The following is a 55588-nucleotide window of genomic DNA, read 5'->3' as shown; positions in this document are numbered from 1 at the left end:
TTTTCCCCGTCGTCGTAAGATCAAAAACGATCGCCCGGCGGCGGGGAATCCGGCCTACGCCATCACTTTTCGGGTGATCGCCATCAGTGTGGCGACATCCGCCGGACGGGTCAGCCCGGTGGCTTTATCAATGATCGAGCTGTAGATGTGCGGGATGATTTTCGTCACGCCGGCATCCAGCGCAATGCGCAGGATCGTCTCGTAGTTGTTCAGATCGATGCCGCCGGTTGGCTCCAGCCAGAAGTCGTTCGCGGCGCAGGCTTCGGCCAGCGCGCGAAACTCATTAATATCCACCATCTTATCCATCGGGAAGAACTTGACCGAGCTGCCGCCCATATCTTTCAGCATGGCAATCGCCGTAGCGACCGGCACAATGCCGTCTTCCGCTTTACAGCTCAGCGGACCGGTAGAGATTTTTACCATGCCGGGACGCCCGGTTGGCGATGCCAGACCGTTGACCACCGTTTCCGTCTGGCCCAGCAGCGCGCGGCTGGTACCCACGCCGGTGAACACCTGATTAACGTGCTGCGGCTGAACCTGTGCCGAAATCGCGCTAACCATCGCGGACTGGTTCGGATCGCCCGCGCCCAGCCCGACGGAAAGCGCGTTGTCGATCAGCGCCGCATACTCGCGCATATCTTTCACCGCGCTGTCCACGCTGTCGTAGTTTTTAGACAGTACGCCGACCAGCACATGACCTTCAGCAGCCACCCAGATATCACGGGCGTTCTGTTTAGAACCGGCCAGAACGTTAAGACATACGCGATCGCGATAGAATTTTGGTGTCAGTTTCATGCCTGTTTTCCCCTGGCTAATAAATCCTGAATTGCGGTAGAAATCTGGTGCAGCTGCTCGGCGGAGACGCTGCGTACGTCAACTTCAACAATGCCTTCGTTGGCCTTGTAGCCGCGGAAATAGATCGCCTGCTCGCCGGTCTTCAGCGCCTGAACCATCTCGCCGGTACTCATGCCGATGCGCGACTCATCGAAGTGGATTTCCGCACGGGCGATATCACGCCCGGCGGCATCCCACACCACACGCGCCTGAATGCCGTTCAGTCCGTTGAGGTTGGTGATAAACGGCGTCATTTTTTCCACCATCTGCGCGCCGCTGGTTTTTTCCTGCACCAGATAGTTTTCAATCGCCTGGGTGAGGCCAAGAATACCCTCTTTACCCACCTTCATCGCCCGGCCAATGCCCTGCGACTGGCGCTTAACCCACTCAACCTGCTGCTTTTTACCGATCACCAGCCCGCTGGTTGGGCCTTCGATCGCTTTAGCACCGCTGTAGATCACCAGATCCGCGCCCAGCGCGGTGTAGGCCAGCAGATCCTCTTCCGCTGCGGCATCGACAATCAATGGAACGCCGTGCTTACACGCCACCGCCACCGCCTGCTCCACGCTGAGGTGGCTTTTCTGCACGCTGTGGTGGGATTTGATATAGAGGATCGCGGCCGTGTCTGGCGTGACCGCCGCCGACAGCTGCTCCGGTGAGCATTCATTGGCGTAGCCCGCTTCAACCAGGCGACCACCGCCCAGCGTCACCATGGTGCCGACCGGCGCACCAAAGTTCACGTTGTGGCCTTTTGGCAGCACAATATCGTGCGGCACGGTCAGCGGCGCGGCGTGCAGGTTTTCCAGCAGCCAGTCGTTGTCCTTAACGATCACCCCGGCAACGGATTGCGCAATTCCGGCGGAGGCGCAGGAAACCACCACCGCAGCTTCGCAGTTCAGCAGCCCGGCAATGTACGTGCCGGTTTTGTTAACCAGGTCTTTCATCTCAAAGTAGTGGTTCAGACCGTATTTCACCGTCTCCACCACATCTGCCGCCGGGGTGGATACACCCAGAATGGTCATGCGGCCCGAGGCGTTAATCACCTGTTTCAGGCCATATTTCTCATAAACTGAAGTCATTACGTTTTTTCCCTTCATCGGTGAGGAATCCCTGCCCGCCCACCATCGCGGCAAGCGGTACCAGCTGCGTTTCACCAGCCAGCGTGTGGCCGTCAGAATCGGTAAACACACACGGTTGCTGCTGCTGGTCAAAAATGGTCAGATCGGCATCGCAGCCCACCTCCAGACGACCTTTGCCCTTCAGCTTCAGTCCGTCTGCGGCATGAGCGGTCACGCAGTCAATCACCTGCGGCAGCGTCATGCCCACGTGCAGGAACTTCGACATCACGTGCGCCAGGCTGTGCACGGGGCCGTTAATGCGGTTACGGCAGTAAATATCGGAACTGATGGTCTGCGGCAGAATACCCTGAGCAATCGCTACCCGCGCTACCTCAAAGCTGAAGCTGGCGGAACCGTGCCCCACATCCAGCCGAACACCGCGCTGGATCGCCCGGCTGACCGAGGCTCGCAGCTGGCCTTCCGGCGTCAGAATGCGGTTCGGCTTGCCGTTATAGCAGTGGGTGATGATGTCGCCGGAGGTCAGCAGATCGGCGATTTCATCCAGATTCGGTGGGTTATTACCGATGTGAACCATCAGCGGCAGATCGCCGTTCTCTTTCTGCAGCGCTTTGGCCCGCTCCAGCGGTTTAATACCGTTTTGCTCAACGACGCTGCTGCTGATGCGCGCTTTCAGGCCGACGATAAAGTCCGGACGGCGCTGTAACGCTGCTTTCAGCGCCGGACCATCGATCCTCGCCATATCGCCCAGCTCGTTCTGGGTCAGAATGCCGCTGCGGGCGATGTTCAGCAACGCGTAGACCCGGGTGGTGCAGTCACGCGTCAGCCGCCAAAAATCGTCAACGTCGTCGGCACCGGTGCTGCCCGCATCGATCACCGTGGTCACGCCGGTATCAACGCCGATGCGATCGGCTTCATCGTGATAAATCGGTGATTTGGGATAGCAATGAACGTGTGAATCAATCCAGCCCGCGCTCAGCCAGTAGCGTCCGGCCAGATCCCACTCCCGTGCTGCCGGACCGGCGACGGCGCCCACGGCTGCAATTTTCCCCGCCTGTATCGCCACATCATTTAACGAGTCATCGCTGAGGCGGGCATTGCGGATAATCAGGTCATACATGGTGAACCTCCGGATCGTGGCGGCCATGCCGCCACGTTGAGTGATTACAGGGCGACCGGGAAGATAGCGCCGAGCACCATCGCACCGAGAATAGCCCCGCCGGTAATCGGCTTACCCCAAAGGTAAAACAGCAGTGAACCCACCAGCGACCCCAGACCAATCGGAATTGATGCGGTCATCGCGGAGAGGATAATCAACGGCCCGAGGAAGCGGCCTGAGGTATTACCCGCGCCCATCATCACATCCGCACCATAGGTGGAGTCGCTGTTATTAATGGTGAATTTACGTGCCAGAATAATGATGTAGCCCACCGCCAGCCCGAGCACCATTCCGGTGACCAGCGACGCGGCAAAGTTCGCCACAGGGAAAATGAAGCCCGCACCCAGCAGCAGCGCTGGAACGCCCAAGCCGATACCGGTCTGGATGGCGCCGCCGATATCAAGAATCCCCACCAGCGAGCCTTCAATGATGCGGGCAAACAGGAAGCTGGCACCAAAGGCCGCTACCGCACCATAGACGCCGGTTTCCATTCCCGAACGCAGCATCGATACAAAGGCCACTTCGTTAAAGGCACCCAGGCCATAGACGTAATACATGTGTGTACCGGCGAACACCCCGGCAGAAAGCAGGCCGACAAAGATCGGGAATGACCAGTCGTCGTACCAAAAACCGCGTTTTGACTCTTCCATTTCCATCGTCCTCTTATTTGCCGCTCAGGGAGTTGTGGATCATCTCCAGCCAGCCCGGTACGCCGAGCTGGAAGGATTCCAGCATCTTCATATCGAAACCACGGAAGAAACCGCTCAGCACGAACAGCAGCACAATGGCGACCATCATCACTTTGGTGACGCGGTTCCAGCCCGCTTCTTCCACGCCCTTACCGATCAGGATGCCCAGTACCAGGCCCGGTACGGCGTTGCCCATGATCAGCTGCGCCAGGCCGCCGAAAATGGTTGCCCAGAAACCGGATTTCTTACCGGCATCGATTGCAGCCAGCCAGAAGATCACCGGCATGACAGTGTTCACCAGCAGGTTAGCGGCCGGGACCAGTACCTTAACCGCCGTGACCTGAAGCGCTGCCGGTACGGCTGAGGCGGTAGAGTTAAGGAAAGCGACGACGATCATGCCGATGATGCCGCAGGCAATCGCCATCTTTTTCGGGTTATGCAGGGTTTCCGCCACGTTGCGGTTCTTCACCATCAGCGCAGCAGCCCCCCAGTTCGGGATAATGCGGTGGTCAACGTCCTGAGTAAACGAGCCGGCGGCAACCGATGACGCCCAGGCGTTAAAGAAGAAGCCCAGTCCGAACGAGAAGTGAGAGGCCGGATCGCCTTCACAGGAGTTCAGTTCACCCAGTGTACGAAATGCGCCCATTCCCTGAGACGTCGGGGCGTGAAACATGCGGGCGGCACCGGCACCCACGCCGACCCCAACCAGCCCGCCGATAATCAGCGATTTAAATAAAATGATTAAAAACATCAGCTTTTCCTTTAGTTTTATTGCCCAACGTTTTTAGCTTTTCGAGGAGAAATCCACCTGCTCGGCATCAATCACCGAAACATTGACGGTAATCGCCAAATCCACGCTGTACAGCCGTCTTTCGCGCGCGAGGAAGAAGAACAGAAACTTCTCGGTTTTAACGCTCTGCGTGGCCCGCAGCACCTGAACATCAACCGGTTCAATGCGCAGCAGGATTTTGCTGGTGGATTTCAGTACCGTGTTTTGTACCCGGCTGAGGGCATCAGCAAAGGCTTTGCCCTTGCTGTCGCCTTTGCCGCTGACGGTCACCGTCGTGGTGAATTGCTCTTTCATCAGCCGTGCTTCTTCTGCCAGGCCAGAACCAGACGCTCGCCCAGCTCTTCTTTATCCATAAAGCCAAAGCCCAGCACGTTCGCCCCCTCGTTGATGGCGGTAACACCCTCATCTACGGAGCGCATGCCGTATTTCGCTTTATAGCCATACTTGGTCTGTGCGGTGATCGCACCGGCACCGCCGCTGCCGCAGAACGAGATGCCGAAGGTGGCATTTTCCGCTTTCATCACGTCGCCCAGCTTCATATCTGCCGCTACGCCCGGTACCACAATGGCTTTGCCGCCGGCTTTCTCGACGCCCGCAGCAACTTTCTGGCCTTTACCTAAACGATCGCCGATCACTACAATAATTTGAGACATGCTGTGTTCCTTTAATTCAATGAGTTATTACGCGTGCCGTCAGTAGAGCAGTTTGTTTTGCCATCCCCAAATGGCATGCAAACCAGGCACTATGAGTTTTCTTTCGCTACTTCAAAGTGGACGGAGAGAAGCCAGGCTTCCTCTTTGGGCAGATTGCCGAACAGATCCACCACCTGCTGCGCCAGCGTCATCGACTCTGCTGAAATATCTTCAAACAGTTCTGCTTCCACTTCCGGCAGCGGTTCGCCAGTCAGCGAGCGCAGCGCCATCGCCTTAACGTGTGAGGTCAGCATCTGCTGCTGAACCGCATTAGGCACAATGGTGCGTTCTGCAAACAGTCCGGCAATCTGCACCATCACCTGCTCTGCTAAAGCCTGAATTTCGTCGCTGCGTTCTGTGGCCGACAACGTTCCATTACTCACATCGATCCCCCTGTGTTACGTTTCGGCTAATACCAGAAACCTTTTTGCTGATGCGAATAAAGTACCGCCGGAGCGCTCGGCTGTGGAGAACGACTTTTTCCACTTCGAAACGGAAATAATGCCAACAAGAGCGATCCGGCTCGCAAAAACGTTATTTTGTGCATTTTTAATTTAACTACGAAATTTACGGTGCATTATCAGGAATACACTGCGCAATCCATGCGTTACAGGAATAACAGCGACACTTTCGTGAGAGGACTTTAATAGAAGAAGAAGAAGAAAAACTTATGGCAGAAAAAGGGCCCACTGCGGGCCCTGTCGTTATTAGCGATAATGACTAGCTGTAGCAGTTAGCGGAATTTCTTATGACCTTCGTCACGGGTTGCGGCAAATTGCTTCGCCTGTGCTTTTGCTCCGGCTAAATCACCGGCATTCGCCAGCTTCAGACTATCGTCAATCTGACCAATCAGCTTATCCAGCTCGGCATGATAGTCCTTCATCTGCGCACTGTCGGCAGGCTGCCCCTCAAGTTTGTCCGGCGTATGCGTTTTCGCATCGCTGGCGGCGGTGCGCATATCGCTTAAGGCGCGTACCATCTCCGCCTTATCATCGGTTTTCTGTACCGTCCGTAAGGCTCCTTTTAAAACGTCCATGTCACCTTCAAGATCCTGCGCCAGCAGCGGGGAGGCGGCGCACAACAGGGCAGAGCTCAACATTGCAATCAATAATTTACGCATATCAGATCCTATTTTTTATAAACGGGTATCATGCAAAATAAAAAAGGCGACTTTGCAGTCGCCTTCTATACTACGCGTAAATTGTTAAACTATTGTCCAGCAATGTTCATTTCTGGTAACAAAACGGAACCGCACTGAATATTGCTGCGGGTTTCAATATCGCTACCGACGCTGACCATATTGCGCCACATATCTTTCAAGTTACCGGCGATGGTAATTTCACTGACCGGATACTGAATCACGCCGTTTTCAACCCAGAAGCCCGAGGCACCGCGTGAGTAGTCACCGGTAATCCCGCTAACCGCCTGCCCCATTAACTCTGTTACCAGCAGGCCGGTTCCCAGCTGCTTCAGCATCTGCTCAAAATTGTGGCTCTGGCCGGCAATGCGCCAGTTGTGAATCCCCCCCGCGTGGCCGGTGCTTTTCAGCCCCAGCTTGCGCGCGGAGTAGCTGGTCAGCAGCCAGGTTTGCAGCACGCCGTCTTTGATAATGTCGCGCTGCTGAGTGCGGATGCCTTCGCTGTCGAACGGCGTGGAGGCCAGCCCTTTCAGCAAATGCGGCTGTTCCTGAATCGTCAGCCAGTCCGGCAGGATCTGCTGGCCGAGTGAATCCAGCAGGAAGGTCGATTTACGGTAGACGCTGCCGCCGCTGATTGCCCCCACCAGGTGACCAAACAGGCCGGTTGCCACTTCGGCGGCGAACAGCACCGGCGCTTTCATGGTGGAAAGCTTGCGTGGAGACAGGCGCGACAGCGTACGGCGGGCACACTCTTCACCCACCGACTCCGGTGAACTCAGATCGGTAATCGCCCGTCCGATGGTGTAGGCGTAATCGCGCTCCATATCGCCGTTCTCTTCGGCAATCACGCAGCTGGAAAGGGTGTGACGGCTGGAACAGTAGCCCTGCAGCATACCGTGGCTGTTGCCAAACACTTTGATGCCCACGTGGCTGTTGAAGCTGCCGCCTTCGGTATTGGTAATGCGTTTATCCACACTCAGCGAGGCCTGTTCCGCACGGGCAGCCAGTTCAATGGCACGATCGGCATCGATCTCGGCGGGATGGAACAGATCCAGATCCGGCGCCTCAAACGCCAGCAGATCGCGGTCGGCAACGCCGGCACAGGGATCTGCTGAGGTGTAACGGGCGATATCGATCGCCGCCTGCACGGTACGTTTGATCGCTTCCAGGCTGAGATCGGTCGATGAGGCGCTGCCTTTGCAGTTCTGATGATAAACGGTAATGCCCAGCGCACCGTCGCTGTTGAACTCGACATTTTCGACTTCACCATAGCGCGTGCTGACACTGATGCCGGTAGTTTTACTTACCGCGACTTCCGCCCCGTCAGAGCCGGCTTTGGCCAGTTCGAGTGCTGTCGCAACCGCCTGCTCCAGGATTTTTCGCTGTTCTGCAACTTGGGAGAGTAATTTCATCGACCTGCCGTATAATTAACAGTGCGGTTTCCCTGTGGCCTAACTCGTTCATATCCGGAGCTTTAAACCACCTGCAAAACCGCGCATGGGTGATAAGGGTTAATTTGAGTCTAACAGACTCAGAGAACAATTTCGCAGTAGCCGGCGTTTCCTGATAGCATTAGCCTCTTTTTTTGGAGCCTAACCATGACCAAGCAGCCCGAAGACTGGCTCGATGATGTACCCGATAACAAAGAAGAAGACGAAGAGATTATCTGGGTCAGTAAAAGTGAAATTAAACGCGACGCCGAAGAGCTGAAACGCCTGGGTGCCGAGCTGGTAGAGCTGGGGAAAAACTCCCTGGACCGCATCCCGCTGGATGAGGATCTGCGTGCCGCGATTGAGCTGGCACAGAAGATCCAAAAAGAGGGCCGTCGCCGTCAGCTGCAGCTGATCGGTAAGATGCTGCGCTCGCGCGATGAAGAACCGATCCGCACTGCGCTGGATAAGCTGAAGAACCGTCATAATCAGCAGGTTGCGCTGTTCCACAAGCTGGAAGTGCTGCGCGATCGTCTGGTTGAGAAAGGCGACGATGCCGTTCCGGAGGTGCTGAATCTGTACCCGGATGCTGACCGCCAGCAGCTGCGCACGATGATTCGTAACGCGCAGAAAGAGAAAGCGGATAACAAGCCGCCTAAAGCCTATCGTCAAATCTTTCAGTATTTGCGCGAGCTGGCCGAAGCCTAATCGTATGGACAGGGCTGCAACTCGTGCACCCTGTCCTGACATCTCCGGGCACTCGTTTTCCGCCCCGATCAATCCCACTCAGACAACGATCGCCGCCGGGAAACAGCCGTATGACTCAGGCAATACGGCTGACACCGTGAACAGGTTCGTTACTTTTCCGCTTTCGCCAGACGATCCAGCAGCTTCTGGTGAATGCCGCCAAACCCACCGTTGCTCATGACCAGAATGTAGTCGCCCGGCTGAGCTTTTTTGGCAATCATCTCGACCAGCGTATCGACGTCCGCGCTCCACTGCGCAGGCTGCACGCAGGCTTCCGCCACTTCTGCCACCTGCCACGGAATGTGGTGCGGCTGGAAGAGGAACACTTCGTCAGCGCGGCCCAGCGCCGGGGCCAGATCGTCCTTGCTGATGCCCATTTTCATGGTGTTAGAGCGCGGCTCCAGCACGGCGAGAATACGCGCGGTGCCGCCGACTTTGCTGCGCAGCGCCGCCAGCGTGGCGAGGATCGCCGTAGGGTGATGGGCAAAATCGTCATAGACTTTAATGCCGTTGCTTTCACCGCGCAGTTCCAGGCGGCGACGGGCGTTAATAAAGTCGTTAAGCGCACGGCCGGCATCTTCCGGTTTCACGCCGACGTGTCGCGCGGCGGCAATCGCCATCATGCCGTTATGCATGTTGTGCTCGCCCACCAGCGACCAGTTCACCTCAGCAACGCGTTCACCGTCCAGATAGACTTCCCAGTGGGAAGCATCCGGCGTCAGTTTTTTCACCTGCCAGTGGCCGCTATCGCCTACGATCTCCTGCTCGCTCCAGCAGCCCATCGCCATCACCTGCTTCAGGTTCGCGTCGTTTTCCGGCAGGATGATTTTCCCCTGCCCCGGTACAATGCGCACCAGATGATGGAACTGCTTTTGAATCGCCCGCAGATCGTCAAAGATATCCGCGTGATCGAATTCGAGGTTGTTGAGGATCAGCGTGCGCGGGCAGTAGTGAACAAATTTGGAACGCTTGTCAAAAAACGCACAGTCGTACTCGTCCGCTTCAATAACAAAGAATGGGCTTTTTCCTAAATTTGCAGAAACCTCAAAATTGCCTGGCACCCCACCGATGACAAAGCCCGGTTCATAGCCGCAGGCCTGTAAAATCCACGCAGCCATGCCGGCGGTGGTGGTTTTTCCGTGGGTTCCTGCTACCGCAATGACCCAACGGTCACGCAGCACAAAATCATGCAGCCACTGAGGCCCGGAAAGGTACGGAATATTACGTTCCAACACGGCTTCGACACAGGGATTTCCCCGGCTCATCGCGTTGCCAATGATCACTAAATCCGGGGCTGGATCGAGCTGTGATGCATCATAACCCTGAATTAAATCAATACCCTGCTTCTCCAGCAGCGTGCTCATTGGCGGATAGACGTTAGCATCGGAGCCGGTGACGTCGTGTCCCAGCGAACGGGCCAGCATCGCCAGGCCGCCCATAAAGGTGCCACAAATACCGAGAATGTGAATACGCATAGAAGGTCTGTTCCTTATTAGTTCGTCGCACAGTGTAACGCCCCCATCGTGCGGAAGAAACGGATTTACCCTATGTTCTTTACCATTCAATCGGCTAAACTGCGTACGCATACGTTGCAGTTTGTAAAACAGGCTGCTACTCAACCGCAGATTCAGGGATTGTGTTATGAAAACGTTAGGCGAATTCATCGTCGAGAAGCAACACGACTTTCCGCACGCAACGGGTGAACTGACCTCATTGATCTCCGCGATCAAACTGGGCGCAAAAATCATCCACCGCGATATCAACAAAGCAGGCCTGGTTGATATTCTTGGCGCAAGCGGCGCTGAAAATGTGCAGGGCGAGCAACAAATGAAGCTCGATCTGTACGCGAACGAAAAACTGAAAGCCGCGCTGAAGGCCAGGGGTATCGTTGCCGGTATCGCATCTGAAGAAGAAGACGAAATCGTTATCTTTGAGGGTGCAGAAAACGGTAAGTACGTGGTCCTGATGGACCCTCTCGACGGTTCTTCAAATATCGATGTAAACGTTTCCGTTGGAACTATCTTCTCGATTTACCGCCGTATCACCCCGCCTGGCACGCCGGTAACCGAGGAAGACTTCCTGCAGCCGGGTAGCCAGCAGGTCGCAGCAGGCTATGTGGTTTACGGCTCGTCCACCATGCTGGTGTACACCACCGGCTATGGCGTTCACGCCTTTACCTACGATCCGTCACTGGGCGTGTTCTGCCTCAGCGCCGAGAAAATGACCTTCCCGGAGAAGGGTTACACCTACTCCATTAACGAAGGTAACTACATTCGTTTCCCGCAGGGCGTGAAGAAGTACCTCAAGTTCTGTCAGGAAGAGGATCTGGACACCCATCGTCCTTACACCTCGCGCTATATCGGTTCTCTGGTGGCGGACTTCCACCGCAACCTGCTGAAAGGCGGAATTTATCTGTACCCAAGCACGGCCAGCCACCCGAAAGGTAAGCTGCGCCTGCTGTATGAGTGCAACCCGATGGCCTTCCTCGCTGAACAGGCGGGCGGCAAGGCCAGCGACGGTAAAAACCGCATTCTGGATCTGATTCCAGAAACGCTGCACCAGCGTTCACCGTTCTTCGTCGGCAACGACCATATGGTGGATGATACCGAACGTTTCCTGCGTGAATTCCCGGATAACTAACGGTTAATCAGGGCGGTCATGCGACCGTCCTGTTCTTTTGTTCATCCGCTATGCCGGGTGACGTTCAGCACCGATACCTGCGCCCCCATCGCAAAGTTAGTAATTTCCCGCAAATTGTGCTGCTGATAGCCGAGGATCTTTCCGTCGCTCCGCAACTGCGCCATGTCGATCAGCACGACGCCAAGCGTCGGCACGATTTTTTCCTGCCAGATAAACAGATACAGCCGCTCGGTGATTTTTACCGTATGGCAGCGATCAACGTCCGCCAGTCCTTTTTCAACCCCCTCGAGGCAGTGCCAGGCGTAGTTATTCGCGTTGAGGTAGACATGCTCATAGCATTCATGCGGGTTGTAGCGGTACTGATTACGCATGCCGATCAGATCCGGGCTGATGCCGTGAAGCGGCGAATCGGGGTTGCATGGGCCATCAAGCCGCCCGCAGCGTATTTCAACCCGAACCCCGGTCAGCGGCAGCCCCTGTTCAATGCGGCTGAAGGCGGCCAGGCGAATTTGCTGCTCGCTGGGCAGCTGGGCAGCTGGCCAGAAACAAGAGAAAAGCAGCCACGATGATGATCGCAAATCAGCGTCAGCGTACTGCTGCGGCGCTGGGTATCGACAAAATCGATAAACTCAATACCATCACGAATAGCCGTGATCCGGCACGGAACCGCCAGCTGGTGATTCCACTCCAGCATGGCGTCACCGGTAAAGCGGCAGCTTAACTTGCCGCCAACGGGGAAGTGCAGTAGCAGGGCCGATTTATGAGGCGCAACCACCGGTAATACATAACTCTCCCTGGCAAACCCGCCCGCAAGTTCGCCAACCGGGATATAAACTGCTTCAGTGCTCATCATAACCTCCATGGTTTTTTATAGGGTCACGGTACCCTGAACCGACAAGCACCGGGCCCAAAAAGCAGTGTTCATCGTTTCTTACGCACGCTTCATCGTCCTTAAGGACGAAGATAAATCCGCCTGTCTTCACCTAAAGTAGAAAACTGACCAGTGATGCAGCGGAGAGAAACACCATGCGCAATACCGGCTTTTTTCATGATGAACGTTGTTTCTGGCACAGCACCGGGATGCATGCCGCTATCTTACCGATCGGAGGTTGGGTGCAACCGCCCAGCGGCAGCGGCCACGCGGAATCGGCAGAAACCAAGCGGCGGATGAAGAACCTGATGGACGTATCCGGTTTATCCGCGCAGCTTCAGCTGCAGAGCGCCAGTCCCGCCAGTGAAGAAGATCTGCTGCGGGTTCACCCGGCTCACTATTTGCAGCGCTTTAAGCAGATCAGCGATAACGGTGGCGGCATGTTTGGCGAGGATGCGCCAATGGGGCCCGGCAGTTACGAAATCGCACGCCTTTCTGCCGGACTGGCAAGCGCAGCGGTAGCCGCCGTGTTGCAGGGCGAACTGGACAACGCCTACGCACTTTCGCGCCCGCCCGGACACCACTGTCTGCCGGACCAGGCAATGGGATTTTGCTTTCTGGCCAATATCCCGATTGCGATCGAACGGGCGAAAGCCCGCTTCGGCGTGGAACAGGTGGCAGTGATAGACTGGGACGTACACCACGGTAACGGCACCCAATATATTTACCGCCAGCGCAGTGATGTCCTGACCATTTCACTGCATCAGGATCGCTGCTTCCCTCCCGGTTATTCCGGCGAGAACGATCGCGGCGAGGGTGAAGGCTATGGCTACAATGTGAATATTCCCCTGGAGACCGGTGGTGGCCACGATGCCTATCTCTATGCGCTGGATCGCATCGTCATACCGCAGCTGGAAAAATTCCGCCCGCAGCTCATTGTTATCGCCTGCGGCTATGATGCCAACGCGCTGGACCCGCTGGCGCGGATGCAGCTACACAGCGACAGCTTCCGTGAAATGACCGCGCGAATGATGGACGCCGCAGACCGCCTTTGTGACGGCAGGCTGGTGATGGTGCATGAAGGGGGCTATGCCGAAGCCTATGTGCCGTTTTGTGGGCTGGCAGTCATGGAAACCCTGAGCGGTTTCCGCACTGAAGTCACCGATCCGTTACTGGAATTCATTAAACTACAGCAGCCGCGTGAAGCCTGTATTGCGTTCCAGCGCGAGGCGCTCAATCGTTTACAGCAGAAGATAAACCGCTAGCCGGGTCAGAACAATCTGCTATCGCTCCGACGTATTCTTAAACGCTGAAAAAGCGCAGGACTTTAAAGTTGACCTGGCTATAATAGCCGGCACTCAACCTAATATGATTTAAGGAACTCAGAATGAGCCTGAACCATGTACCAGCGGGCAAAGACCTGCCAGAAGATATCTACGTTGTTATTGAGATCCCGGCTAACGCCTCTCCGATCAAATACGAAGTAGACAAAGAGTCTGGCGCTCTGTTCGTAGACCGCTTTATGGCGACAGCAATGTTCTATCCGTGCAACTACGGTTACATCAACAACACCCTGTCTCTGGATGGGGACCCGGTTGACGTACTGGTACCGACTCCATACCCACTGCAGCCTGGTTCAGTAATTCGCTGCCGTCCGGTTGGCGTGCTGAAGATGACCGACGAATCTGGTGAAGATGCCAAGGTTGTTGCGGTACCACACAGCAAACTGACCAAAGAATACGATCACATTAAAGATGTGAACGACCTGCCTGAGCTGCTGCGCGGCCAGATCACCCACTTCTTCGAGCAGTATAAAGCGCTGGAAAAAGGCAAATGGGTTAAGGTTGACGGTTGGGAAGGCGTTGAAGCAGCTAAAGCTGAAATCGTCTCTTCTTTCGAGCGTGCTGCTAAGAAGTAATCTTTGCGCGCTTTGAAGTAAAAAAACACCGCTCAGTTAGCGGTGTTTTTTTTCAGGAAAGAGCGGTTATTCACCGCCCTCTCTTTGCAGCCAGTCACCGCTAACGATGCGCTTTCTGCCTGAGACGGAACGCTGATACACGTACAGCCACGCACTACCGTAAGGGGTTTGTAACAGCTCGCGCTTATACTCCCCGCCGGTTTCTCTCAGAGCATCCAGCTCTCCCAGGGTTGAGGCATCGATCCGATAAACTTCACAATAAACCTGTCCTTCCCCCGGGACAACGCCCGGGTAATGACCAAGGCTGTAGAGCTCGTAGCCGTCGATCAGATGATCGCCCAACCACTGCCCGTTCGTCATCCAGTGACTATTACCTTGCTTGCGTCGCAGACTGCCGTAGACAATTATTCGCATTGCTAGAACTCAAACTGATAAAGCACATCCAGAGCCTGATCTATGCCAGACACTGCTTCCAAATAGAGTTTGGGCATCAGGCGATAACGCAGAGTTAACGTCGCCAGTGAATCAAATATGCCAACACCGTATTTTACCTGTAGACCCGGCAGCACATAGCCGCTGACCTGCACCTGCTGGCTGTCACCAACCCCTGCAGTATCCAGCGCCAGGTTACTGACACCGAAGGTCTCGCCGATTTTACCCACAACTTGACCACTTTGTGCAACCCCCAATCCAACCAGAGCGGAAGTTAATGCGTCGCTGTCGCTGCCGGAGGTTTGCAGACCCTGCCCGCGAAGCAGATAGGACAGCGCTTCCTGCTGCGACATCGCCGGGTCGGAGAAGACCTCCGCCTTCGGCTCATCGGCCAGGCCGGTGACACGAACGCCTGCGGTCACGTCATCTTCGGTGGCTTCCGGGTTACGAATCGCTTCGATGTTGAGATACGGCTGATCCGGCGGACCGGCAAACTGCAGCTCGCCCTTACGCACAATCAGATCCTGCCCGTAGGCGTGGAAGCGCCCGGACGGAATGTTAATCTGGCCGTTCAGCCCCAGACCGCGCTTATCCTGCACCAGCTTCAGATCGCCGTTCAGCTTCGCCTTCAGACCAAAGGCGCTGAGACGCACATCGTCACCAACGTGGATAATCAGGTTGCTGTTGATCGGGATTGAGGTGGATTTCGGCGCAATCGGCTGCAGGTTTTTATCCAGCAGCACCTCATCAGAAGAGACGCCCACCGCACTTTCCGGTACTTCCTGCACCGTTATACGCGCCCAGGGAATATCCACCCGGCCATCCAAATTGAACATTTCCGGCGTGGCCTGAAACACCAGGTCCGGTGAAACATCCATCCGTACCATCGGCGGCACGGTGACCCGCACCCGATCGCCTTTGGCCGCGACGCGTGCCCGCCAGGCATTCAGCTGGCTCCAGTCGGCGTTACCGTTGAGCGCAATCTGGCCCTGTGACGTCTGAATCACCCCTTCCAGCGTTGAGCTCATGCCGTTAAACAGCATGGAAAGGTTAGCGGTGGTCAGGTCCACCGGCATAAAGCTGCCTTCCACATCGACGTTACGCAGGCCAAGCTGCCCGAACACCTGCGGCTTTTGCAGGTTGCCGCCCAGACGCAGGTTGCTGTTCAGCACACCGGAGACTTTTTCACCCTGCATCAGCGCCGGATTGAGCATCGCCAGCGACAGGTTGGTAATATTGACGTTGCCGGAAAGCATGCGGCGCCCCTGCGGATCGGCGATCTGCACGTTGCCGTCCAGCTGCCCGTTGTTGGCAATGCGAATCAGCCAGTCGAGCTGCGCGCGGCCATTTTTCAGCGCCGCGTTCAGGTTCAGCGCGTCGAAGGCGATGGGCAGCGTGTTCCCCTGCACGTCCTGCGCCACTTTCACACCGTTACCTTTCAGCGAGATGCGTCCGGTTGGCAGCGCGCCATCGGCGGTCCAGCTGACGTCCGCATCACCGCTGAACGAACCATTTAGCTGTGTCTCTTCCGGCATAAACGGTTTGATCATCGCCAGGTCAAAGCGGTTCAGCACCACCCGCGCACGCCCGGACGGGCCGGCTTCCACCGTCTGCGGAACGCACAGTTCGGCGTTAGGGTTCTGCCAGCAGTGCGGCCCGATGCTAATAGTCTGTTTGCTGTTGAGGTAGTCCAGGGCAATAGCACGGGTTAAGCGCCATTCACCCACCGGTGTGTCAAAGCGGGTGTTGTTCAGCGTCCCCTGCCAGCGCTGCGTGGCGCGATCGAAGCTGCCGTTCAGCGCCAGCTGGCCGGAAACCGGTTCGCCCTGCATATTCAGCTTCAGCTGGTGCTGCTTCTCGCTGCCGCTGGCATCCAGCGTGAGCTGCGAGATCGACAACGCATCCTGCTTAACCTGATCGACACGCAGATTCAGCTTGCCCTGGATCTGCTCACCGGAGCTGACGTCACCTTTCAGCAGCACGCGGCCAATACGCAGTTCCTGCCAGCGTAGCCCGCTGGCGGTCAGATCGGCCAGCAGCTGCGGGGTTTTCAGATCGCCGCGCGCGCGTATGGTACCTTTTGCCACACCACCCAGGCCCGGCAGGGCGTTATCCAGATGCTGGGCGTCGATATCCGCATCCAGGTTCAGCTTGTCGCCCAGCGAGCCTTTCAGGTTGATGTTGTTACGCCCCAGAATCAGCTTGATGCCGGGAATATCCCACTGGTTGTAGCTGTTGCCGTACAGCGTGCCGTCGGCGCTGATGGCGTTGTTACGCACGTTGCCGCGCAGCTTCAGCTCCGGCACGCGCATCTGCCAGCTGCCACCGTACAGGCTGCCGCGGGTGGTAATTTTACCGTCCAGCTTCGCCGGCCAGTCAGGGTACTGCTTCGCGGTGTTGATGCCGGTCAGAGTCAGCTCGCTGTTCCAGCTAATCGCCTTGCTCCAGTCCACCAGCGCTTTTAGATCGGCGGTGCCCTGCAGTGCGGCCAGCCTCAGTTTTTCGATAGCGAACTGCTCAACGTTGCCTTTGCCATCCAACGTAACTGTAGCGGGCGGCACGCCCTGCCCCTGTAGCGCCGCCTTCAGCGACATCACATAGTCGGTCGCCTTGCCTTTGAAGCTGAAATTGAAGTTGTCTGCTTCGTACTGCGTCGCCCCTTCCAGCGGCCAGCGCAGCTGAGGGCTTTGCAGCGTCATATTCAGCGGCAGGCCTGCTTCGGCAAGACGGGTGTCGGCATCCAGCTGTGCCCGCACCGGGCCGGAAAGATTCAGCGCCAGAGTCAGCGTTTCACGCAGACCGCCGCCGAGGGTCATTTTGATCTTTTCCTCCTTCAGCGGATCGATATTCATCTCGCCGTTAAGGGTGAAGTTCATCGGCCAGTTCCCGCTCAGCGTCGCCTCTCCCTGCGCGTTGAGCTGCCCCTCAACCGCGTCTACATCCAGCGTTTGCAGCGCCAGATGGTTGTTCTCGGTTTTGGCTTTCACCAGCAGGCGATTGATGGTGATATCGGTGTCACCGGTCAGGCGCAACTGCTCACCCAGGATCTGCTGCACATTGACGTCCAGCGGCAGGGTAAATTCTGGAAGATTCGGCAGCAGCGGCTGTTCGAACATCGCTTTTAGCGTTTCCCCCAGCGGTTTTTCTTCCGGCTGCGGATTTTGAATCTTCGGCTGAACCACTTCTTCATTGGCCACTTTCGCGGCTTTCGGCAGAGCGATCAGCAGCCCCTGAATGTGAGTTGGCATCAGCGTCATGCCGCGCCCTTCCCAGTGCATGCCGCTGGTAAAGTCCGCCAGTGAAACCGTCGTGTCGTCAATCTTCACATTGATGTTATGCAACGCCAGTCGGCTTAGCGTCAGCGGATACGGCGTGCTGATTTCGCCGGTCGTGGATTCCTCCTCAACCGGCGGATTCTCCGCTGAGGCCAGCTGTTTGCTGTCCACCACGACATTCACGTCTTTCAGCGAGAGATCGTTGACGCAGAATGCGCTCTGCCTCAAGCAGCCCAGCCGCAGCGCCAGATGAAATTCTCCGGCGTTAACCGCTACGCCAGGCATCTCGTATTTGACGCCCTTCAGCGTCAGATCGCGCCAGCCGCCGTTGACCTGCTGGATTTCCAGCCCCGGCACCCAGCGAGCGGCGGAGTTCAGCACCAGATGCAGTCCGCTGGTGGTGCCCAGCAGAAACGCAATGCCACCCAGCAGCAGCACAATAAAAATAAGTATGCCAATCAGGCCCTTTTTCCACCACTTCATAGTTCAGGCCCCAGTCCAATATAAAACTGAATATCGCGATCGTCCTGGTCACCGATTGGGCGGGCTATATCAACCTTGATTGGCCCTACCGGCGACTGCCAGCGCACGCCGAAGCCCGCGCCGGTCTTAAAGTTGCTCTGTTTGATATCGTTAACGGCTTCACCCGAATCGATAAACACCGCGCCCCACCATTTGCCCGTCACGTTGTACTGGTACTCCAGCGATCCGGTCGCCAGCCTGGAGGCACCTGTCAGCTTGCCATCGTCATCGCGCGGCGAAATGCCTTTGTACTTGTAACCACGAATGCTGCGGTCGCCACCGGCGAAGAAGCGCAGGTCGGGCGGTACTTTTTCAAAATTGTTGGTTTCAATCCAGCCGAGATTACCGCGCACCACAAAGCGATGTTTCTCTTCCAGTGTACGAATCCAGACGTTTTGCGCCTGCACCACCGCGAAGTCAACATCCGATCCCCAGGTGGTATCGGATACGTCCAGCGAGTAGCGCTGCGAGTCACCCCACGTCGGCATCAGGCCACCGCGCGAACGGGTGCGGTTAACGCTAACGCCCGGATAGAGCAGCATAGTGGTGTTGGTGACGCTACCCTGGGTAAAGTGATCGAGGCTCCAGCGCAGGTTAATCGCTCGCTGCCAGCCGCTGGAGCTGTCCCAGTAGCGCGAGGCGGCCAGGGTGGTGGAGTCGGCTTTGGTATCGTTAAGATCGGTGCGCTTCAGACCGCCCTGCAGCAGGTAATACTGCTCCAGCGGGCTTTTCAGTAAAGGCAACTTGTAGCTGAAATCCAGCTGCTGCTCGGGAGCAGAAACATTGGCGCTGGTAGAAAAACTGTGCCCTCGGGAGTTGACCCACGGTTTTTTCCAGGTCGCTTTAACGCGCGGCCCCACGTCAGTCGAGTAGCCCACGCCGGTTTCAATGGTGTTTTCCGTACGCGGCGTTACAACGCCGTGCAGCGGTAAGATTTTGTTTTCGCGGCTTTTATCAAAATCGGGTGCCACAACCACCGAGTTAAACCAGCCCGTCGCGGACAGACGGCGGTTCAGCTCGGCCAGATCGCGCGAGGTGTAGTAATCACCCTGCTTAAACGGCAGCAGGTTTTGCAGATACTCTTCGCGAATCTGCGAGCCTTCAAAGGTCACCGGGCCGAAGCGATAGCGTTGGCCGCTGTCGTAGTCGATATCCCAGAAGGCTTCGCGCCGCTCAACCGATACGCCGAGCTGGCTTTTGCGGTATTCACCATCAAAGTAGCCTTTGCGCAGCGCCAGGCCGGAAAGAGAGCTTTTAAATTTGTCGTACTGGCCATGATTCAGCACGCTGCCAGGCTTTGGCTTTCCATCACGTACCAGCTGCTGCACGTCGGTGTCGGTACGTGCGCCGCCGCGTAAAATAATAGTTTCACCAGCGATTTTTACCGGCTCGCCGGGTGTGACCTTGGCCAACAGTACCGGCCGCCCGCCCTTCGCCGGAGCGGGGCGCAGTTCGAAGTCGATCTGCGGCTCATAATATCCCAGCGCCTTCAGACCCTCTTTTACCGCCACGCTCACGCGCGAACGGAAGCGCCCGTCGGAGGTCACTTCATCGTTAGTAATCGTGGATAAACGCGCCCTGACGTTCTTCTGTAGTTCCCCGGATAATCCTGTCACCTGTAAACGCACATTCGCCGCCTCTGCGGCAGGTGCGGCGATCAGCAAACAAGACATGCAATAGACATGAATTCGTGGCACGCGTACTCCCGTTTTTTGCCAGCCCACCATCCACCGGGCTTAATCTGTAATTATTCAATAGGCTTAATGGAGTTTAACGTGCTCTCCGTATCAAACAAGTTTCAACGCTGTATTTACGGAATGATTCCAGTTTGGATTGCTTTTCACGGTATCTGCCATAAAACACCCGCTGTAAAGTAGCGATCCTCCCACCGCCGGAATTGTAAGCGCTCGTCGGCGCAGCTATAATCGCTGCACAGGCTTTTTCACAACCTGATAACCCTTCTGCCCCGGCGTACTTTGCCGATCTGGCGCAGACATTTTTGGCACGGATAGCCCTGTACGCTCAATACGCTGAATAATGCAGAATCCCGCGCGCTGCCCAGGCCAAAAATGACAAGTGATTAACCCGGCCCCTCTTCATTCGCGCAGTGATAAAACTGAATGCCATAAGAGATGAGCCATTGTATGGATAGTGTATGTTAGACAGCTTGCTTGTCATTTTACTGCTGATTGCGATCAGCTCATTCTTCTCCCTTTCAGAAATCTCTCTGGCAGCCGCCCGTAAAATCAAACTGAAAATCATGGCGGATGAAGGCAACATCAACGCCCAGCGCGTGCTGAAAATGCAGGAAACGCCGGGGATGTTCTTTACCGTCGTGCAGATTGGCCTGAACGCCGTGGCAATTCTTGGCGGTATCGTCGGCGATGCGGCCTTCTCCCCGGCTTTCCGCTCTCTGTTTGAACGGATGTTTGAGCCGGAACTGGCGGAGCGCCTCAGTTTTATCTGTTCCTTCACGCTGGTGACCAGCCTGTTTATTCTGTTTGCTGATCTGTTCCCAAAACGCCTGGGGATGATTGCACCGGAAAGCGTGGCGCTGAAAATCATCAACCCGATGCGTTTCTGCCTGTTCCTGTTCCGCCCGCTGGTGTGGTTCTTTAACGGCGGCGCCAACATTATCTTCCGCCTGTTTAAGATCCCGCTGGTGCGTAAGGACGACATCACTTCAGATGATATTTACGCGGTGGTGGAAGCCGGTGCGCTGGCCGGCGTGCTGCGCAAGCAGGAGCACGAGCTGATTGAGAACGTGTTTGAGCTGGAATCCCGTACCGTGCCGTCGTCGATGACCTCGCGTGAAAACGTCGTCTGGTTCGATCTGCACGAGGATGAGGCCAGCCTTAAAGGGAAAATCGCCCAGCATCCGCACTCCAAGTTCCTGGTGTGTAATGAAGATATCGACCATATCGTTGGCTATGTTGACTCCAAAGAGCTGCTGCTGCGCGTATTGGGCAATCAGAGTATGACGCTGAACAGCGGCGTGCAGATCCGTTCGGCGCTGATTGTGCCGGATACGCTGACGCTGTCTGAAGCGCTGGAAAGCTTTAAAGCCGCGGGTGAAGACTTCGCCGTCATCATGAACGAATATGCGCTGGTGGTGGGGATCATTACGCTGAATGACGTGATGACCACCCTGATGGGCGATCTGGTCGGTCAGGGCATGGAAGAGCAGATTGTAGCCCGCGACGAGAATTCATGGCTGGTTGAGGGCGGTACGCCGATTGATGACGTGATGCGCGTTCTGGACATCGATGAGTTCCCACAGTCCGGCAACTACGAGACAATCGGCGGCTTTATGATGTTTATGCTGCGTAAGATCCCGAAGCGCACCGACTTTGTGAAGTTCCACGGCTATAAGTTTGAGGTGGTGGATATCGACAGCTATCGTATCGATCAGCTGCTGGTCACGCGGGTGGATGCCCGCCCGGCGGCACCGGTGTTGCCGCGCGCGCCGGAAGCGGGTGCCGAAGAGTAACTTTTTGGTGATGGCTGAACGGTGCCAGCGCTGACTGACTGAGGTTACTCAGGGCTTCTGGCGAATGGTGCCAGCGCTGACTGGTCGGGGGCGGCTACGGGCCGGTCCTCTCGCCGCTTCGCGGTGACCTTCACTTCGTTCGTCAGCCTGCCGGACCGGCTCAGACGGTCCATCCCTGGCCCGACCGAGCCTTTCGCCAGCGTCCTGCTGGCGAATCCTGGCCTCCTTTCTACGTTCAGCGCTGCGGATTGCCCGTAGCCGCCCCCGACCAGTCCGCTCTTAACTATCAGAGATGCCTGTTAAAACCCCCCGTTTTCTCAAATTCCTCAATTTGTTTATACGAAGGATTGCACGCTGAATATTGTTCGAAGTGCTGTTCACTTTCTTTCTCTCAGCTGGCTTCGCTGAAATCGCTATGCCCGCTGGCCTGGTTTTAGCCCCAATGCCAGACAGAAGAAAAACGCGTCTGAGCGAGGAGTCTTATTTCTGGCAGCGAGTCAGCCTCTGCGGCGGCCGGGCAATCCACAGCGCTGAGGTGCAGGCGGCGGGACCGGAGAGACCCGCATGGACGCGGGACTCAGGCGTGGCGCGGGCAGGACGCCCGCTCCACGCCGATCCGCAAGGCCCGCAGCCGAAACCGAAGGTACCACGCAAAGCGTGGCGCGAGGACCGCCCGGTAGCCGCAGAGGCTGAACCTCGATCTCCGAAACCACCAGCAACTAGCAACTAGCCAGAATTGCATTTCCAGCCAACAGGCAACAAAAAAGCCGCTCTCAACAAGATAGCGGCTTCTTACTCTCTAACGAGCATCACACCCCAGTGAGCCTTCTCTTACATCAGTTAAACTCTGACTGGAGGCGCAAAACCTGGCGATTCACTTCTGACATCACACTAAAATGCTGCTTATCCTTCACGCGTGGAAGCAAGATCTTACCTTTATCGAACTCAAACGCACCAACATCCTTAATATACAGCCGACCACGAAACAGGGTCTTAACGTACTTAGCAACCTGAAGTGGGTTATAACGTTGGAATATTTTCATTGTTGATTGTACTCCTGAATATTTAACGTACGCTCCGTCCGTAACCAAATCAGAGACGAATCCGTGAAGCGCAAAGTGATTAGACTATAGAACACTGATTGCTTTCTATGTCCTTAATTCCCAATTTTTTTACTACGTTTACACATCATTACAGAGCACTATGTCATTTTAACGACAAGTCACAGTATAAACCTTCAATCCACAGGGTTTTGTGCAGTGTGTTGCAAAGATGTTATTTCGATGCGACAGCAGCATCATCCACACTTATTATTACATCTGCGTGAACAACTGGTCCGATCACATTCCGTTGGAGCCATTATGATCAAAGTTCGACATTTCCTTGCGCTGACCTGCCTGCTGCTTCCGTTTATCGCTGGCGCGCATAATTTGGCAGAGAATCAACGCGTCCCTCCGGTCGGCATCGCTGACAAAGGAGAACTGGTGTATCAACAAGATAAGTTTAGCTATAAAAACTGGAATAGCGCGCAGCTGGTGGGAAAAGTGCGGGTGATCCAGCATATTGCCGGTCGCTCGTCCGCTAAGGAGCAAAATGCCGCGCTGGTTGAGGCGATCAAAGCCGCGAAACTACCGCACGATCGCTATCAGACCACCACCATTGTGAATACTGACGATGCGATTCCCGGCACCGGAATGTTTGTGCGCAGCAGCATCGAGAGCAATAAGAAGCAGTACCCCTGGTCGCAGTTTATTATCGACAGCAACGGCAGCGTGCTAAAGGCATGGCAGTTGCAGAGCGGTGGATCGGCGATTGCCGTGTTGGATAAAGAGGGCAAGGTTCGCTTCGTTAAGGACGGCGCGCTGACACAGGATGAGGTTAAGCAGGTGATAGCGCTACTGCAGGAGCTTTTAAAATAATGTCAGTCCGGCTGGAGACAGACACGGTCTCCAGCCGCTGCGCTAACGATCAAAAGATCGAGACGCGGAACCCCGGATTGAGGAAGGATTCACGCGGCGTATAGTCCAGCGTTTTCCCCTGCCAGTCGTTAACGTGCGCGCCCGCCGCCAGAGCTACCGCATGGCCTGCACCGGTATCCCAGATATTTGTCGGCCCGAAGCGCGGATAAAGCTGCGCTTTGCCTTCCGCAACCAGGCAAAACTTCAGCGATGAACCAATTGCCGTGGTCTGATGCTCGCCCATCTGATCGAGGTATTCTTTCAGCTCCAGATCGGATGCCGCGTGTGAACGGCTGATCACCACCAGCGGAGGGTGGGCTTCACGGACCTGAATCTGCGCTTTATGGCCACCCTCTTCTTTCCACGCCTTACCGTTCGCTGCGGAGTACATCACGTCCAGTACCGGCGCATACACCACGCCCAGAACCGGCTTTCCGCCTTCAATCAGCGCGATATTGACAGTAAACTCACCGTTGCGCTTGATAAACTCTTTCGTCCCGTCCAGCGGGTCCACCAGCCAGTAGCTCTTCCAGCCCTGACGAGTCTGCCAGTCGGCCGGATCTTCTTCAGAGAGTACAGGGATCTGCGGGGAAAGCGCCTGTAGTCCGGCAACAATAATTTTATGCGCCGCAATGTCCGCCGCCGTTACCGGGGAATCATCGGATTTGCGTGCCACGTCCACCGGCGTGGGTGCGTTATACACCTGCATAATTGCGTCACCCGCTTCACGTGCCAGCTGGCAAATTTGTTCTAACACTTTCCACCTCCCGATCGGATTCATACTGGCCTGCTACACCGAGCAAACGCCAAAACATTCTACTGAGAATAGCAGTTCACCGCTTACCTGGTTAGCCATTAATTTTCAAAAGCATAGCGTAGAACGCCTTTGTGATGACACCGTTTTGATTATTTTCTGCCATAGCGCCATCGTTCCTCACCGTTTGGGTTTTTACGGAAAATCACGGCCAATTGTCAGCTTTCGATCACATTTTTTTGCATCATAACGATAAATTTTCATATTTTTCTGCGAAGGTTATCGAAATTCAGTCAGGCATCAGAAAGGGAGATAACATGTTTAAACCTGGCATCACGCTGCTCGCACTGCTGGTCAGCGGCACATTACAGGCCGCCACGGTCGATTTTCGCATTCTGGAAACCACCGACCTGCACAGTAATATGATGGACTTCGATTACTACAAGGATCAGCCCACCGATAAATATGGCCTTGTGCGCACAGCCTCACTGATCGCTGCTGCGCGCCAGCAGGTAACGAATAGCGTACTGGTTGATAACGGTGACGTGATTCAGGGCAGCCCGCTGGGGGATTATATGGCAGCTAAGGGGCTGAATAAGGGAGAGACTCATCCGGTTTATAAAGCGATGAACACCCTGAACTACAGCGTTGGCAACCTGGGCAATCATGAATTTAATTACGGCCTCGACTATCTGCAAAAGGCGATCGCCGGCGCGCGTTTCCCCTACGTTAATGCCAATATTATTGATGTCGCCAGCGGTAAACCGCTATTTACGCCTTTTCTGATTGAATCGGTGAAGGTGCGCGACCGCGAGGGGAAAGCTCATACGTTGAAGGTCGGCTATATCGGCTTTGTGCCGCCGCAGATTATGGTCTGGGACAAAAAGAACCTCAGCGGTAAGGTCACGGTGGATGACATCACCGCCACCGCGAAAAAATGGGTGCCGGAAATGCGCGCTCAGGGTGCCGATATCGTTGTGGCGATCCCGCATTCCGGCCTATCCAGCGAGCCGTATCACGCGCTGGCGGAAAACTCCGTTTACTACCTCAGCCAGGTTCCGGGCATTGATGCCATTATGTTTGGCCACGCGCACGCCGTATTCCCCAGCGCCGACTTCGCCGCCATTAAGGGCGCTGACATCGAGCAGGGGACGCTCAATGACATTCCGGCAGTGATGCCCGGGATGTGGGGCGATCACCTCGGCGTGGTCGATCTGGTGCTGAATAACGAGAGTGGCAGCTGGAAGGTGATCGGTGCCAAAGCAGAAGCACGGCCAATCTATGATAAGGCAGCGAAAAAGTCGCTGGCGGCGGAAGATCCGGCGCTGGTGAAAGTGCTGGCCGACGATCATAACGGTACGCGTGAGTTTGTCAGCCAGCCGATTGGCAAATCCGCCGACGTGATGGCCAGCTATCTGTCGCTGGTGCAGGACGATCCGACCGTACAAATCGTCAATAATGCCCAGCGAGACTATACCGAGCGCTTTATCCAGGGCGATCCCGATCTTGCTCGTCTACCAGTACTCTCGGCCGCTGCACCGTTCAAGGCCGGAGGCCGTAAAAACGATCCCGCCAGCTATGTAGAAGTGGATAAAGGCCAGCTGACGTTCCGTAACGCCGCCGACCTCTATCTTTATCCCAACACGCTGGTGGTGATGAAAGTCAGCGGTGCCCAGGTGAAAGAGTGGCTGGAGTGCTCCGCCGGGCAGTTTAATCAGATTGATATTCATAACAGCAGGCCGCAGTCGCTGATTAACTGGGACTTCCGCACCTACAATTTCGATGTGATTGACGGCGTGAACTACCAGATCGATATCACCCAACCTGCGCGTTATGACAGCGAATGCCAGATGATCAATCCGGAAAGCTCGCGGATTCGTGATTTAACCTTCAAGGGTAAACCCATCGATCCGAAAGCCAGTTTCCTCGTAGCCACTAACAACTATCGCGCGTACGGCGGTAAGTTCGCGGGAACGGGTGAAAAACAGATCGCGTTTGCCTCGCCGGATGAGAACCGCTCAGTCGTCGCTGCCTATATCAGCGCACAGACGAAGGCGCAGGGTGAGGTAAGACCGCAGGCAGATAATAACTGGCGGCTGGCGCCGATACTCAGCGATACGCCGCTGGATATTCGTTTTGAGACTGCGCCGGGGGAAAAAGCCGCTGAGTTTATTCGCACTCACGCGCAGTATCCGCTTAAGCAGGTGGCAACAGATGAGACAGGTTTTGCGATTTATCAGCTGAAACTGCAATAGCAGGAGAACGGGCGCACCCCGCAGGGCGCGCCTGAGGGATTACAGAATTTCCAGCAGTTCGACTTCGAATACCAGCGTGCTGTATGGCGGGATTGATGCGCCAGCACCGCGCTCGCCGTAAGCCAGGTTGTGAGGGATAACCAGCTCCCACTTAGAGCCAACCGGCATCAGAGTCAGTGCTTCGATCCAGCCTGGGATCACGCCGTTGACCGGGAATTCTGCCGGTTCGCCGCGCTGTACGGAGCTGTCAAATACGCTACCGTCGATCAGTTTACCGGTGTAGTGAACGCGTACGCGATCCTGACGGGATGGGATGGCACCTTCACCCTGAGTCAGCACGCTAAACTGCAGGCCGGTTTCGGTGCTGCTGACGCCGTCACGTTTCGCATTCTCTTCCAGGAATTTCTGACCTTCTACCGCCAGCGCTTTCTGACGCTCCTGGCGCACAACTTCAGCACGCTCATGAACTTCACGCAGCGCGCGGTGAACAACATCAACAGGAACAGCCGGGGCATTCCCTTCCAGCGCATCACGCAGACCCGCCAGTAGCGCCTCTGGTTGCAGACCCTGCAGACCAGATTCCTGCAGCTGCTGGCCAACCTGTAAACCGATACCGTAACTTGCTTGCGCTTCTACACTGTCAAAAGAAGGGGTTGTCATGGATTTTCCTTTCATCATTGATAAAACAGAAGCCGAAGCATAACAGCGCAGAGAACGTGCGTAAAATCCCATCTTCTACTGGTGACTTTTGATCGCGAAAGAGAAACAATAATGTCTTCAATTATTCAGAATGCTCAAATGGTTACCGCACAGCGTGTCTTTCCCATTCCCAGAATAAAAACAGACCACGTTTGTCCAGATTGCGGAATTTTTTCACCCTACGGGTAACCGGCTCAGCTACAGTGTATTCAGAGGTATAAATGGGCCAAATTGCCCGCCGGCGCAGGAAAAGCCAGCCACGTTTCTCTTTCGCATGGAAAAGCTGGATGGCCAGAGTCTTACTGATGGCGCGCAGCGTGCGCCGAAAGGAGGAAGCTATGCCAAACGCATCGAAAGTTTCACGCTCCCCCGCGTGGTTCAGCCATATCTGGCACCTGCCGGATAAGATGCGCTGGATGGACCCGCTCCCCGCTCCCCACCGTCGCGGTATTATCGCCGCCGTCGTAGTGATCGTACTCGCTTTCCTGTGGCCAGCCCCTTCCCCACAGCGAGCACCGGTTACGCCGCTGCAAAGCGGTTCTGAGGGGACTGAAGTGCCGTTACAGGCGAATATCGCCGACGACTTCCCGCAGGCCAGCAGCACGCAGGGTGATTCACGCGGGCAGTGGCGCAACTATACGATTGCATCCGGCCAGACGCTGGCGCAGCTGTTTCGCGATAATAATCTGCCGGTGAACGATGTTTTCGCCATGGCGCAGGTTGAGGGCAATGATAAGCCACTCAGCACGCTGAATACGGGCCAGAGAGTGAAGATTCGGCTAAATGCAGCAGGCATTGTGACGGGGTTAACGCTGGAGTCAGCGGGCAGGGAGATTCTGTTTACCCGCCAGGCAGATGGGTCATTTATTCGCGCTCAGTAACGCGTTGGCAAAGCTGGGGATGCACAGCGTCTTCAGCTTTCAGCAGAAACAAAAACGCCGGCACGAGGCCGGCGTTTTTAATTGCCAGAAGCGATTAAGCTTCAGCAACTACATTCACGATCAGTTTCGCGAATACTTCGCTGTGAACCTGGAAGTCCACTTCGTGCTCACCGGTGGTGCGCAGAACGCCGTTCGGCAGACGAACTTCGCTCTTAGCCACTTCAACGCCAGCTGCAGTTACAGCGTCAGCGATGTCGCGGGTACCGATAGAACCGAACAGTTTACCTTCGTCGCCTGCTTTAGACGCGATGGTAACGGTGCCCAGTGCGTTGATTTTCTCAGCGCGAGCGTTAGCAGCAGACAGAACGTCAGCCAGTTTGGCTTCCAGCTCTGCACGGCGTGCTTCGAAGAACTCAACGTTTTTCTTGGTAGCAGGAACAGCTTTGCCCTGTGGTACCAGGAAGTTACGAGCGTAGCCCGCTTTAACGTTTACCTGGTCGCCCAGGGTGCCCAGGTTTGCTACTTTATCAAGCAGAATAACTTGCATTACCTTATCCTCTTAAAGTCGTTAATAGACAGTTGCCGTTACTGATGACGATCGGTGTACGGCAGCAGGGACAGGTAACGCGCGCGCTTGATAGCACGAGCCAGCTGACGCTGGTATTTTGCACGAGTACCGGTGATACGGCTTGGTACGATCTTGCCGCTTTCAGTGATGTAGTTTTTCAGCGTTGCGATATCTTTATAATCGATCTCTTGAACGCCTTCCGCGGTGAAACGGCAGAACTTGCGACGACGGAAATAACGTGCCATTTGGCTAGTCTCCAGAATCTATCAATTCAATCTGCTCGGCATGCAGTACGAGTTTGTTCAGGCCGTTGCGCCCTTGATGGCTGCAAATAAAACCCTGAACCGTGACCTGCGTGCCGACCGTTATACTTTGAGTAATGGCCTGATGGGCTTTGCCGCTGATAATCACCGGCATACGGCACCAGGCTTGCCGGGTAAAACCGGCTTCCACCTGCTGTGATCGATGCTCAAGCACGAACTGGCAGTGTGGAATTCCTGACGGACTGACTTTTCGCATCGGCGTCTTGCACACGGTGCCAGACAGCGTCAGACGGTTAGCCGTCATAGAAATTACTCTTCAGAATCCCCAGCATCTGCATCATCAGAGGTTTCGTTAGCAAAATCTTCACGACGCTCACGGCGCTCGTCTTTCGCTTTAACCATCGGAGATGCTTCGGTTACCGCGTGCTTAACGCGCATAACCATGCTGCGGATAACGGCGTCGTTGAAGCGGAAGTTAGTTTCCAGCTCATCGATCGCTTCCTGCGGAGCTTCAACGTTCAGCAGAACGTAGTGAGCTTTGTGCAGTTTGTTGATCGGGTAAGCCAGCTGACGACGGCCCCAGTCTTCCAGGCGGTGGATCGTACCTTCTGCACCAGTGATGGTGGCAGAGTAGCGCTCGATCATGCCAGGAACCTGTTCGCTCTGGTCAGGGTGAACCATAAATACGATTTCGTAATGACGCATCGAATTTGCTCCTTACGGATTATTCAGCCTCCTGTCGGGGTCAGCCGCGGCCCATGGAAGCAAGGAACGTTATAAGCCGTAACCAACGATTAGCAGGCTACAACTTGAGAATGCGGCTGAAAAATTGACGCGTAATCATACTGGCGAGGGTTAGGAAACACAAGGTAAAGATCGATCGCGCAGAGAAATAAAACGCGGCCGCGGCACGGGCGATAAATTCTTGCTAAACGCCGCTGCGACAGCCGCCGCCGGGGCAGGATTCTGCTCATCTGCCACAGGGATTTCAGGGGAAATCATCTCCCTCTGACGGGGAATGACGTAAACTCATGCTACTGCCATCAAAGAGAGTTGAAGATGCGTCCGATCATTGCGTTATCCGTCATCCTGCTGCTGAGCGCCTGCAGCGCGCTGAAAACCACGCCCCAGCCGCCTCCGCCGCCAGCAAGCCACGCGCAGGAGATCGTCCGCGCCCAAACCACAACCCTGACCCGACTGGGTACCGCCAGCGTGACGGTGCGCGGTTCCCCGGACGATGCCGAGCGGGCGCTGGCGGAAAAAGCCAACGCCAGCGGGGCCCGCTACTACCTTATCCAACTGGTGAGCGAAACGGTCGCGCCCGGCATGTGGTACGCTTCGGCGATCTTCTATGGCCCTTCAGCTCATGCCGCTGGCGCGCAGTAGCAGGCACTGGCAAACCTCATCGGGGATTGCCGCGCCTCCACGTGAGTCCAGCTGCTGGCGGCACCACGCATCCGCCAGCGGCGGCTCAAGATGGCGCAATACCTGTTCAGCGGTCACCAGCGCAAATAGCCGCTCAACCAGGCTTCTGGCACGGGCTTCATCCGGCTGGCGCAGCATGAGCCTGAGCTGCCGCCACTGCTGGTCAACATGTCGGTTAACACCTTTCACCTCGGCAAACTGCGCGTCCAGCCGTTCAGCAATCGCGGGCTGCTTAAGTAAGACTCGCAGCACATCCAGGCACATCACGTTTCCTGAGCCCTCCCAGATGCTGTTAACCGGCATCTCACGATAGAGCCGGGGCAGTTCGCTGTCCTCGCAGTAGCCGATGCCGCCAAGTACCTCCATCGATTCGGCAACAAAAGGGATACCGCGTTTACAGATAACGTATTTGGCAGCGGGGGTTAGCAGGCGGCTGTAGCCACGTTCGGCGTCATCTTTGACATCAGACCAGGCACGAGCAAGACGCATCAGCAGCGCCGTTTGTCCTTCCAGTACCAGCGCCTGCGAGGCCAGTACCTGACGCATCAGCGGCTGATCCACCAGCATTTTACCCTGCACCTGCCGCTGATGGGCATGGTAGAGCGCCACCGAAAATGCACGACGCATCTGCCCGTGGCTGCCCAGCGCGCAGTCAAAGCGCGTGTATCCGCCCATTTTCAGGATTTGCCGCACCCCTTCGCCCTCGTCGCCAATGAGCCAGCCGATCGCATCCCTGAACTCCACTTCACTACTGGCATTGGAGCGGTTGCCGAGCTTGTCTTTCAGGCGCTCAATCTGTACAGCATTGCGCTCCCCGTTCGGCAGCAATCGCGGCAGGAAGAAGCAGGAGAGACCAGCGGAAGTCTGCGCCAGCACCAGATGGGCATCGCTTTGCGGCACCGAGAAAAACCATTTGTGCCCTGTCAGCCGGTAGCATTCACCGGGGCCACTATGGCTGACGGGGTCAGCGCGGGTGGTATTGCTCAGCACATCGGTTCCGCCCTGCTTTTCGGTCATTCCCATGCCAATCAGCAGGCCGCGCTTTTGTTCACCAGGCTGAAGATGGGCATCGTAGCGATCGGAGAGCAGGCCCGGCAGCCAGCCGTGAAAGTCAGCCGGCAAATAGCGCTGTAGCAGCGGAATAGCGCCAAATGTCATGGTGATCGGGCATAGCGTCCCGGCCTCGACCTGAGCATGCAGGATGAAACGGGCAGCGCGCGCCACGAAGGCATTCTCTGGTGCATCAGGCTGCCACGGCAGGTTGTGTACTCGATTCGCACACAGCCCCTGCATCAGCAGATGCCACGCAGGATGGAAACGCACATCATCCAGCCTTTCCCCCGTGGCATCGTAACGCAGCAGCTCCGGCGGATTACGGTTCGCCAGCCTTCCCAGTTCAAGCGATTCCGCGCTGCCCAGCTGCTGCCCGACTGAGGCCAGGCGTTCAGCATCCCAGCCAGCACCGTGGCGCAGCACGGCGGTGCGCAGCGGAATATCGGAAAGAAACAAATTGCTGTTGCTGAGGGGAGAGGGTTGATTGAAAACAGTATGGGTTTTCCAGTCCATCACGGCATCCTGTTTAAAACGGGCCAGATGACAGGATAAAACGGGTGGCGGAGAATGCTGGGGCGCAGGTCACGCCCCGAACAATTTACTTAACGCTGCGCTGACGTACCGCTTCAAACAGACAAATACCTGTCGCGACGGAAACGTTCAGTGAAGACACGCTGCCCGCCATCGGAATGCTAATCAGTTCGTCGCAGTGTTCGCGCGTCAGACGGCGCATGCCTTCGCCTTCCGCACCCATCACCAGCGCCATCGGACCGGTCATTTTGCTCTGGTACAGGTCGTGGTCGGCCTCACCGGCGGTGCCGACGATCCACACGTTGGATTCCTGCAACTGGCGCATGGTGCGTGCCAGGTTGGTCACGCGGATCAGCGGCACATGTTCGGCAGCACCGCTAGCCACTTTCTTCGCGGTCGCATTCAGGGCGGCGGAGCGATCTTTCGGTACGATAACCGCATGAACGCCCGCGGCGTCGGCGCTGCGCAGGCAGGCCCCCAGGTTATGCGGGTCGGTCACGCCGTCGAGGATCAGGAAGAACGGGCTTTCCAGGCTCTCCAGCAGATCGGGCAGATCCCCTTCCTGATACTGGCGGCCCGGTTTAATGCGGGCAATAATGCCCTGATGCACCGCACCCTCAGATTTGCTGTCCAGCATCTGCTTGTTCGCCACCTGAATCACCACGCCCTGCGCCTCCAGCGCTTTCACCAGCGTCTGTAAGCGGCGATCGTCGCGCCCTTTCTGGATAAAGACTTCCTGGAAACGCTGCGGGTCGCTGTCCAGCAGCGCCTGCACGGCGTGGATACCAAAAACAATTTCACTCATGGTTCAGTTACTCAAAGGTCATCATTCAGTTGAAAGGGGCAAACGCGTCAACGCTCGCCCCCTGCTGCCGGTTATTCTCACCGCTCTGTTAGTCGCCGTCGGATTTTTTCCCTGCGCGTTTCGCTTTGGTGGCGGCGGCGATTTTACGGGTTTTATCCGACGGCTTGCGCGGCTTTTTCTCTTTTTTTGCCGGCTGGGTGCTTTTCGACTCTCCCGCTTTGCGGAAATCGCTGTCCGGCTCGAAGTTTTTACTGCCAGGGCGCGGAGCGCGGCGACGGTTACCGCTGTTTTTCGCAGCACCACGTTTTTCACGTTCGCGCTCGGTTTTACCTTCTCCGCGCGGCTTACGCTGGCTGGAGATCAGCGCGAAGTCGATCTTGCGCTCGTCCATATGCACCGCATCCACACGCACTTCCACCGTGTCGCCCAGACGATAGGTGCGGCCACCGGATTCACCGATCAACCGCTGGCCGACGGCATCAAAGCGGTAGTAGTCGTTGTCCAGGGTTGATACATGTACCAGGCCATCGATAAACAGATCGTCCAGTCGCACGAAGAAGCCAAAGCCGGTCACGCTGGAGATCACGCCGCTGAAGGTTTCACCCACCTGGTCCTGCATGAAGTCACACTTCAGCCAGTCGGCGACGTCGCGCGTCGCTTCATCAGCGCGGCGCTCGGTCATCGAACAGTGCTGACCAAACTGCAGCATCTGCTGCAGATCGTAGTGGAAACCACCGGTTGGCGTGGTGTTCCCCTGCAGCGTGTTGTTCTCTTTCGCCAGCAGATACTTAATGGCACGATGCAGCAGCAGATCCGGGTAGCGGCGGATCGGCGAGGTGAAGTGCGCGTAAGATGCCAGCGCCAGGCCGAAGTGGCCACGGTTCTCCGGATCATACACCGCCTGCTTCATGGAGCGCAGCAGCATGGTTTGCAGCATTTCATGGTCGGGACGACCGGCGATATGGCTCAGCAGCTCGGCATAGTCCAGCGGCTGAGGTTTATTGCCACCCGGCAGCGTCAGGCCCAGCTCATTCAGTACCGAGCGGAAGCTCTTGATGCTGTCATCGCTTGGACGGTCGTGATCGCGGAACAGCGCCGGTTCGTTATTCTTCTCAACGAAGCGAGCCGAGGCGATGTTGGCGAGGATCATGCATTCTTCGATCAGCTTGTGCGCATCGTTGCGGGAAACCTGCTCAATACGCTCGATACGGCGCTCGGCATTGAAGATAAACTTCGCCTCTTCCGTTTCAAACGAGATGCCGCCGCGCTGTTCACGGGACTTCTCCAGCGCCAGATACATGCGATGCAGCTCTTCCAGGTCTTTCACCAGCGGCTGATACTGCTCGCGCAGTTCCTGGTCGCCCTGCAGAATATTCCACACCTTGTTATAGGTCAGGCGCGCAAACGAGTTCATGACCGCTTCATAATGCTTGTAGCCGGTCAGTTTACCTGTGGAGGATACGGTCATCTCGCACACCATGCACAGACGATCGACTTCCGGGTTCAGCGAGCACAGGCCGTTTGACAGCACTTCCGGCAGCATCGGTACAACCTGCGACGGGAAGTACACTGATGTACCACGGTTAATCGCTTCGGCATCCAGCGGCGTACCGGGGCGTACATAGTAGCTGACGTCCGCAATGGCAACCCACAGGCGCCAGCCACCGCCGCGCTTGCGCTCGCAGAATACGGCATCATCGAAGTCGCGGGCATCTTCACCGTCAATGGTGACTAGCGGCAGATCGCGCAGATCCACACGCCCTTTTTTTGCCTCTTCCGGCACTTCCTCACTCAGATGTGCGATCTGTTTTTCCAGCTCTGGCGGCCAGACGTGCGGAATATCATGGGTGCGCAGCGCCATTTCTACGGCCAGGCTGGTGCCCATATTATCGCCAAGCACTTCGACAATCTTACCAATGGCTTTGGTCCGGCGGGTTGGGCGCTGCGTCAGCTCCACCACCACTACAAAGCCCATTTTGGCACCCATCAGCTCTTCGGCTGGGATCAAAATATCGAAGCTCAGGCGGCTGTCGTCGGGAACAACGAAGCCGACGCCGGCATCGGTAAAGTAGCGGCCAACAATTTGTGCGCTGCGCGGTTCTACTACGCGCACCACGCGCACTTCGCGGCGGCCACGGCGATCGGCGCCCATGGCCTGGGCGAGAATGATATCGCCGTGCATGCACATCTTCATCTGCTCGGCAGATAGGTACAGATCGTCTTTGCTGCCTTCAATGCGCAGGAAGCCGAAGCCATCGCGATGGCCAATGACTTTGCCTTTTAGCAGGTCCAGTCGCTCCGGCAGCGCATAGCACTGGCGGCGGGTGAAGACCAGCTGCCCGTCACGCTCCATAGCGCGCAGGCGGCGACGCAGCGCTTCAATCTGCTCTTCACCGTCGATGGATAGCTCTACCGCCAGCTCTTCCCGGCTGGCAGGCTTTTCACGTTTGTCCAGGTGAGCGAGAATAAACTCACGGCTGGGAATAGGGTTTTCGTACTTTTCAGCTTCTCTTTCCTGAAAGGGATCTTTTGACATCGAGGTTCCTCCGTTGTCAGTTGCTGAGCAACACTGGGTCATTCAGCAAAATTTTGTATAGCGGATGGTTATCTTCCACCAGGTCAGCAAGGGTGTAATTGTCCAGCTCCCGCAGGAAACTCTGGACTGCATCATGCAGCGCCTTTTTAAGGCGACAGGCAGAGGTGATATGACAGAAATCGCTGTGGCAGTTCACCAGTTGCAGCGGTTCCATATCACGAACTACCTGACCAATCACAATCTCCTCAGCCGGTCTGCCCAAGCGGATACCGCCATTCTTACCACGCGTCGCCGCGATATAACCGGCACGGCTAAGTTGATTGATAATTTTGACCATATGATTACGGGACACACCATAAGTGTCTGTCACTTCGCTGATACTGGTCATCTGGCCCTCTGGCAGAGAGGCAAGATAGATCAGCGCGCGTAAACCATAATCGGTAAAACTGGTTAGCTGCACAGTAACCTCAAGGATAAAACCCGTATTGAAGCTTTCATCCGCTTAAGAATGGACTTTGTTAGCAATGATAATAAACCAGCCACCGTAAAGGGGCGATTTTATTTAAACAAGCGGCATTGGTGATAAAGAACTGACGGGAACGGCAGGAAACCAGTGCAGGAAAGGATCTGGCCGGGCATTGCCCGGCCTGAAGTACAATTATGCGTCAAACGGGTCGCGCAGAATCATCGTTTCACTACGGTCCGGACCGGTTGAAATAATATCAATCGGTACACCGGTCACTTCTTCAACACGCCTGATGTAATCAAGCGCTGCCTGCGGCAGACCATCACGCGTTTTCACGCCAAAGGTCGTTTCGCTCCAGCCTGGCAGGGTTTCGTAGATTGGCTCGATACCTTCCCAGTTTTCGGCTGCCAGCGGAGTGGAAGTCACTTCGCTGCCGTCCGGCATGCGGTATGCCACACAGATTTTCACTTCTTTCAGGCCATCCAGCACGTCCAGTTTGGTCATGCAGAAGCCTGAGAGGGAGTTGATCTGCACGGCGCGACGCACGGCAACCGCATCCAGCCAGCCGGTACGACGACGACGGCCGGTGGTAGCACCGAACTCGTTGCCCTTCTCACACAGGAACTCGCCGGTTTCATCGAACAGTTCGGTTGGGAACGGACCTGCACCCACGCGAGTGGAGTAGGCTTTAACGATACCCAGCACGTAATCAACATAGCGCGGACCGATACCTGAACCCGTTGCCACGCCACCTGCGGTGGTGTTGGACGAGGTCACGTACGGATAGGTACCGTGGTCGATATCCAGCAGCGTACCCTGTGCGCCTTCGAACATGATCAGGTCGCCACGCTTGCGCGCACCGTCCAGCAGTTCAGACACGTCAACCACCATCCCGGTCAGGACATCGGCAATCGCCAGGGTATCCGCCAGGACTTTATCGTAGTCAACCGCGTCGGCTTTGTAGTAGTTAACCAGCTGGAAGTTATGGTATTCCATTACTTCTTTCAGTTTGGCAGCGAAGGTTTCTTTGTTGAACAGGTCACCAACGCGCAGACCGCGACGGGCAACTTTATCTTCGTATGCCGGGCCAATGCCGCGACCGGTCGTACCGATAGCTTTCGCACCGCGTGCTTTTTCGCGCGCAACGTCCAGGGCTACGTGATACTCAAGGATCAGCGGGCAGGCTTCAGAAATGAACAGACGTTCACGTACCGGGAAGCCGCGATCTTCCAGACCTTTCATCTCTTTCATCAGGGCAGCCGGAGACAGCACAACACCGTTGCCGATGATGCTGGTGACGTTTTCACGCAGGATGCCAGATGGAATTAAGTGGAGGACGGTTTTTTCACCGTTGATGACTAGCGTATGGCCAGCGTTATGGCCGCCCTGATAGCGCACTACGTATTTAGCACGTTCAGTCAGGAGGTCAACAATCTTCCCTTTACCTTCGTCACCCCATTGGGTGCCCAGTACGACGACGTTCTTACCCATTTCTCAAAATCACCGATTGCTTAAAAATGGATTCTACCATCGTCATTTTAGTCTTTCAGCTGTTTTAGCATACGATTGCGTACTTTTTTGCCGACAATCGCCATAACCGGTCGGATATCACAACCTACGGTGGATTTAGCCACCGTTACGTACGCTAATCATGTAGTAGATCACAGCCCCCGCTACAACCAGCCCACCACCAACTCTGCGCAGTAATGCATCCGGTAGCTGCGCCATCGACAAAATCATCCGCCGCCAGATACGCGGCCACAGCATCGGGCCAAGCCCTTCAAAAACCAGCACCAGGCCCACGGCCATCCACACAATTGCATTCATCTTCGTCGATCTCGTTACTGTTCTGTCTGCCGCTGCCGGGCAGGTTCCGGCCATAAAAAAAGGCCGGAAATTCCGGCCTTTCGCAGTTATAACAGATTATCAGCGCGTCGTGGTAGACGGATTCTTCATAAAGCGGAAGAAATCGCTGTCCGGGCTGAGCACCATCACGTCCTGGTTGCTCTTGAAGCTGTTCTCGTAGGCACGCAGGCTACGCATAAACGCATAGAAGTCCTGATCCTGGCTGAAGGCATCGGCAAACAGTTTCGCCGCTTCCGCATCACCCTCACCGCGGGTGATACGCGCCTGTCGTTCTGCCTGAGCACTGATGAAGGCAACTTCATAATCCGCCTGCGCGGTCACTTTTGCTGCTTCTTCATCACCCTGCGCACGCTGGCTGCGGGCAACGGATTCACGCTCGGCACGCATACGGGCAAAGATCGCGTCAGACACTTCGGTTGGCAGGTTGATCTGCTTGATGCGCACATCCACAACCTGAATACCCAGCGCAGCCATACTGTTCGGGTTGATCGACGGTTCTTTGCTTGATGTTTCACGCTCAACGCGCGCCGCAACCGAAGCAATCGCATCATCCGCCGCCGGCGTTGCCACTTCATCATCCTGACCGGCACTGCCGGTGTTCAGCGCATCGCGAACGTCGGTAGTCAGGCGTCCACGTGAGTCGGTGACGATATCTTTAACGTCCAGACGACCAATCTCAGAACGCAGGCGGTCACTGAACTTACGTTTCAGCAGCACTTCAGCCTGGGATACATCACCACCGCCGGTAGCGAGGTAGTAGCGGCTGAAATCGCTGATACGCCATTTGATATAGGAGTCAACGATCAGATCTTTCTTCTCTTTGGTCACGAAGCGGTCGGCCTGGTTATCCATGGTCTGGATACGGGCATCAAGCGGCTTCATTGACTCCAGGAATGGGATCTTAAAGTGCAGGCCTGGTTCATAGACCAGAGGCTTGTTCTCATCATCACGCAGAACTTTACCGAAGCGCATCACAATGCCGCGCTGCCCTTCCTGTACAACAAACAGTGACGCGTACAGCACCACCAGCACAACAATCAATAATACGATTAATGGCTTACGCATCGATTAATCTCTCCCTTCGCGCTGGGTATCGTTACGCTGGGAGTTCACCCGGCGCTGATCCATGATGTCGTCCGGGCTGAACGACGTACTGCTGCTGGCGCGTTCACTGCCGCTGCTGGCAGGAGGCATACGCATCAGATTGGTGCTGTCTCCGCTGCTCGCCGGGGCGCTTCCAGACTGGCCGCGCATCAGCTGATCCAGTGGCAGAACCATCAGGCTGTTGCCTTTGTCATTCACCAACACTTTACGCGTATGGCCCAGCACGCGTTCCATAGTTTCGATATACAGACGTTCACGGGTAATCTGCGGTGCGGCTTTATACTCCGGCAGAATACGTGCGAAGCTATCCACTTCACCCTGCGCTTCCAGCGTCACGCGCGCTTTATAAGCACGCGCTCTTTCCAGCGTTTCCTGCGCTTTACCACGCGCTACCGGGATTTCTCCGTTAGCGTAGGCTTCTGCTTCACGCACTTTCTGCTCACGGTTTTCACGGGCAGCAATCGCATCATCAAATGCAGCCTTCACCTCTTCCGGTGGACGCGCGGTCTGGAAGTTAACGTCCAGCAGCGTAATCCCCATATCGTAAGGGCGGATGGTTTCTTCCAGCTCGCGCTGGGTATCGCTACGCACAACGGTACGACCTTCGGTCAGAATTCGGTCCATCGTTGAACGACCAATGACACCGCGCAGGGCACTGTCAGTTGCCTGGCGCAGGCTGTCATCCGCGCTGGTCACCGAGAACAGATAGCGTTCCGGGTTGGTCACGCGGTACTGCACGTTCATTTCAACGCGCACGACGTTTTCATCAGAGGTCAGCATCGTTCCGGAGGCAGAAAGCTCGCGCACTGCCTCAACGTTGACCGCACGTACCTGATCGATAAAGGTCGGCTTCCAGTTCAGGCCGGGTTCAACCAGATGGCTGAATTTACCAAAACGTGTCACTACACCGCGTTCGGCTTCTTTGATGGTATAGAAGCCGCTACCGGCCCAAATTACCACGACAGCCGCTGCCGCGATGCTGACCAGACGCCCGGTATTACCGGAGCGACGCTGATCGTTACCGTTGCCGCCATCGCCACCTTTTTTGCCACCGCCCAGACCACCAAGCTTATTGCTCAGTTTACGGAAGATATCATCCAAATCAGGAGGACCTTTATCACGCCCTCCCTTATTTCCCCCAGAGTTGCCGCCTTGATTATTGCTGCTTCCCCACGGGTCGCGGTCCTGTCCGTTATTTCCGGGCTGATTCCACGCCATGTTTATGCTCCATTAATTGTGTGTGCGGGTGGTATCCCAAGCCGGGATACGCGTGTCAGGCATAATCAGTCAAACAATGTAATTCACCAGCTCCGGCTCCTGCTTGCACAGACGTCGCCAGTCAACGATCGGCATGCGTATGTGTAAACCTACGCTACCATCATCCTCATTCCACTCTTTTTCTATCGCCTGAAGCTGATAAAAACGACTGCGCAGCCGCCCCGCTTCCGGCGGCAAACACAAATCATACTGCGCGATTTCACCGGCCAGACGCTCAGTCAGAGCCTGGAACAGTAGCGGGACCCCTTCGCCGGTTTGTGCGGACAACCAGACGCGGATCGGCAGGTTTTCTTCATCACGATCGATACGCGGGACGAAATCTTCCAGCATATCAATCTTATTCATAATCAGCAGGCTGGGGATCTCATCAGATTCGATCTCTTCCAGCACGACGTTTACCGCTTCGATGTTTTCATCAAGACGGACATCTGCGGCATCAATGATATGCAGCAGCAGCGTCGCCTGACGCGTTTCCTGCAGCGTGGCTTTAAATGCCGCGACCAGGTCATGGGGGAGATGGCGGATAAAACCCACCGTATCCGCCAGCACAACCTCGCCCACGTCGGCAACATTCACCCGGCGCAACGTCGGGTCCAGCGTGGCAAACAGCTGATCGGCTGCGTAAACATCGGCAGACGTCAAACGGTTAAACAGGGTGGACTTACCGGCGTTGGTATAGCCCACCAGCGAAACGGTCGGCACATCGGCTTTATTGCGCGACTGCCTGCCCTGTTCACGCTGTTTCTCAACGCGCTCAAGACGGGAAAGAATGAGCGTAATACGATTTCTTAATAACCGACGGTCGGTTTCGAGCTGGGTTTCACCCGGGCCACGCAAACCAATACCGCCTTTCTGCCGCTCAAGGTGCGTCCAGCCGCGCACAAGACGTGTCGCAAGATGACGCAGCTGCGCCAGTTCTACCTGTAATTTACCTTCATGAGTTCGGGCGCGCTGGGCGAAGATATCCAGAATTAGCCCGGTACGGTCAATCACGCGGCACTCACAGAGCGCTTCAAGGTTGCGCTCCTGCGCCGGGCTGAGCGAGTGGTCAAAAAGCACCACGTAAGCCCCGCTAGCTTTAACCGCTTCGGCAATTTCTACAGCTTTTCCTTCACCGACAAAGTATTTAGGATGTGGTGCTTTACGACTACCGGTAACGACACGGAGCGCTTCGACGCCAGCGGAAGAGACCAGAGTTTCAAACTCCTGTAGATCTTCCATATCTTTGTCTTGCGAAAAATAGATGTGTACCAGTACGGCCTGCTCACCGGCATCATAACGGTCAAACAAACTTAAACCTCTCAGAACCTGGTTGAACCTGCTACCCGATGGCCATACTGCATCAAAATCAGCTTAAACATGGCGCGCCAGCTCAATAAACGGCATTTTTACGCAATATCATCCCGCCAAAATGAGATGAGAAAATCCGGATAAAACGTTTTGCCAGGACGGGGAACGACTCCCCGTCATGGATAGACAGCGGCGCTATTTATTCAGCGTCATCATTGTCTTGCTGAGGCTGAGAAGATGCCCCTTGGTTACTTCCGCCATGATGATAGTTGCTGCTACCGCCACCCGCATTATTGCTGTGATGGGAAACGGGACGGGACGGAACAACGGTAGAGATCGCGTGCTTATACACCATCTGGCTAACCGTATTTTTCAAAAGAATGACAAACTGATCAAACGACTCAATCTGCCCCTGAAGTTTGATGCCATTCACCAAATAAATCGAAACCGGAACACGTTCACGACGCAGTGCGTTCAAGAACGGATCTTGCAATGATTGCCCCTTAGCCATTCTATATTTTCCTTATATGCTTGTTGTTTGTAACTTAAGAACCTTGCGATTCGAAATACGACGTAAAAAATTTGCGCGCGATAACGCACCAATTGTACACAATCACCCAGGCTTCGCACTAAGAACGTGTAACACTCTGGAATACGCTTCTTCGGGCTGTTCACTGTCAAGCCAGTGGACCTCTTTCCAACCACGTAACCAGGTTATCTGACGTTTAGCTAACTGCCGGGTTGCGCAAATTCCCCGATAAACCATTTCATCGTAATCAATTTCACCGGACAAAAATGACCACATCTGGCGATAACCAACACAACGAATGGAAGGCATATCCGTATGCAAATCACCTCGTGCAAAGAGCACCCGAGCCTCCGCTTCAAATCCTGACGCCATCATCTGATGAAAACGCTGCTCTATTCTCTGATGGATCAGTTCACGGCTCGCTGGCGCGATAGCAAACTGGTGAACATCATACGGCAGCGCATCTCCCGACGTTTTTGTCAGTTCCGTTAAAGTTTTACCCGAAATAAAAAAAACTTCCAGTGCTCGCGAAAGTCTCTGGGGATCATTCGGATGAATACGACGTCCTGCAACGGGATCAACGTCACATAACTGGCGATGAAGCGCTTCCCAGCCCTTCTCACTCGCCATTTGCTCTATACGCTGACGCACTTCAGGATCGGCCGCGGGCAGTGGGGATAATCCTTCCAGTAACGCCTTGTAATAAAGCATGGTGCCACCAACAAGCAACGGAATATTCCCGCGTTGGGTAATCTCCGCCATTTCAGCCAGCGCATCGCGACGAAATTCTGCCGCTGAATAGCTCTCAGCGGGATCGCGGATGTCCAGCAAACGATGAGGCGCCAATGCCAGCTCTTCTGCAGAAGGCTTGGCGGTGCCGATATCCATTCCGCGATAAATCAGTGCGGAATCAACGCTAATCAGCTCTACCGGCAGCGCCTGGCGCAGGGCAATCGCCAGCGCAGTCTTACCGGAGGCCGTAGGCCCCATCAAAAATATTGCCTTAGGCAGGCCAGCCTTGGATTGTTCACTCATACTTCAGGGCATTCATCGCCGTATTAATATCAATAATTTGCACTAATCCAGAAGGTGGCGATTTTACTAGCTGCGGGCAGAGTCGTTCAACATCGGCCAGCAGGGTAATCGCCTGCGAGTGATTCCAGTGCTGATGTTCAGAAACCGACTGACGCGCTAACCACTGCGCAATCTGACTGGCTGAAACATCCTGCTGCCGGGCCAAGTAGCCTAACAGTTCTGGAATCAAGTTTTGTAAATTTTGTTGGCGTAATGGTAAAGGCACCGCGCGCAGCATCACATGCTGCCCCTCCGCAAGCAGTTCAATACCCAGCTGATTTAGCAATGGGGCCGAATGGCTCATCGCCTCTCGCTCGGCTTTATCGAGCTTGAGTCGTACCGGGATCAGCAGCGGCTGCGGTTTAAGTCCCTCCGAGCCCGGTTCCAGCTGTGCCTGCTTCAGCCAGCGTTCTGCAACAGCAAGGGCAATCAGCGATAGCCGTTCTGCACTTTCTACCAGCGCGTAATGCTGCTGTAACACCATCAGGACGCGGCCAAAACTGTGGGCGTGGCCGCTGAGCGGTGCCTCAGCTGCCGGCTGTACAGGACTTGTTTCCGGCACGGGCAGGGTAGGCTCGTTACATCGCGGCGGCGGCGTATTCATTAGTTGCCGGTAAGCCGCTCCCTCACGTTTCTGATAAACCGGCTCCTGCCGCCGGTGCGGGAACATGGCCGCAGCAAGATCGCCAGGCGAGCGTTCTGAGGAAGCACCGGCAGAAGCGCTGCGCACGCCTGCTGAAAAGGATGGTGGACCGCCAGAAGCACGGGGAGTATCTGTTGCTGTGGGCTCAAGACGGAATTCAGCTCCAGCAGAATAGTCTGCAGCCGAAGGCGCAGGCGTAGAGAAATGATTTCCGCCCGCCGCCTGGCGATTTTCAGGCTGCCAGCGATCGGCGGGAGCGCCCGACTCCAAATCCAGCAGCGTTTCCTGACCGGTTTCCTGCAGAACACTCACCACGCCCTGATAAATAAAATCATGCACCAGCCGAGACTGGTGGAAGCGCACTTCATGCTTGGCCGGGTGAACGTTGACATCGACCTGATGCGGATCGATTTCAAGATACAGTACGTAGGCAGGCTGATGCTGATCGCCCAGCTTGTCCTGATAGGCCTGGCGAATAGCGTGATTAATCAGCCGGTCACGCATCATGCGTCCGTTAACATAGCAATACTGCAGCTCGCTCAGCACCTTAGACCCGGCGGGATCGGCAACCCAGCCGCGTAGCGCCAGCTCCCCGTGCTGCCACTCAATCGCCAGCGCGTGGCTGATGAACGCGGTGCCGCAAATTGCACCCAGCCGCCGTTCGCGCTGCGTGTCATCGGTTACGCCACGGTACTGCCTCACCAGCTTGCCATTGTGGCTGAGGCTAATCGCCACATCGAAACGCGCCAGCGCAATGCGGCGCACCACTTCATCGATATGGGTAAATTCGGTCTTTTCGGTACGCATAAATTTGCGGCGGGCGGGCGTATTATAGAAGAGATCGAGCACTTCCAGCGTGGTGCCCACCGGGTGCGCCGCAGGTTTCACCGTGACAGCCTGATCGCGCCCTTCAGCGTAAGCCTGCCAGGCTTCGCTCTGCGCCTCGGTGCGCGAGGTGAGCGTCAGGCGGGATACCGAGCTGATACTGGCCAGCGCCTCGCCGCGAAAGCCGAGGCTGATAATCGCCTCAAGATCGTCAAGCGTGGTGATTTTACTGGTCGCGTGGCGGGCCAGCGCCATCGCCAGTTCGTCTTTGCTGATGCCGCTGCCGTTATCACGGATGCGAATCAGCTTTGCCCCGCCCTTTTCGATGTCGATATCAATTCGCGTTGCGCCCGCATCCAGGCTGTTTTCTACCAGCTCTTTCACCACGGAGGCCGGGCGTTCTACCACTTCGCCAGCGGCAATCTGGTTAGCAAGTTGCGGTGGTAGCACCTGAATGGGCATAACTTTCCTCAATTACGATGTAGGGATGGTCAAGGTCTGACCCAGCATCACGTTTTGCGTTTTCATCTTGTTCGCCTGCTGAATCGCCTGCGGGCTGACGCCATACTTCGCAGCAATCGCCGTCAGCGAATCACCCCGGACCACTTTATGCCGCTGCGGTTTCGCAGCTTTAACCGTGCTGGCGATCTGCTTGACGCTCCCCGCAGGCACTTTCAGCCGCTGGCCAACCCACACAACATCTTTCTTCAGCGTATTCAGGGAGCGCAGCGTTGCCATGCTGACGCCATAGTGCGCGGCAATGCCCGAAAGCGTCTCGCCGCGTTTCACGATGTGGCGCTGGGTTGCACCGGTATACCTTGTGCCTGCCGGGGCCGGATTCGCTTCTACTTCAACCGCCGCGGCGGACTGCAACGGTCGGTTTTCCTCCTTTGGGAGCGATTGTAGCGGGTGCGCCAGGAAGTAGTTGCGCAAGCCTTTATAAATCGACTCGGCAATCTTCTGCTGGTAAGCGCTACTGCCAAGCAGTCGCTCCTCCGAAGGGTTGCTGATAAAGCCGGTTTCCACCAGCAGGGACGGAATATCCGGCGAGCGCAAAACGCCCAGGCTGGCATGTTCCGGACGACGTTTATGCAGCGCACCAACGCGCTGCAGCTGAGCAATCACTTTAACGGCGACATCATAGCCTACCCGCTGCGAGTGGCCGAACTGCAGATCCAGCACCGCCTGGCTCAAGTACGGGTCAGCCTGGCTATTGGCCAGCAAATCACCCGCACCACCCAGCAGCTCAGACTGTTTCTCATGCTGTTCAAGCCAACCGGCCATTTCACTGTTAGCGCGGCGGTTAGAAAGCACCCATACGGAGGCTCCCGAAGCGCTGCGGTTTGGGGCTGCATCCGCGTGAATGGAAACCAAAAGGTTAGCATTTTGCTTACGCGCCACGTCGGAACGGCCCATCACGGAGATAAAGTAATCCCCGTCGCGGGTCATCACGCCTTTAAACATCGGATCGTCGTTCAGCAGCGCCTTAAGCTTACGGGCAATGGCGATGGTGACGTTCTTCTCTTTCAGCCCGCCGCCGCCGATAGCCCCCGGGTCCTGACCACCGTGCCCGGCATCAATGGCCACAATCACCGCATCGCTGCTGCTGGCTGAGGTGCTGCGCGGGCGAGCGGTTTGCGTTCCGCTGGTGACGGCCGTCACCGGATTAGCATTAAACGGATTTTTCTCCGGCTGGCTGCTGGTCGTGCGAGAAGCCGTACTGCTGCTGACCGCGGCCCGAGAAGTGTTACTGTTGCTGACCGGTGCCGGCCGGCTGGCCACCTTCGCCGGCCGCGAGCCGCTGATAGTAAACACCACGTCGTAGCTGCTGCCTTTTTTCTGGGTCACCGCCCGGGTTTTACCCGGCTGGGTGAGTTCGAACACCAGGCGAATACTCTGGCTGTCTTTCGCTTCGCTGGAGCGAATGCGTTTAACAATATTTTCGCCGCTGAAGGTCAGCGGCAGCCCACCGACAATACCGCTCTGGCGGATGTCCAGCACCACGCGTTCGGGATTATGCAGTGGAAAGAAAGCGTAAATCGGCTGCCCGGAAAAGCTCAATGTCACTTTGGCTTCATCGCTGCCGTTGGAGACTTTAATGTCGGAAAGGCTGGCTGCCACGGAGGCAAACGAGCAGAAAAACAGGATAAGCAAAAACCAGGATTTAATCTGCCGCATCATACCTCACCCTGCTGTGATGCAAACTGCCGCAGCATGGACTCGCCGGCAGCGGAACGCGCACGCAGTTCAGCCTGGCGTGCATGCCCCTGATAGCTCAGATGCAGCTCCATATCCGGCTCCGGTAGCACGCCGGTTCCCTGCTGCGGCCACTCCACCAGACAGATGCTGTCATTGGCGAAGTAATCGCGGATGCCCATAAACTCCAGCTCTTCCGGATCGGCCAGGCGATACAGGTCAAAATGATATACGCGGCGATCGACCAGCTCGTAGGGTTCTACCAGCGTATAGGTTGGACTTTTCACATTCCCCTGATGCCCTAAAGCCTGCAGAAATCCGCGACTGAACGTCGTTTTTCCCGCGCCCAGGTCGCCGTACAGATAAAGAGTTGCCGCGCCGTCACAGACGCGGGCCAGTTGGGCACCCAATGCGAGGGTTGCTGCCTCATCGGGCAACGCGATTACACAGGTCATCATTCTTTTTATTCGACATCTCAGGATTGACAAACAGATACAGCACGGAAAACAGATCGGTGGCTAACATGCCGCGTGTACCATAGCGTGCGGCCACCGCGTCGGCTGCCGCTCCGTGCGCAACGCATCCTGCGCAGGCTGCATCGTAGAGCGAAAATTTTTGCCCCGCAAGGCTACCGATGATGCCAGATAACACATCTCCCATACCACCGCTGGCCATACCGGCGTTACCTACATCGGCAATCGCCAGTTTACCGCTCTCTTCCGCGACCAGCGTTCCGGCACCTTTCAGTACCACCACGCCGCCATAGCGCTTTACCAGCCGCCGCACCGCAAGTAAGCGGTCGCTTTCAATTTCACTCACTTTCACGTTCAGCAGGCGCGCTGCTTCACCGGGATGCGGCGTAATAATCCGATTTTGACGTTTATCGGGACTGATTGCCAGCAGGTTAAGCGCATCGGCATCCCAAAGCATCGGTTTATGAGAGTTTTCTACTTTTTTCAGCGCTTTTTTACCCCATGCCCTTTGTCCCATTCCCGGCCCAATCACAATAAAATCAGCCCATTCCAACCCGTCATCCAGAGCTGAAGCGGTTAACTCCTGCACCATCAGCTCGGGTCGCGCCGTCAGTAACGAAGCAACGTTCTCAATGTGAGTAAGTACTCGCACAAGACCAGATCCGGCGCGCAAAGCCGCTTCAGCCGCCATACGAATAGCCCCAGCGGTACCGTGATCGCCGCCAATCAGCAGCAGGCGGCCGTGATCGCCCTTGTGGGAAGTGGCCTGCCGAGGTTTCAGCCAGTGGGAAAGATAACCGGCATCATAGCGGGCGATGGGGGCCTGCTGCGTTATCAGCCAGGGATCAAGATTCAGCCTGTGATAATCAAGTTGCCCAACGTGATCGCGCGCTTTTCCGGTCAGTAAACCTGGTTTAAGGGCGATAAACGTCAGGGTGAATGTTGCTTCGATGGCCATACCAGGCGTAGTGCCGTTAGCGGACACTAACCCAGATGGCACATCAACGGCAAAAACCGGTGCCGGATGGCGATTTGCCTGCTCAATCAGGCGATCGTAAGGTGCGGCCGGAGCCCGGTTCATCCCGGTACCCAGCAGCGCATCGACAATCACATCCAGATCGTCCGGCCAGTCAATCGCCGTATCGTGAATCACACCTCCGGCGGCAAGCCAGGCAGCACGCGCCTGCTGCGCTTCATCCGGCAGCGCACGACGACCTTCCACGGCGATAAGCGTGGCCGCCAGTCCGGCAGCTTTCGCCAGCCGCGCGATGATAAAACCATCCCCGCCATTGTTGCCATGCCCGCAGAGGATCAGCCAGCGTTGGGATTCCGGCCACAGGCTCCGTATCCGGTTAAACGCCGCTTCCCCCGCCCGCTGCATCAGTTCAAAGAGGGTAATTCCCTGCGCATCAGCGCCTTCCCGCTCAAGCTGCGCTATCGCCTCCACAGGCCAGACAGAATAGGGTAAACTGATGTTGTCTTTCTGCTGGTTCAGGTTCTTCATGTCGCATCCTCTCGATTTCCATCAACTCGCCCTGGATATTAAACAGTGGGGGCTGTCGCTCGGCTTTCAGCAGGTCGGTATCTGCGATACCGATTTAACGCTGGAGGAGCCGCGCCTGCAGGCCTGGCTGGATAAACAATACCACGGGGAGATGGACTGGATGGCACGTCACGGCATGATGCGCGCCCGTCCCCATGAATTGATGCCAGGCACGCTACGGGTGATCAGCGTGCGTATGAATTACCTGCCTGCAAAAGCATCGTTTGCCAGCACGCTGCGGAATCCCCAACTGGGCTATGTTAGCCGTTATGCTCTTGGTCGTGATTACCACAAAGTATTGCGTAATCGTCTAAAAAAGTTAGGCGATATGATCCGCGAGCGCTGCGAGGAAGCGCAATTTCGTCCTTTTGTTGATTCAGCACCGGTGCTGGAACGTCCACTGGCGGCAAAAGCAGGGCTCGGCTGGACCGGTAAACATTCACTGATCCTGAATCGCGAAGCGGGATCGTGGTTTTTCCTTGGTGAACTGCTGATCGACCTCCCCCTCCCCGTAGACAGCCCGGTGGAAGAGAACTGCGGACGCTGCGTGGCCTGTATCACCACCTGCCCAACCGGGGCGATTGTAGAACCCTATAAGGTCGATGCGCGGCGCTGTATTTCCTATCTGACCATTGAGCTGGAGGGTGCCATCCCAGAGGAATTCCGGCCGCTGATTGGTAACCGCATCTACGGCTGCGATGACTGCCAGCTAATCTGTCCATGGAACCGCTACGGCCAGCTGACTGATGAGGATGATTTCAGCCCACGAGCCGTCCTGCATGCTCCGCCGCTTATCGATCTGTTCGCCTGGGACGAGGCAAAATTCCTGAGGGTGACCGAGGGATCGGCGATTCGACGTATCGGGCACCTGCGCTGGCTGCGTAACGTGGCCGTCGCGTTGGGTAATGCCCCCTGGAACGAATCGCACCTTCAGGCTTTAGGGGCAAGACTGGGGGAAAATGACATGCTGGATGAGCACATACGCTGGGCAATCAGCTGCCAGCTGGCAAAACGCGATGAGAATGTTATTGAGGTTCAAAGCAGCCAGCAACGACGCCTGGTCCGAGCGGTAGAGAAAGGATTACCGCGTGATGCTTAAATGCACAATCGGGTCAATTTTTACCGCAGCAGATCTTTCCACACGCTGTGAATAAAAATAAAAAAGCTTTGTCATTCAACCCTCACAGAAATGACAAGCGATCCAGATAACATTTTGAAATATTAATAAATAGATAAAAAACAACAAGTTAGAAGTAAATCATGGGAATTTGCCGATCGAGCAATTGCTGGCAGAAGAAAACTATCCTGTGGATAACTCTGTTCAAAACAATTTTCGTTTGGTAATGAAAAACAAACATTCTTCAGCAGTAGGCTGTGGATAATTTGACAATTATGATGAGATAAAAATTATTGGAGCGGGAAACGAGACTCGAACTCGCGACCCCGACCTTGGCAAGGTCGTGCTCTACCAACTGAGCTATTCCCGCTTAGAAGTGGTGCTGCTTTACTGTACGACAATTCTGTAACTTACTGATTTTTCTAGCTTTCCCCCTCAATTTCCGAGGAGAGGTCGCTATTATGGACCGGTTTGGTAGCCGCTGGCAAGACCCGAGTCAAAAAAAATTCACATGGTTCTCATTTTTTCGCTCAGTGCGGCGTCATTCCCCTGAAAACCATCACTTTACGAGCATGCCGGCTCCTTTCTGAATGGGTTTAATCCGTCGTTTTCGGCAGGTTGTTCTCAAGAAACGCGATAACAAGATCGGCGATTTGATGGTGAATCTCCTGTCTGCCTCGGTTTCCTCCATCCTTACAGAGAATTTCCTGTCCTTCACCCGCCAGTATTTCTATCATTAATTTAAAGGGTAAATGGCGGCGTGAAGCGGGATTTGAGACGGGCGCACATCTCACCGTCAAAATAACCGACGGTTGTATTGTGCTGGTTCTGGGCAGTGATGAAGTGGACGACCTGAAGCATGAACAGGAAGAGTTACGCCAGCAACTGCGGGATATTAAGCTGGCTAATCAGAATATAAAGAACGCCGCTAAAGCGGCGCTCCTGAAAATACCGGGTTTAACCGGGTAAGTACATAAAACTAGCCGGGAAATTCATACGATCTTCCCAACTATAATTTAAAATTAAATAGAATTTCTATATTTGAGAAAGTAAATCCATAGCCCTTTCATATTCATATGCTAGTAAATCATCATCTCTTTTATAAGTTAAAGCCTTTTCCAAAAGAGATCTTGCTTCACTTTTCGAACCTGATAGACAAAGTACATCCCCAAGACACACTAAAGACTGAACCAAAGTAACAAGGTCATTATCACTCTCAGCCTGTACTATTGCTTCTCTAAGAGATATTACTGCTCGATCCATTTGTCCTCGGTCCAAAAGCATTAAAGCTTTTTGTAGAATATATTGGGATTTCATAATACTCCTTAATCGTTAACCACATTTACCGCCATATCTTTTGGAAAAATTGCGTGATGAATTAGGAATGTTATGCTCCCGCATCATACCTTTTATATTATCCTGAAGATCGGCCTGACTAAAGTTTGGGTTCTTATCAAACCATGATTTCCATTGGTCATTCCATCCACTCCTATGGACATCAGAATGTAAAGAATTTGGTATTTGAGAAATCTGACGATGAATATAATCGGTCGGGTTTGCAATTCCAGCATTTTTCATTTGGGCCATAAAGGCTGGGTCATTCATCATCGCTTGAGGTATCAAATGATGATCCCGCATTGATGCTGGGCCATAACGATCTCTCCAAGTAGATGTGGTTCTAGACAGCCCCCCAGCCGTAGACCCTGTAACCGTTTGAGACAACCCCAGCGGATCTATATACGACAGCGCATTAGGCGCATACGCGTATAAGTTCAGTCCCCCCGCCAACCCTATCGGGTCATAAGAACGGAACCAACCTATTTTCCAGTCATACCCTCAATTTGGAACGTACTATCAGTCTATTAAAACGCATGGCAAACGACCATAACTAAAAACAGAATGTTACTCCATCCTGAGTGATACACCAACAGAGACGATACCAAGCGCCCGAAGATAAATGGCGGCGTGAAGCGGGATTTGAGACGGGCGCACATCTCACCGTCAAAATAACCGACGGTTGTATTGTGCTGGTTCTGGACAGTGATGAAGTGGACGACCTGAAACATGAGCAGGAAGCCCTGCGCCAGCAACTGCGGGATATTAAGCAGGCTAACCGGGATATGAAGAACGCCGCAAAAACGGCACTCCTGAAAATACCGGGTTTAACCGGGTAAATGCATAAAAATAGCCGGGAAGATCGAGAGATCTTTTCCGGCTATTTTCATTTAAATACTTTTCAATAAAGACTTAACAAGGTAATCAGAATGAGGATTTAATTCCGGTATATTTCTCCCCTCATCTTCTGATATAGAAAATACATTTCCAAAAATGTCTTTCTTCTTAAAAAAATCACCAATCCCATAAGAGAAATAAATATCCGTTACGTTTTCAGGGGAAAAATTATTCTGATGACCAACTATCCTCCAATCACTTTCTGAGTGTATTTTTCTGTCGAACAAACCATAAGTATCAATTACTATTGGAGAAACAATTCGTTTAGACGAATTAATTATGTTTTCATCTATCTTAGGATTAGTTGACATATAATCAAATAACTCAACAACATGACCACCCGTAATTTTCGCTATAACTCGCCCAAAACCGTATTTATTATCATCCAATTTAAAACAAAATATACCTCCAGGCTTAACAAAGCGGAGCATTGTTTTTGGTTTTTTATCCCAACCCCAAAATTTAAAATCACTCATCCGCATCCCCCTCCACCTTAGCCTTTCTTTATAGCTAATCGATCAATGAAAAAACCAACTCTTTAATATACATATCTCGTCTTGATGTAAACGTAAGGTATTTTACTTTATCTTTCTCATCGATAGCTTCTTCATTATTAAAAACATCAACTTTTTTACATGAATTTCCAACTCCATACGTAAAATAAACATTTTCTACATTCGTTGGAACATAGTCATTCTGATGCCCTATAATTCTCCAATCACCTTCCGGCTCTATCTTTTTATCAAATAAAGTATAGGTATCTAGAATAATTAACTCAGTAAGACGATGTGAATTAGATATATCCATCTCTGTAACTCTCGGAAATGAAGATATGAAGTCAAATATTTCAGCCACATGCCCCATGCTTATTTTTGAAATAATTCGCCCGAAGCAATACCTTTTTTCATCCAAACGAAAACAGAATATATCACCAAGCTTCACATATCGAAGCATGGTCCTTGGTTTTTTATCCCAGCCCCAAAATTTATAATTACTCATTAGCAACCCTTACCTCGTATTTTTGAACCACCTTTCTTACTATCGTAAGCATCCCTGAATGCATCAGCACGTGTATCGTTTCGGCCATGATCGAATGAGTTATATTTATTTCCTCGGTTTGTGGAAGATATTTCATCGCCTATGACACCTGTCCGTGTTCCATACTCTTCTATATAAAACTGTTCATAACCACGTGCTTGACCATATGTGACATTTTGGTCTAAAGGAATCATTTCAGCATTACCTCCTAATCGACCTGTTTTAATATGTTCAGTAGCTCTTCGATCAAGATTATCCGTGATACCTACATAATAAGGCTTTGATGCGCCAGGTTCATATAATCCATAGACACTATATCCAGGCGCATTAACATCCGTTAATCCCCACGGATCAATCCAGCTTAACGGATTCGGTGCATACTGATAAAGATTCAGCCCACCCAGTAACCCAATCGGGTCAGGTGTGATAAATCGCCCAACCTCAGGTGCATAATATCGATAGGTATTGTAGTGCAGCCCGGTTGTAGTGGCACAGTAAATTTGGCCACCTGATTAAAGGTGATATTCTCACCTCAACATAAAACAGGTGACTTAATGAACAAGAAAACTAAGCGTACTTTCACCCCTGAGTTCAGGCTGGAATGTGCACAGCTGATTGTTGATAAGGGCTACTCATATCGACAAGCCAGTGAAGCGATGAATGTCGGTTCTACCACCCTTGAGAGCTGGGTACGCCAGCTCCGGCGAGAGCGTCAGGGCATTACGCCCTCTGCGACGCCTATCTCCCCGGAGCAGCAACGTATCCGCGAACTGGAAAAGCAGGTTCGCCGTCTGGAGGAGCAGAATACGATATTAAAAAAGGCTACAGCGCTCCCGATGTCCGACTCGCTGAACGGTTCACGATAGTTGCCAGACTGAGTGACAGCCACCCGGTGGTCAGCCTCTGTTCCGCTCTGGAAATACACCGCAGCAGTTACCGGTACTGGCGAAAACGACGCGATACTGTTAATCCGGCGCAGGTCAGGTTGTGCAGCGAAATACGCCGGGCGTGGAACCAGAGCCGGGGCTCTGCAGGCGCACGCACTCTGGCAGAAATGCTGACTCAAAACGGCGTCCCGATGAGCCGTTACCGTGCGGGGCGGCTGATGAAATACCTGAACCTGAGCAGTTGCCAGCCTGGAAAACATCAGTATAAAAATGCCCGTCAGGAGCATACATGCCTGCCGAATCTGCTCGAGCGTCAGTTTGCCGTACCGGAACCAGACAGGGTATGGTGCGGAGACATTACGTATATCCGGGCAGGGAATCGCTGGTGTTATCTGGCGGTCGTCATGGATCTTTTCGCCCGGAGGGTTATCGGCTGGAGTTTGTCAGAAAATGCCAATACAGCGCTGATAAGCAGTGCCCTGCGGATGGCATATGAGACGCGAGGCCAGCCGTGTGATGTTATGTTCCACAGCGATCAGGGAAGCCAGTATACAGGCCTGAAATATCAACAACTTCTCTGGCGTTACAGAATAAAGCAAAGCGTTAGCAGGCGGGGAAATTGCTGGGATAACAGCCCCATGGAGCGCTTCTTCCGCAGCCTGAAAACAGAATGGATGCCGGCGAATGGTTACGCAGGCAAGGACGAGGCCCGGCGACAAATCAGTGGTTATATATTGAACTACTACAATAGCATCAGGCCTCACCATTACAACGGTGGACTGGCACCTGAAGAATCAGAGAACATATACTGTTTTTACTGTAAAACCGTGGCCAATATTACTTGACCACTACATTTATCTTAATGGAACAGGTAAACGACGAGTGAGAGGCCGGAGTTTTTCTCTGTCATCCCACAGGCCAGGGAATACCTCGAACTTAAGATCATCCCGATTAATACCTGTATCAAAGTAGCGACATAGACGGTCACTGAGATCTTCATGCCCCCACATATTGTCTAATTCATATTGCTCAATAAACTCACGATCCTGAGGAAGCGTTAAATCTTCTTTTATTATAGGCGCTTGAGTGACACTAACATTACCATCAGGACCAAGATCTATTATTTTCCCTCCCATAAATAAAAAACTATCTCTATTTCCGGGATAATGCTCATTATCCATAGAGCTATATGCACGAATCCAATACGACTCATAAGGTTTACTACTTGATACAACTGATTTTTCTTTTATTTTTTCAGTAACTAAATACTTATTTATTACATTTCCAACGAAGACTCTGAATAATGGTTTTACTTTATTCAGATCTACATTTTTCCACACACCATCAGCGTTAGAGATATCATAAAATCGCATTGCTGGACTGGTTAGCATCTGGCCTATGGTATATAAACCATCGCGCAGCTTGATGTTAACCAGATCACCATCTTTCCAGATAATTCGTTTAGCCATAGATAAAACGCCTTTAACAGTGTAAGTATCCCAGCTTTAGTTCCACACACGAGATTTCCGTGTTCTCGGCCATCAGCCGGTATTCTTCCGGCGTCAGGTTATTCAGGGATTCATGGGGCCGCTCGCT

General features: G+C 54.6%; 57 protein-coding genes, 1 tRNA gene and 2 pseudogenes. 14 read left to right on the top strand and 46 right to left on the bottom strand.

All coding sequences use genetic code 11. From position 1 onward, the window contains the following. Window positions 1-54: 54 nt before the first annotated feature. The 10 genes from dagF to pmbA all read right to left on the bottom strand — a co-directional run bounded on the left by dagF (window position 55) and on the right by pmbA (window position 7790). Window positions 55-795: a 2-dehydro-3-deoxy-phosphogluconate aldolase gene (gene dagF, locus AC07U6_RS15090; RefSeq protein WP_494763946.1), complete on the bottom strand. Its 741-nt coding sequence runs from the start codon at window positions 793-795 to the stop codon at window positions 55-57. Then, window positions 792-1913 carry a DgaE family pyridoxal phosphate-dependent ammonia lyase gene (locus tag AC07U6_RS15085; protein ID WP_494763947.1) on the bottom strand — a complete coding sequence of 374 codons (1122 nt, stop codon included), beginning with the start codon at window positions 1911-1913 and terminating at the stop codon, window positions 792-794. The genes dagF and AC07U6_RS15085 overlap by 4 nt, the downstream gene beginning before the upstream one ends. Next, window positions 1897-3030: an amidohydrolase/deacetylase family metallohydrolase gene (locus tag AC07U6_RS15080; RefSeq protein WP_494763948.1), complete on the bottom strand. Its 1134-nt coding sequence runs from the start codon at window positions 3028-3030 to the stop codon at window positions 1897-1899. Before AC07U6_RS15080 ends, AC07U6_RS15085 begins: the two co-directional genes overlap by 17 nt. 44 nt (window positions 3031-3074) lie before the next feature. Further along, window positions 3075-3719, bottom strand: a complete 645-nt coding sequence (locus AC07U6_RS15075; protein ID WP_494763949.1) for a DUF4310 family protein — start codon at window positions 3717-3719, stop codon at window positions 3075-3077. A 13-nt stretch (window positions 3720-3732) separates the two neighbouring features. Beyond that, window positions 3733-4509, bottom strand: coding sequence for a DUF4311 domain-containing protein (locus AC07U6_RS15070; RefSeq protein ID WP_105592056.1), 777 nt, complete (start codon window positions 4507-4509; stop codon window positions 3733-3735). A gap of 33 nt (window positions 4510-4542) precedes the next feature. Further along, window positions 4543-4842, bottom strand: coding sequence for a DUF4312 family protein (locus AC07U6_RS15065; protein WP_105592057.1), 300 nt, complete (start codon window positions 4840-4842; stop codon window positions 4543-4545). Next, on the bottom strand, window positions 4842-5201 hold the full coding sequence (locus AC07U6_RS15060; protein ID WP_200543400.1) for an SFCGS family glycine-rich protein: 360 nt from the start codon (window positions 5199-5201) through the stop codon (window positions 4842-4844). The genes AC07U6_RS15065 and AC07U6_RS15060 overlap by 1 nt, the downstream gene beginning before the upstream one ends. 89 nt (window positions 5202-5290) lie before the next feature. Then, window positions 5291-5623, bottom strand: a complete 333-nt coding sequence (locus tag AC07U6_RS15055) for a glycine dehydrogenase (protein ID WP_494763950.1) — start codon at window positions 5621-5623, stop codon at window positions 5291-5293. A 350-nt stretch (window positions 5624-5973) separates the two neighbouring features. Continuing rightward, window positions 5974-6360 carry a cytochrome b562 gene (gene cybC, locus AC07U6_RS15050; RefSeq protein ID WP_494763951.1) on the bottom strand — a complete coding sequence of 129 codons (387 nt, stop codon included), beginning with the start codon at window positions 6358-6360 and terminating at the stop codon, window positions 5974-5976. An 89-nt stretch (window positions 6361-6449) separates the two neighbouring features. Then, window positions 6450-7790, bottom strand: a complete 1341-nt coding sequence (pmbA, locus tag AC07U6_RS15045) for a metalloprotease PmbA (protein ID WP_494763952.1) — start codon at window positions 7788-7790, stop codon at window positions 6450-6452. A 186-nt stretch (window positions 7791-7976) separates the two neighbouring features. Between pmbA and yjgA the strand changes: the two genes are divergently transcribed. Then, window positions 7977-8516 (top strand): ribosome biogenesis factor YjgA, encoded by a 540-nt coding sequence (gene yjgA, locus AC07U6_RS15040; RefSeq protein ID WP_494763953.1) that lies wholly within the window; start codon window positions 7977-7979, stop codon window positions 8514-8516. 149 nt (window positions 8517-8665) lie between these two features. Here the strand turns inward: yjgA and mpl are convergent, their stop codons facing one another. Continuing rightward, a complete protein-coding gene (mpl, locus tag AC07U6_RS15035) occupies window positions 8666-10030 on the bottom strand; it encodes a UDP-N-acetylmuramate:L-alanyl-gamma-D-glutamyl-meso-diaminopimelate ligase (RefSeq protein ID WP_494763954.1) in 1365 nt (454 codons plus the stop codon). A gap of 166 nt (window positions 10031-10196) precedes the next feature. Here mpl and fbp point away from each other — a divergent pair, with 166 nt between their 5' ends. Beyond that, window positions 10197-11195 (top strand): class 1 fructose-bisphosphatase, encoded by a 999-nt coding sequence (gene fbp, locus AC07U6_RS15030; protein WP_494763955.1) that lies wholly within the window; start codon window positions 10197-10199, stop codon window positions 11193-11195. Window positions 11196-11236: 41 nt separating this feature from the next. On the opposite strand, the gene AC07U6_RS15025 is transcribed toward fbp, so the two are convergent. Further along, window positions 11237-11566 carry a MoaF C-terminal domain-containing protein gene (locus tag AC07U6_RS15025; RefSeq protein ID WP_494763956.1) on the bottom strand — a complete coding sequence of 110 codons (330 nt, stop codon included), beginning with the start codon at window positions 11564-11566 and terminating at the stop codon, window positions 11237-11239. A gap of 92 nt (window positions 11567-11658) precedes the next feature. After that, a complete protein-coding gene (locus tag AC07U6_RS15020; RefSeq protein WP_494763957.1) occupies window positions 11659-12045 on the bottom strand; it encodes a MoaF N-terminal domain-containing protein in 387 nt (128 codons plus the stop codon). Between the two features lie 176 nt (window positions 12046-12221). Between AC07U6_RS15020 and AC07U6_RS15015 the strand changes: the two genes are divergently transcribed. Continuing rightward, window positions 12222-13331, top strand: coding sequence for a class II histone deacetylase (locus AC07U6_RS15015; protein WP_494763958.1), 1110 nt, complete (start codon window positions 12222-12224; stop codon window positions 13329-13331). Window positions 13332-13453: 122 nt separating this feature from the next. Then, window positions 13454-13984, top strand: a complete 531-nt coding sequence (gene ppa, locus AC07U6_RS15010; RefSeq protein ID WP_494763959.1) for an inorganic diphosphatase — start codon at window positions 13454-13456, stop codon at window positions 13982-13984. A 66-nt stretch (window positions 13985-14050) separates the two neighbouring features. On the opposite strand, the gene AC07U6_RS15005 is transcribed toward ppa, so the two are convergent. From AC07U6_RS15005 to tamA, 3 genes are read right to left on the bottom strand one after another with little or no spacing between them, the layout of a single operon-like run. Next, window positions 14051-14398, bottom strand: a complete 348-nt coding sequence (locus AC07U6_RS15005) for a gamma-glutamylcyclotransferase family protein (RefSeq protein WP_494763960.1) — start codon at window positions 14396-14398, stop codon at window positions 14051-14053. A 2-nt stretch (window positions 14399-14400) separates the two neighbouring features. Then, complete coding sequence (gene tamB, locus AC07U6_RS15000; protein WP_494763961.1) at window positions 14401-18174, bottom strand: autotransporter assembly complex protein TamB; 3774 nt, start codon at window positions 18172-18174, stop codon at window positions 14401-14403. Continuing rightward, window positions 18171-19886, bottom strand: a complete 1716-nt coding sequence (gene tamA / locus AC07U6_RS14995) for an autotransporter assembly complex protein TamA (RefSeq protein ID WP_494763962.1) — start codon at window positions 19884-19886, stop codon at window positions 18171-18173. Before tamA ends, tamB begins: the two co-directional genes overlap by 4 nt. A gap of 482 nt (window positions 19887-20368) precedes the next feature. On the opposite strand from tamA, the gene paeA reads away from it, so the two are divergent. After that, complete coding sequence (paeA, locus tag AC07U6_RS14990; RefSeq protein ID WP_494763963.1) at window positions 20369-21703, top strand: polyamine export protein PaeA; 1335 nt, start codon at window positions 20369-20371, stop codon at window positions 21701-21703. An 836-nt stretch (window positions 21704-22539) separates the two neighbouring features. Here paeA and AC07U6_RS14985 read toward each other — a convergent pair. Continuing rightward, window positions 22540-22746 carry a DUF1107 domain-containing protein gene (locus AC07U6_RS14985; protein ID WP_105592072.1) on the bottom strand — a complete coding sequence of 69 codons (207 nt, stop codon included), beginning with the start codon at window positions 22744-22746 and terminating at the stop codon, window positions 22540-22542. 318 nt (window positions 22747-23064) lie between these two features. On the opposite strand from AC07U6_RS14985, the gene AC07U6_RS14980 reads away from it, so the two are divergent. Then, window positions 23065-23622, top strand: a complete 558-nt coding sequence (locus AC07U6_RS14980; RefSeq protein ID WP_494763964.1) for a YtfJ family protein — start codon at window positions 23065-23067, stop codon at window positions 23620-23622. A 49-nt stretch (window positions 23623-23671) separates the two neighbouring features. On the opposite strand, the gene cysQ is transcribed toward AC07U6_RS14980, so the two are convergent. Continuing rightward, on the bottom strand, window positions 23672-24418 hold the full coding sequence (gene cysQ / locus AC07U6_RS14975; RefSeq protein WP_494763965.1) for a 3'(2'),5'-bisphosphate nucleotidase CysQ: 747 nt from the start codon (window positions 24416-24418) through the stop codon (window positions 23672-23674). Window positions 24419-24732: 314 nt separating this feature from the next. On the opposite strand from cysQ, the gene AC07U6_RS14970 reads away from it, so the two are divergent. Beyond that, window positions 24733-26670: a bifunctional 2',3'-cyclic-nucleotide 2'-phosphodiesterase/3'-nucleotidase gene (locus tag AC07U6_RS14970; RefSeq protein WP_494763966.1), complete on the top strand. Its 1938-nt coding sequence runs from the start codon at window positions 24733-24735 to the stop codon at window positions 26668-26670. A gap of 39 nt (window positions 26671-26709) precedes the next feature. On the opposite strand, the gene bamJ is transcribed toward AC07U6_RS14970, so the two are convergent. After that, window positions 26710-27330 carry a BamJ family beta-barrel-assembly machinery protein gene (gene bamJ / locus AC07U6_RS14965; protein WP_494763967.1) on the bottom strand — a complete coding sequence of 207 codons (621 nt, stop codon included), beginning with the start codon at window positions 27328-27330 and terminating at the stop codon, window positions 26710-26712. A gap of 377 nt (window positions 27331-27707) precedes the next feature. Between bamJ and AC07U6_RS14960 the strand changes: the two genes are divergently transcribed. Continuing rightward, window positions 27708-28250: an OapA family protein gene (locus tag AC07U6_RS14960; RefSeq protein WP_494763968.1), complete on the top strand. Its 543-nt coding sequence runs from the start codon at window positions 27708-27710 to the stop codon at window positions 28248-28250. A 94-nt stretch (window positions 28251-28344) separates the two neighbouring features. On the opposite strand, the gene rplI is transcribed toward AC07U6_RS14960, so the two are convergent. From rplI to rpsF, 4 genes are read right to left on the bottom strand one after another with little or no spacing between them, the layout of a single operon-like run. Further along, on the bottom strand, window positions 28345-28797 hold the full coding sequence (rplI, locus tag AC07U6_RS14955; protein WP_105592076.1) for a 50S ribosomal protein L9: 453 nt from the start codon (window positions 28795-28797) through the stop codon (window positions 28345-28347). 38 nt (window positions 28798-28835) lie between these two features. Then, entirely contained in the window at window positions 28836-29063 is a 228-nt protein-coding gene (gene rpsR, locus AC07U6_RS14950; RefSeq protein ID WP_000135199.1) for a 30S ribosomal protein S18, read from the bottom strand. Between the two features lie 4 nt (window positions 29064-29067). Next, window positions 29068-29385 (bottom strand): primosomal replication protein N, encoded by a 318-nt coding sequence (priB, locus tag AC07U6_RS14945; protein ID WP_123331634.1) that lies wholly within the window; start codon window positions 29383-29385, stop codon window positions 29068-29070. Between the two features lie 5 nt (window positions 29386-29390). After that, a complete protein-coding gene (rpsF, locus tag AC07U6_RS14940) occupies window positions 29391-29786 on the bottom strand; it encodes a 30S ribosomal protein S6 (RefSeq protein ID WP_004160104.1) in 396 nt (131 codons plus the stop codon). 354 nt (window positions 29787-30140) lie between these two features. On the opposite strand from rpsF, the gene bsmA reads away from it, so the two are divergent. Continuing rightward, window positions 30141-30467: a biofilm peroxide resistance protein BsmA gene (gene bsmA / locus AC07U6_RS14935; protein WP_494763969.1), complete on the top strand. Its 327-nt coding sequence runs from the start codon at window positions 30141-30143 to the stop codon at window positions 30465-30467. Here bsmA and AC07U6_RS14930 read toward each other — a convergent pair. From AC07U6_RS14930 to nnr, 15 genes are all read right to left on the bottom strand, one after another. Continuing rightward, window positions 30441-32072 carry an isovaleryl-CoA dehydrogenase gene (locus AC07U6_RS14930; RefSeq protein WP_494763970.1) on the bottom strand — a complete coding sequence of 544 codons (1632 nt, stop codon included), beginning with the start codon at window positions 32070-32072 and terminating at the stop codon, window positions 30441-30443. The two genes, bsmA and AC07U6_RS14930, sit on opposite strands and share 27 nt — an antisense overlap. Before the next feature lie 85 nt (window positions 32073-32157). Then, window positions 32158-32895 carry a 23S rRNA (guanosine(2251)-2'-O)-methyltransferase RlmB gene (gene rlmB / locus AC07U6_RS14925; protein ID WP_105592080.1) on the bottom strand — a complete coding sequence of 246 codons (738 nt, stop codon included), beginning with the start codon at window positions 32893-32895 and terminating at the stop codon, window positions 32158-32160. Between the two features lie 88 nt (window positions 32896-32983). Further along, window positions 32984-35431, bottom strand: a complete 2448-nt coding sequence (rnr, locus tag AC07U6_RS14920; protein WP_494763971.1) for a ribonuclease R — start codon at window positions 35429-35431, stop codon at window positions 32984-32986. A gap of 16 nt (window positions 35432-35447) precedes the next feature. Further along, window positions 35448-35891, bottom strand: a complete 444-nt coding sequence (gene nsrR, locus AC07U6_RS14915; RefSeq protein WP_494763972.1) for a nitric oxide-sensing transcriptional repressor NsrR — start codon at window positions 35889-35891, stop codon at window positions 35448-35450. Between the two features lie 198 nt (window positions 35892-36089). Next, window positions 36090-37388 carry an adenylosuccinate synthase gene (locus AC07U6_RS14910; protein WP_494763973.1) on the bottom strand — a complete coding sequence of 433 codons (1299 nt, stop codon included), beginning with the start codon at window positions 37386-37388 and terminating at the stop codon, window positions 36090-36092. A gap of 135 nt (window positions 37389-37523) precedes the next feature. Continuing rightward, window positions 37524-37724, bottom strand: coding sequence for a DUF2065 domain-containing protein (locus AC07U6_RS14905; RefSeq protein ID WP_105592084.1), 201 nt, complete (start codon window positions 37722-37724; stop codon window positions 37524-37526). Between the two features lie 99 nt (window positions 37725-37823). Beyond that, the gene (gene hflC / locus AC07U6_RS14900) at window positions 37824-38828 is read right to left on the bottom strand and encodes a protease modulator HflC (protein WP_494763974.1); all 1005 of its coding nucleotides are present in this window, start codon (window positions 38826-38828) and stop codon (window positions 37824-37826) included. A gap of 3 nt (window positions 38829-38831) precedes the next feature. Further along, the gene (gene hflK, locus AC07U6_RS14895) at window positions 38832-40085 is read right to left on the bottom strand and encodes an FtsH protease activity modulator HflK (RefSeq protein WP_494763975.1); all 1254 of its coding nucleotides are present in this window, start codon (window positions 40083-40085) and stop codon (window positions 38832-38834) included. 69 nt (window positions 40086-40154) lie between these two features. Continuing rightward, the gene (gene hflX, locus AC07U6_RS14890) at window positions 40155-41435 is read right to left on the bottom strand and encodes a ribosome rescue GTPase HflX (RefSeq protein WP_494763976.1); all 1281 of its coding nucleotides are present in this window, start codon (window positions 41433-41435) and stop codon (window positions 40155-40157) included. A 199-nt stretch (window positions 41436-41634) separates the two neighbouring features. Then, a complete protein-coding gene (gene hfq, locus AC07U6_RS14885; protein ID WP_205065826.1) occupies window positions 41635-41946 on the bottom strand; it encodes an RNA chaperone Hfq in 312 nt (103 codons plus the stop codon). Window positions 41947-42048: 102 nt separating this feature from the next. Beyond that, on the bottom strand, window positions 42049-42999 hold the full coding sequence (gene miaA / locus AC07U6_RS14880; RefSeq protein ID WP_494763977.1) for a tRNA (adenosine(37)-N6)-dimethylallyltransferase MiaA: 951 nt from the start codon (window positions 42997-42999) through the stop codon (window positions 42049-42051). Beyond that, window positions 42992-44968 carry a DNA mismatch repair endonuclease MutL gene (mutL, locus tag AC07U6_RS14875; RefSeq protein ID WP_494763978.1) on the bottom strand — a complete coding sequence of 659 codons (1977 nt, stop codon included), beginning with the start codon at window positions 44966-44968 and terminating at the stop codon, window positions 42992-42994. The genes miaA and mutL overlap by 8 nt, the downstream gene beginning before the upstream one ends. Before the next feature lie 12 nt (window positions 44969-44980). Beyond that, a complete protein-coding gene (gene amiB / locus AC07U6_RS14870; RefSeq protein ID WP_494764564.1) occupies window positions 44981-46684 on the bottom strand; it encodes an N-acetylmuramoyl-L-alanine amidase AmiB in 1704 nt (567 codons plus the stop codon). Continuing rightward, complete coding sequence (gene tsaE, locus AC07U6_RS14865; RefSeq protein WP_494763979.1) at window positions 46684-47160, bottom strand: tRNA (adenosine(37)-N6)-threonylcarbamoyltransferase complex ATPase subunit type 1 TsaE; 477 nt, start codon at window positions 47158-47160, stop codon at window positions 46684-46686. Before tsaE ends, amiB begins: the two co-directional genes overlap by 1 nt. Beyond that, window positions 47129-48679 carry a bifunctional ADP-dependent NAD(P)H-hydrate dehydratase/NAD(P)H-hydrate epimerase gene (gene nnr / locus AC07U6_RS14860; RefSeq protein ID WP_494763980.1) on the bottom strand — a complete coding sequence of 517 codons (1551 nt, stop codon included), beginning with the start codon at window positions 48677-48679 and terminating at the stop codon, window positions 47129-47131. The genes tsaE and nnr overlap by 32 nt, the downstream gene beginning before the upstream one ends. Here nnr and queG point away from each other — a divergent pair. After that, window positions 48678-49817 (top strand): tRNA epoxyqueuosine(34) reductase QueG, encoded by a 1140-nt coding sequence (gene queG, locus AC07U6_RS14855; protein ID WP_494763981.1) that lies wholly within the window; start codon window positions 48678-48680, stop codon window positions 49815-49817. The genes nnr and queG overlap by 2 nt on opposite strands. 312 nt (window positions 49818-50129) lie before the next feature. Here queG and AC07U6_RS14850 read toward each other — a convergent pair. Further along, a tRNA-Gly gene (locus tag AC07U6_RS14850) sits at window positions 50130-50205 on the bottom strand. A 293-nt stretch (window positions 50206-50498) separates the two neighbouring features. Here AC07U6_RS14850 and AC07U6_RS14845 point away from each other — a divergent pair. Beyond that, window positions 50499-50615 (top strand): annotated as a pseudogene (locus AC07U6_RS14845) (hypothetical protein); the annotation flags it as partial. A gap of 39 nt (window positions 50616-50654) precedes the next feature. Then, window positions 50655-50804, top strand: a complete 150-nt coding sequence (locus AC07U6_RS14840) for a hypothetical protein (RefSeq protein WP_494763982.1) — start codon at window positions 50655-50657, stop codon at window positions 50802-50804. Between the two features lie 66 nt (window positions 50805-50870). On the opposite strand, the gene AC07U6_RS14835 is transcribed toward AC07U6_RS14840, so the two are convergent. Next, window positions 50871-51152: a hypothetical protein gene (locus tag AC07U6_RS14835; protein WP_494763983.1), complete on the bottom strand. Its 282-nt coding sequence runs from the start codon at window positions 51150-51152 to the stop codon at window positions 50871-50873. Window positions 51153-51167: 15 nt separating this feature from the next. After that, window positions 51168-51458, bottom strand: coding sequence for a hypothetical protein (locus AC07U6_RS14830; RefSeq protein WP_494764597.1), 291 nt, complete (start codon window positions 51456-51458; stop codon window positions 51168-51170). Between the two features lie 401 nt (window positions 51459-51859). On the opposite strand from AC07U6_RS14830, the gene AC07U6_RS14825 reads away from it, so the two are divergent. Beyond that, window positions 51860-52009, top strand: coding sequence for a hypothetical protein (locus tag AC07U6_RS14825; RefSeq protein WP_494763984.1), 150 nt, complete (start codon window positions 51860-51862; stop codon window positions 52007-52009). Between the two features lie 51 nt (window positions 52010-52060). Here AC07U6_RS14825 and AC07U6_RS14820 read toward each other — a convergent pair whose 3' ends face one another. The 4 genes and pseudogenes from AC07U6_RS14820 to AC07U6_RS14805 form a co-directional block, all read right to left on the bottom strand. Next, window positions 52061-52543, bottom strand: a complete 483-nt coding sequence (locus AC07U6_RS14820) for an immunity 26/phosphotriesterase HocA family protein (RefSeq protein ID WP_494763985.1) — start codon at window positions 52541-52543, stop codon at window positions 52061-52063. Between the two features lie 34 nt (window positions 52544-52577). Further along, a complete protein-coding gene (locus AC07U6_RS14815) occupies window positions 52578-53066 on the bottom strand; it encodes an Imm26 family immunity protein (RefSeq protein WP_494763986.1) in 489 nt (162 codons plus the stop codon). Then, window positions 53066-53299, bottom strand: coding sequence for a hypothetical protein (locus tag AC07U6_RS14810; protein WP_494763987.1), 234 nt, complete (start codon window positions 53297-53299; stop codon window positions 53066-53068). The genes AC07U6_RS14815 and AC07U6_RS14810 overlap by 1 nt, the downstream gene beginning before the upstream one ends. Before the next feature lie 141 nt (window positions 53300-53440). Then, window positions 53441-53602: pseudogene (locus tag AC07U6_RS14805) on the bottom strand (RHS repeat-associated core domain-containing protein); the annotation flags it as partial. Window positions 53603-53623: 21 nt separating this feature from the next. Here AC07U6_RS14805 and AC07U6_RS14800 point away from each other — a divergent pair. Then, a protein-coding gene (locus AC07U6_RS14800; RefSeq protein WP_494763988.1) for an IS3 family transposase occupies window positions 53624-54837 on the top strand; the annotation gives its coding sequence in 2 pieces (ribosomal slippage) (window positions 53624-53918 and window positions 53918-54837; 1215 coding nt in all). Between the two features lie 9 nt (window positions 54838-54846). Here AC07U6_RS14800 and AC07U6_RS14795 read toward each other — a convergent pair. Then, window positions 54847-55461, bottom strand: a complete 615-nt coding sequence (locus AC07U6_RS14795; RefSeq protein WP_494763989.1) for a DUF8309 domain-containing protein — start codon at window positions 55459-55461, stop codon at window positions 54847-54849. Window positions 55462-55588: the final 127 nt, after the last annotated feature.

The sequence above is a fragment of the Erwinia sp. GW821-FHT03D09 genome (genome assembly GCF_059420805.1).
The sequence above is the reverse complement of the archived record's forward strand: the minus strand, read 5'-3'. Positions and strand labels throughout refer to the sequence as shown.

Excerpts from the sequence above, each read along its gene's own strand:
- dagF (WP_494763946.1), bottom strand. The coding sequence starts at position 795 with ATGAAACTGACACCAAAATTCTATCGCGATCGCGTATGTCTTAACGTT.
- AC07U6_RS15085 (WP_494763947.1), bottom strand. The coding sequence starts at position 1,913 with ATGACTTCAGTTTATGAGAAATATGGCCTGAAACAGGTGATTAACGCC.
- AC07U6_RS15080 (WP_494763948.1), bottom strand. The coding sequence starts at position 3,030 with ATGTATGACCTGATTATCCGCAATGCCCGCCTCAGCGATGACTCGTTA.
- AC07U6_RS15075 (WP_494763949.1), bottom strand. The coding sequence starts at position 3,719 with ATGGAAGAGTCAAAACGCGGTTTTTGGTACGACGACTGGTCATTCCCG.
- AC07U6_RS15070 (WP_105592056.1), bottom strand. The coding sequence starts at position 4,509 with ATGTTTTTAATCATTTTATTTAAATCGCTGATTATCGGCGGGCTGGTT.
- AC07U6_RS15065 (WP_105592057.1), bottom strand. The coding sequence starts at position 4,842 with ATGAAAGAGCAATTCACCACGACGGTGACCGTCAGCGGCAAAGGCGAC.
- AC07U6_RS15060 (WP_200543400.1), bottom strand. The coding sequence starts at position 5,201 with ATGTCTCAAATTATTGTAGTGATCGGCGATCGTTTAGGTAAAGGCCAG.
- cybC (WP_494763951.1), bottom strand. The coding sequence starts at position 6,360 with ATGCGTAAATTATTGATTGCAATGTTGAGCTCTGCCCTGTTGTGCGCC.
- pmbA (WP_494763952.1), bottom strand. The coding sequence starts at position 7,790 with ATGAAATTACTCTCCCAAGTTGCAGAACAGCGAAAAATCCTGGAGCAG.
- yjgA (WP_494763953.1), top strand. The coding sequence starts at position 7,977 with ATGACCAAGCAGCCCGAAGACTGGCTCGATGATGTACCCGATAACAAA.
- mpl (WP_494763954.1), bottom strand. The coding sequence starts at position 10,030 with ATGCGTATTCACATTCTCGGTATTTGTGGCACCTTTATGGGCGGCCTG.
- fbp (WP_494763955.1), top strand. The coding sequence starts at position 10,197 with ATGAAAACGTTAGGCGAATTCATCGTCGAGAAGCAACACGACTTTCCG.
- AC07U6_RS15025 (WP_494763956.1), bottom strand. The coding sequence starts at position 11,566 with ATGCGTAATCAGTACCGCTACAACCCGCATGAATGCTATGAGCATGTC.
- AC07U6_RS15020 (WP_494763957.1), bottom strand. The coding sequence starts at position 12,045 with ATGAGCACTGAAGCAGTTTATATCCCGGTTGGCGAACTTGCGGGCGGG.
- AC07U6_RS15015 (WP_494763958.1), top strand. The coding sequence starts at position 12,222 with ATGCGCAATACCGGCTTTTTTCATGATGAACGTTGTTTCTGGCACAGC.
- ppa (WP_494763959.1), top strand. The coding sequence starts at position 13,454 with ATGAGCCTGAACCATGTACCAGCGGGCAAAGACCTGCCAGAAGATATC.
- AC07U6_RS15005 (WP_494763960.1), bottom strand. The coding sequence starts at position 14,398 with ATGCGAATAATTGTCTACGGCAGTCTGCGACGCAAGCAAGGTAATAGT.
- tamB (WP_494763961.1), bottom strand. The coding sequence starts at position 18,174 with ATGAAGTGGTGGAAAAAGGGCCTGATTGGCATACTTATTTTTATTGTG.
- tamA (WP_494763962.1), bottom strand. The coding sequence starts at position 19,886 with ATGTCTTGTTTGCTGATCGCCGCACCTGCCGCAGAGGCGGCGAATGTG.
- paeA (WP_494763963.1), top strand. The coding sequence starts at position 20,369 with ATGTTAGACAGCTTGCTTGTCATTTTACTGCTGATTGCGATCAGCTCA.
- AC07U6_RS14985 (WP_105592072.1), bottom strand. The coding sequence starts at position 22,746 with ATGAAAATATTCCAACGTTATAACCCACTTCAGGTTGCTAAGTACGTT.
- AC07U6_RS14980 (WP_494763964.1), top strand. The coding sequence starts at position 23,065 with ATGATCAAAGTTCGACATTTCCTTGCGCTGACCTGCCTGCTGCTTCCG.
- AC07U6_RS14970 (WP_494763966.1), top strand. The coding sequence starts at position 24,733 with ATGTTTAAACCTGGCATCACGCTGCTCGCACTGCTGGTCAGCGGCACA.
- bamJ (WP_494763967.1), bottom strand. The coding sequence starts at position 27,330 with ATGACAACCCCTTCTTTTGACAGTGTAGAAGCGCAAGCAAGTTACGGT.
- AC07U6_RS14960 (WP_494763968.1), top strand. The coding sequence starts at position 27,708 with ATGCCAAACGCATCGAAAGTTTCACGCTCCCCCGCGTGGTTCAGCCAT.
- rplI (WP_105592076.1), bottom strand. The coding sequence starts at position 28,797 with ATGCAAGTTATTCTGCTTGATAAAGTAGCAAACCTGGGCACCCTGGGC.
- rpsR (WP_000135199.1), bottom strand. The coding sequence starts at position 29,063 with ATGGCACGTTATTTCCGTCGTCGCAAGTTCTGCCGTTTCACCGCGGAA.
- priB (WP_123331634.1), bottom strand. The coding sequence starts at position 29,385 with ATGACGGCTAACCGTCTGACGCTGTCTGGCACCGTGTGCAAGACGCCG.
- rpsF (WP_004160104.1), bottom strand. The coding sequence starts at position 29,786 with ATGCGTCATTACGAAATCGTATTTATGGTTCACCCTGACCAGAGCGAA.
- bsmA (WP_494763969.1), top strand. The coding sequence starts at position 30,141 with ATGCGTCCGATCATTGCGTTATCCGTCATCCTGCTGCTGAGCGCCTGC.
- AC07U6_RS14930 (WP_494763970.1), bottom strand. The coding sequence starts at position 32,072 with ATGGACTGGAAAACCCATACTGTTTTCAATCAACCCTCTCCCCTCAGC.
- rlmB (WP_105592080.1), bottom strand. The coding sequence starts at position 32,895 with ATGAGTGAAATTGTTTTTGGTATCCACGCCGTGCAGGCGCTGCTGGAC.
- rnr (WP_494763971.1), bottom strand. The coding sequence starts at position 35,431 with ATGTCAAAAGATCCCTTTCAGGAAAGAGAAGCTGAAAAGTACGAAAAC.
- AC07U6_RS14910 (WP_494763973.1), bottom strand. The coding sequence starts at position 37,388 with ATGGGTAAGAACGTCGTCGTACTGGGCACCCAATGGGGTGACGAAGGT.
- AC07U6_RS14905 (WP_105592084.1), bottom strand. The coding sequence starts at position 37,724 with ATGAATGCAATTGTGTGGATGGCCGTGGGCCTGGTGCTGGTTTTTGAA.
- hflC (WP_494763974.1), bottom strand. The coding sequence starts at position 38,828 with ATGCGTAAGCCATTAATCGTATTATTGATTGTTGTGCTGGTGGTGCTG.
- hflK (WP_494763975.1), bottom strand. The coding sequence starts at position 40,085 with ATGGCGTGGAATCAGCCCGGAAATAACGGACAGGACCGCGACCCGTGG.
- hfq (WP_205065826.1), bottom strand. The coding sequence starts at position 41,946 with ATGGCTAAGGGGCAATCATTGCAAGATCCGTTCTTGAACGCACTGCGT.
- miaA (WP_494763977.1), bottom strand. The coding sequence starts at position 42,999 with ATGAGTGAACAATCCAAGGCTGGCCTGCCTAAGGCAATATTTTTGATG.
- mutL (WP_494763978.1), bottom strand. The coding sequence starts at position 44,968 with ATGCCCATTCAGGTGCTACCACCGCAACTTGCTAACCAGATTGCCGCT.
- amiB (WP_494764564.1), bottom strand. The coding sequence starts at position 46,684 with ATGCGGCAGATTAAATCCTGGTTTTTGCTTATCCTGTTTTTCTGCTCG.
- tsaE (WP_494763979.1), bottom strand. The coding sequence starts at position 47,160 with ATGATGACCTGTGTAATCGCGTTGCCCGATGAGGCAGCAACCCTCGCA.
- queG (WP_494763981.1), top strand. The coding sequence starts at position 48,678 with ATGTCGCATCCTCTCGATTTCCATCAACTCGCCCTGGATATTAAACAG.
- nnr (WP_494763980.1), bottom strand. The coding sequence starts at position 48,679 with ATGAAGAACCTGAACCAGCAGAAAGACAACATCAGTTTACCCTATTCT.
- AC07U6_RS14835 (WP_494763983.1), bottom strand. The coding sequence starts at position 51,152 with ATGAAATCCCAATATATTCTACAAAAAGCTTTAATGCTTTTGGACCGA.
- AC07U6_RS14820 (WP_494763985.1), bottom strand. The coding sequence starts at position 52,543 with ATGAGTGATTTTAAATTTTGGGGTTGGGATAAAAAACCAAAAACAATG.
- AC07U6_RS14815 (WP_494763986.1), bottom strand. The coding sequence starts at position 53,066 with ATGAGTAATTATAAATTTTGGGGCTGGGATAAAAAACCAAGGACCATG.
- AC07U6_RS14810 (WP_494763987.1), bottom strand. The coding sequence starts at position 53,299 with ATGATTCCTTTAGACCAAAATGTCACATATGGTCAAGCACGTGGTTAT.
- AC07U6_RS14795 (WP_494763989.1), bottom strand. The coding sequence starts at position 55,461 with ATGGCTAAACGAATTATCTGGAAAGATGGTGATCTGGTTAACATCAAG.